Annotated in this window: 58 protein-coding genes and 1 riboswitch (2 of these 59 cut by a window edge); of the genes, 42 read left to right on the top strand and 16 right to left on the bottom strand. The window is 68.7% G+C overall.

Features of this window, described 5'->3' with window-relative positions; genetic code table 11:
- Positions 1-895: the 5' portion of a short-chain fatty acyl-CoA regulator family protein gene (locus G6N23_RS14870; RefSeq protein ID WP_085262433.1), read on the bottom strand. Its footprint begins 545 nt before the window's first position; the window shows 895 of its 1440 coding nt (coding positions 1-895); its start codon is at positions 893-895; its stop codon lies beyond the left edge, outside the window.
- A gap of 119 nt (positions 896-1014) precedes the next feature.
- Here G6N23_RS14870 and prpD point away from each other — a divergent pair, with 119 nt between their 5' ends.
- From prpD to G6N23_RS14850, 4 genes are read left to right on the top strand one after another with little or no spacing between them, the layout of a single operon-like run.
- Positions 1015-2529: a 2-methylcitrate dehydratase PrpD gene (gene prpD / locus G6N23_RS14865; protein ID WP_085262632.1), complete on the top strand. Its 1515-nt coding sequence runs from the start codon at positions 1015-1017 to the stop codon at positions 2527-2529.
- The gene (prpB, locus tag G6N23_RS14860) at positions 2526-3443 is read left to right on the top strand and encodes a methylisocitrate lyase (RefSeq protein ID WP_085262432.1); all 918 of its coding nucleotides are present in this window, start codon (positions 2526-2528) and stop codon (positions 3441-3443) included. Before prpD ends, prpB begins: the two co-directional genes overlap by 4 nt.
- Complete coding sequence (locus G6N23_RS14855; protein WP_085262431.1) at positions 3440-4558, top strand: bifunctional 2-methylcitrate synthase/citrate synthase; 1119 nt, start codon at positions 3440-3442, stop codon at positions 4556-4558. Before prpB ends, G6N23_RS14855 begins: the two co-directional genes overlap by 4 nt.
- Before the next feature lie 55 nt (positions 4559-4613).
- A complete protein-coding gene (locus G6N23_RS14850; RefSeq protein WP_085262430.1) occupies positions 4614-6356 on the top strand; it encodes a DUF3556 domain-containing protein in 1743 nt (580 codons plus the stop codon).
- Here the strand turns inward: G6N23_RS14850 and G6N23_RS14845 are convergent.
- A complete protein-coding gene (locus G6N23_RS14845) occupies positions 6343-7221 on the bottom strand; it encodes a crotonase/enoyl-CoA hydratase family protein (protein WP_085262429.1) in 879 nt (292 codons plus the stop codon). The genes G6N23_RS14850 and G6N23_RS14845 overlap by 14 nt on opposite strands.
- A gap of 64 nt (positions 7222-7285) precedes the next feature.
- Between G6N23_RS14845 and G6N23_RS14840 the strand changes: the two genes are divergently transcribed.
- Genes G6N23_RS14840 through G6N23_RS14830 form a run of 3 tightly spaced genes read left to right on the top strand, consistent with a single transcriptional unit; the run spans position 7286 to position 8948 of the window.
- On the top strand, positions 7286-8092 hold the full coding sequence (locus tag G6N23_RS14840; RefSeq protein WP_085262428.1) for a MerR family transcriptional regulator: 807 nt from the start codon (positions 7286-7288) through the stop codon (positions 8090-8092).
- 21 nt (positions 8093-8113) lie between these two features.
- On the top strand, positions 8114-8464 hold the full coding sequence (locus G6N23_RS14835) for a VOC family protein (RefSeq protein WP_085262427.1): 351 nt from the start codon (positions 8114-8116) through the stop codon (positions 8462-8464).
- Position 8465: 1 nt separating this feature from the next.
- A complete protein-coding gene (locus tag G6N23_RS14830) occupies positions 8466-8948 on the top strand; it encodes a hypothetical protein (RefSeq protein WP_085262426.1) in 483 nt (160 codons plus the stop codon).
- 73 nt (positions 8949-9021) lie between these two features.
- Here the strand turns inward: G6N23_RS14830 and metE are convergent, their stop codons facing one another.
- Positions 9022-11307, bottom strand: a complete 2286-nt coding sequence (gene metE, locus G6N23_RS14825; RefSeq protein ID WP_275991904.1) for a 5-methyltetrahydropteroyltriglutamate--homocysteine S-methyltransferase — start codon at positions 11305-11307, stop codon at positions 9022-9024.
- A gap of 117 nt (positions 11308-11424) precedes the next feature.
- Positions 11425-11625: riboswitch (cobalamin riboswitch) on the bottom strand.
- Positions 11626-11688: 63 nt separating this feature from the next.
- Positions 11689-12351 carry an SDR family oxidoreductase gene (locus G6N23_RS14820; protein ID WP_085262425.1) on the bottom strand — a complete coding sequence of 221 codons (663 nt, stop codon included), beginning with the start codon at positions 12349-12351 and terminating at the stop codon, positions 11689-11691.
- A gap of 94 nt (positions 12352-12445) precedes the next feature.
- Between G6N23_RS14820 and G6N23_RS14815 the strand changes: the two genes are divergently transcribed.
- The 5 genes from G6N23_RS14815 to G6N23_RS14795 all read left to right on the top strand — a co-directional run bounded on the left by G6N23_RS14815 (position 12446) and on the right by G6N23_RS14795 (position 15929).
- Positions 12446-12616: a hypothetical protein gene (locus G6N23_RS14815; RefSeq protein WP_179961136.1), complete on the top strand. Its 171-nt coding sequence runs from the start codon at positions 12446-12448 to the stop codon at positions 12614-12616.
- Between the two features lie 93 nt (positions 12617-12709).
- On the top strand, positions 12710-13855 hold the full coding sequence (locus G6N23_RS14810; RefSeq protein ID WP_085262424.1) for a thiolase family protein: 1146 nt from the start codon (positions 12710-12712) through the stop codon (positions 13853-13855).
- A complete protein-coding gene (locus G6N23_RS14805; protein ID WP_085262423.1) occupies positions 13852-14640 on the top strand; it encodes a crotonase/enoyl-CoA hydratase family protein in 789 nt (262 codons plus the stop codon). Before G6N23_RS14810 ends, G6N23_RS14805 begins: the two co-directional genes overlap by 4 nt.
- A 5-nt stretch (positions 14641-14645) precedes the next feature.
- A complete protein-coding gene (locus tag G6N23_RS14800; protein ID WP_085262630.1) occupies positions 14646-15164 on the top strand; it encodes a gamma carbonic anhydrase family protein in 519 nt (172 codons plus the stop codon).
- A 45-nt stretch (positions 15165-15209) separates the two neighbouring features.
- The gene (locus tag G6N23_RS14795; RefSeq protein ID WP_085262422.1) at positions 15210-15929 is read left to right on the top strand and encodes a CPBP family intramembrane glutamic endopeptidase; all 720 of its coding nucleotides are present in this window, start codon (positions 15210-15212) and stop codon (positions 15927-15929) included.
- Positions 15930-15933: 4 nt separating this feature from the next.
- On the opposite strand, the gene G6N23_RS14790 is transcribed toward G6N23_RS14795, so the two are convergent.
- Positions 15934-16743 carry an enoyl-CoA hydratase gene (locus G6N23_RS14790; protein WP_085262421.1) on the bottom strand — a complete coding sequence of 270 codons (810 nt, stop codon included), beginning with the start codon at positions 16741-16743 and terminating at the stop codon, positions 15934-15936.
- 50 nt (positions 16744-16793) lie between these two features.
- On the opposite strand from G6N23_RS14790, the gene G6N23_RS14785 reads away from it, so the two are divergent.
- Genes G6N23_RS14785 through G6N23_RS14775 form a run of 3 tightly spaced genes read left to right on the top strand, consistent with a single transcriptional unit; the run spans position 16794 to position 19712 of the window.
- Positions 16794-17879 (top strand): CaiB/BaiF CoA transferase family protein, encoded by a 1086-nt coding sequence (locus tag G6N23_RS14785; protein ID WP_085262420.1) that lies wholly within the window; start codon positions 16794-16796, stop codon positions 17877-17879.
- Positions 17880-17920: 41 nt separating this feature from the next.
- Positions 17921-18673: a 3-hydroxyacyl-CoA dehydrogenase gene (locus G6N23_RS14780; RefSeq protein WP_085262419.1), complete on the top strand. Its 753-nt coding sequence runs from the start codon at positions 17921-17923 to the stop codon at positions 18671-18673.
- 40 nt (positions 18674-18713) lie between these two features.
- Entirely contained in the window at positions 18714-19712 is a 999-nt protein-coding gene (locus G6N23_RS14775; RefSeq protein WP_085262418.1) for an NAD(P)H-dependent flavin oxidoreductase, read from the top strand.
- Between the two features lie 302 nt (positions 19713-20014).
- On the opposite strand, the gene G6N23_RS22430 is transcribed toward G6N23_RS14775, so the two are convergent.
- A complete protein-coding gene (locus G6N23_RS22430; protein WP_095173763.1) occupies positions 20015-20140 on the bottom strand; it encodes a hypothetical protein in 126 nt (41 codons plus the stop codon).
- A 202-nt stretch (positions 20141-20342) separates the two neighbouring features.
- Between G6N23_RS22430 and G6N23_RS14770 the strand changes: the two genes are divergently transcribed.
- Complete coding sequence (locus G6N23_RS14770) at positions 20343-20981, top strand: methyltransferase domain-containing protein (RefSeq protein WP_085262417.1); 639 nt, start codon at positions 20343-20345, stop codon at positions 20979-20981.
- Between the two features lie 6 nt (positions 20982-20987).
- On the opposite strand, the gene G6N23_RS14765 is transcribed toward G6N23_RS14770, so the two are convergent.
- On the bottom strand, positions 20988-21701 hold the full coding sequence (locus G6N23_RS14765) for an NAD-dependent deacylase (RefSeq protein ID WP_085262416.1): 714 nt from the start codon (positions 21699-21701) through the stop codon (positions 20988-20990).
- Positions 21702-21729: 28 nt separating this feature from the next.
- On the opposite strand from G6N23_RS14765, the gene G6N23_RS14760 reads away from it, so the two are divergent.
- Positions 21730-22113 (top strand): Rv1152 family transcriptional regulator, encoded by a 384-nt coding sequence (locus tag G6N23_RS14760; protein WP_085262415.1) that lies wholly within the window; start codon positions 21730-21732, stop codon positions 22111-22113.
- A 31-nt stretch (positions 22114-22144) separates the two neighbouring features.
- On the opposite strand, the gene G6N23_RS14755 is transcribed toward G6N23_RS14760, so the two are convergent.
- A complete protein-coding gene (locus tag G6N23_RS14755) occupies positions 22145-22966 on the bottom strand; it encodes a class I SAM-dependent methyltransferase (protein WP_085262414.1) in 822 nt (273 codons plus the stop codon).
- Positions 22967-22990: 24 nt separating this feature from the next.
- Positions 22991-23512, bottom strand: a complete 522-nt coding sequence (locus G6N23_RS14750; protein ID WP_085262629.1) for a DUF1697 domain-containing protein — start codon at positions 23510-23512, stop codon at positions 22991-22993.
- Positions 23513-23564: 52 nt separating this feature from the next.
- Here G6N23_RS14750 and G6N23_RS14745 point away from each other — a divergent pair, with 52 nt between their 5' ends.
- On the top strand, positions 23565-24008 hold the full coding sequence (locus tag G6N23_RS14745; RefSeq protein ID WP_085262413.1) for a PPOX class F420-dependent oxidoreductase: 444 nt from the start codon (positions 23565-23567) through the stop codon (positions 24006-24008).
- Between the two features lie 70 nt (positions 24009-24078).
- Positions 24079-24252 carry a DUF5302 domain-containing protein gene (locus G6N23_RS14740; protein ID WP_095173765.1) on the top strand — a complete coding sequence of 58 codons (174 nt, stop codon included), beginning with the start codon at positions 24079-24081 and terminating at the stop codon, positions 24250-24252.
- On the opposite strand, the gene G6N23_RS14735 is transcribed toward G6N23_RS14740, so the two are convergent.
- Positions 24253-24549 carry a DUF732 domain-containing protein gene (locus G6N23_RS14735; protein WP_085262412.1) on the bottom strand — a complete coding sequence of 99 codons (297 nt, stop codon included), beginning with the start codon at positions 24547-24549 and terminating at the stop codon, positions 24253-24255.
- 133 nt (positions 24550-24682) lie between these two features.
- On the opposite strand from G6N23_RS14735, the gene G6N23_RS14730 reads away from it, so the two are divergent.
- Together G6N23_RS14730 and G6N23_RS14725 are read left to right on the top strand one after the other, a co-directional pair.
- Positions 24683-25282: an HhH-GPD-type base excision DNA repair protein gene (locus G6N23_RS14730; RefSeq protein WP_085262411.1), complete on the top strand. Its 600-nt coding sequence runs from the start codon at positions 24683-24685 to the stop codon at positions 25280-25282.
- Positions 25279-25425 carry a DUF1059 domain-containing protein gene (locus tag G6N23_RS14725; protein ID WP_085262410.1) on the top strand — a complete coding sequence of 49 codons (147 nt, stop codon included), beginning with the start codon at positions 25279-25281 and terminating at the stop codon, positions 25423-25425. The genes G6N23_RS14730 and G6N23_RS14725 overlap by 4 nt, the downstream gene beginning before the upstream one ends.
- Positions 25426-25429: 4 nt before the next feature.
- On the opposite strand, the gene G6N23_RS14720 is transcribed toward G6N23_RS14725, so the two are convergent.
- Positions 25430-26449 (bottom strand): Rv1157c family protein, encoded by a 1020-nt coding sequence (locus G6N23_RS14720; RefSeq protein WP_085262409.1) that lies wholly within the window; start codon positions 26447-26449, stop codon positions 25430-25432.
- 86 nt (positions 26450-26535) lie between these two features.
- On the opposite strand from G6N23_RS14720, the gene G6N23_RS14715 reads away from it, so the two are divergent.
- A complete protein-coding gene (locus tag G6N23_RS14715) occupies positions 26536-27879 on the top strand; it encodes a mannosyltransferase (protein WP_085262408.1) in 1344 nt (447 codons plus the stop codon).
- Here the strand turns inward: G6N23_RS14715 and G6N23_RS14710 are convergent.
- Positions 27857-28141 (bottom strand): 4a-hydroxytetrahydrobiopterin dehydratase, encoded by a 285-nt coding sequence (locus G6N23_RS14710; RefSeq protein WP_085262407.1) that lies wholly within the window; start codon positions 28139-28141, stop codon positions 27857-27859. The two genes, G6N23_RS14715 and G6N23_RS14710, sit on opposite strands and share 23 nt — an antisense overlap.
- A gap of 34 nt (positions 28142-28175) precedes the next feature.
- Between G6N23_RS14710 and G6N23_RS14705 the strand changes: the two genes are divergently transcribed.
- The 14 genes from G6N23_RS14705 to G6N23_RS14640 all read left to right on the top strand — a co-directional run bounded on the left by G6N23_RS14705 (position 28176) and on the right by G6N23_RS14640 (position 45900).
- The gene (locus G6N23_RS14705) at positions 28176-28568 is read left to right on the top strand and encodes a (deoxy)nucleoside triphosphate pyrophosphohydrolase (protein WP_085262406.1); all 393 of its coding nucleotides are present in this window, start codon (positions 28176-28178) and stop codon (positions 28566-28568) included.
- A gap of 148 nt (positions 28569-28716) precedes the next feature.
- Complete coding sequence (locus tag G6N23_RS14700; RefSeq protein ID WP_085262405.1) at positions 28717-32448, top strand: nitrate reductase subunit alpha; 3732 nt, start codon at positions 28717-28719, stop codon at positions 32446-32448.
- On the top strand, positions 32448-34058 hold the full coding sequence (gene narH, locus G6N23_RS14695; protein WP_085262404.1) for a nitrate reductase subunit beta: 1611 nt from the start codon (positions 32448-32450) through the stop codon (positions 34056-34058). The genes G6N23_RS14700 and narH overlap by 1 nt, the downstream gene beginning before the upstream one ends.
- Positions 34055-34723, top strand: a complete 669-nt coding sequence (narJ, locus tag G6N23_RS14690; RefSeq protein ID WP_109560213.1) for a nitrate reductase molybdenum cofactor assembly chaperone — start codon at positions 34055-34057, stop codon at positions 34721-34723. Before narH ends, narJ begins: the two co-directional genes overlap by 4 nt.
- On the top strand, positions 34720-35463 hold the full coding sequence (gene narI, locus G6N23_RS14685; protein WP_085262403.1) for a respiratory nitrate reductase subunit gamma: 744 nt from the start codon (positions 34720-34722) through the stop codon (positions 35461-35463). The genes narJ and narI overlap by 4 nt, the downstream gene beginning before the upstream one ends.
- The gene (locus G6N23_RS14680) at positions 35460-35792 is read left to right on the top strand and encodes a DUF732 domain-containing protein (protein ID WP_085262402.1); all 333 of its coding nucleotides are present in this window, start codon (positions 35460-35462) and stop codon (positions 35790-35792) included. Before narI ends, G6N23_RS14680 begins: the two co-directional genes overlap by 4 nt.
- A 36-nt stretch (positions 35793-35828) precedes the next feature.
- Positions 35829-36215 carry a RidA family protein gene (locus G6N23_RS14675; protein ID WP_085262401.1) on the top strand — a complete coding sequence of 129 codons (387 nt, stop codon included), beginning with the start codon at positions 35829-35831 and terminating at the stop codon, positions 36213-36215.
- A 39-nt stretch (positions 36216-36254) separates the two neighbouring features.
- Positions 36255-36644 carry a MarR family winged helix-turn-helix transcriptional regulator gene (locus G6N23_RS14670; protein WP_085262400.1) on the top strand — a complete coding sequence of 130 codons (390 nt, stop codon included), beginning with the start codon at positions 36255-36257 and terminating at the stop codon, positions 36642-36644.
- Between the two features lie 84 nt (positions 36645-36728).
- The gene (typA, locus tag G6N23_RS14665; protein WP_085262399.1) at positions 36729-38612 is read left to right on the top strand and encodes a translational GTPase TypA; all 1884 of its coding nucleotides are present in this window, start codon (positions 36729-36731) and stop codon (positions 38610-38612) included.
- A 23-nt stretch (positions 38613-38635) separates the two neighbouring features.
- Complete coding sequence (locus G6N23_RS14660; RefSeq protein ID WP_165758730.1) at positions 38636-40552, top strand: ABC transporter family substrate-binding protein; 1917 nt, start codon at positions 38636-38638, stop codon at positions 40550-40552.
- A gap of 377 nt (positions 40553-40929) precedes the next feature.
- Positions 40930-41730: a hypothetical protein gene (locus tag G6N23_RS14655; RefSeq protein WP_085262398.1), complete on the top strand. Its 801-nt coding sequence runs from the start codon at positions 40930-40932 to the stop codon at positions 41728-41730.
- A gap of 39 nt (positions 41731-41769) precedes the next feature.
- Positions 41770-42696, top strand: a complete 927-nt coding sequence (gene mshB, locus G6N23_RS14650) for an N-acetyl-1-D-myo-inositol-2-amino-2-deoxy-alpha-D-glucopyranoside deacetylase (protein ID WP_085262397.1) — start codon at positions 41770-41772, stop codon at positions 42694-42696.
- Positions 42697-42866: 170 nt separating this feature from the next.
- A complete protein-coding gene (locus G6N23_RS14645) occupies positions 42867-43277 on the top strand; it encodes a hypothetical protein (protein ID WP_095174148.1) in 411 nt (136 codons plus the stop codon).
- Between the two features lie 67 nt (positions 43278-43344).
- Positions 43345-45900, top strand: a complete 2556-nt coding sequence (locus G6N23_RS14640) for a bifunctional FO biosynthesis protein CofGH (RefSeq protein ID WP_085262395.1) — start codon at positions 43345-43347, stop codon at positions 45898-45900.
- Here the strand turns inward: G6N23_RS14640 and G6N23_RS14635 are convergent.
- Positions 45897-47939: an NADPH-dependent 2,4-dienoyl-CoA reductase gene (locus tag G6N23_RS14635; protein WP_085262394.1), complete on the bottom strand. Its 2043-nt coding sequence runs from the start codon at positions 47937-47939 to the stop codon at positions 45897-45899. The genes G6N23_RS14640 and G6N23_RS14635 overlap by 4 nt on opposite strands.
- 10 nt (positions 47940-47949) lie before the next feature.
- A complete protein-coding gene (locus G6N23_RS14630) occupies positions 47950-48498 on the bottom strand; it encodes a PadR family transcriptional regulator (RefSeq protein WP_085262626.1) in 549 nt (182 codons plus the stop codon).
- 153 nt (positions 48499-48651) lie between these two features.
- Here G6N23_RS14630 and dapC point away from each other — a divergent pair, with 153 nt between their 5' ends.
- The 4 genes from dapC (at position 48652) to G6N23_RS14610 (ending at position 53103) form a co-directional block, all read left to right on the top strand.
- Positions 48652-49761: a succinyldiaminopimelate transaminase gene (gene dapC, locus G6N23_RS14625; protein WP_085262625.1), complete on the top strand. Its 1110-nt coding sequence runs from the start codon at positions 48652-48654 to the stop codon at positions 49759-49761.
- Positions 49762-50078: 317 nt separating this feature from the next.
- The gene (locus G6N23_RS14620) at positions 50079-51233 is read left to right on the top strand and encodes a PPE family protein (protein WP_234808709.1); all 1155 of its coding nucleotides are present in this window, start codon (positions 50079-50081) and stop codon (positions 51231-51233) included.
- A gap of 376 nt (positions 51234-51609) precedes the next feature.
- Complete coding sequence (locus G6N23_RS14615) at positions 51610-51909, top strand: PE family protein (protein ID WP_085262393.1); 300 nt, start codon at positions 51610-51612, stop codon at positions 51907-51909.
- Positions 51910-51918: 9 nt separating this feature from the next.
- A complete protein-coding gene (locus tag G6N23_RS14610; protein WP_085262392.1) occupies positions 51919-53103 on the top strand; it encodes a PPE family protein in 1185 nt (394 codons plus the stop codon).
- A gap of 12 nt (positions 53104-53115) precedes the next feature.
- Here the strand turns inward: G6N23_RS14610 and G6N23_RS14605 are convergent, their stop codons facing one another.
- Positions 53116-53997: a GmrSD restriction endonuclease domain-containing protein gene (locus G6N23_RS14605; RefSeq protein WP_085262391.1), complete on the bottom strand. Its 882-nt coding sequence runs from the start codon at positions 53995-53997 to the stop codon at positions 53116-53118.
- A 98-nt stretch (positions 53998-54095) separates the two neighbouring features.
- Here G6N23_RS14605 and G6N23_RS14600 point away from each other — a divergent pair, with 98 nt between their 5' ends.
- On the top strand, positions 54096-54998 hold the full coding sequence (locus G6N23_RS14600) for a pseudouridine-5'-phosphate glycosidase (RefSeq protein WP_085262390.1): 903 nt from the start codon (positions 54096-54098) through the stop codon (positions 54996-54998).
- A 136-nt stretch (positions 54999-55134) separates the two neighbouring features.
- Positions 55135-56841, top strand: a complete 1707-nt coding sequence (ctaD, locus tag G6N23_RS14595) for an aa3-type cytochrome oxidase subunit I (protein WP_085262389.1) — start codon at positions 55135-55137, stop codon at positions 56839-56841.
- Positions 56842-56862: 21 nt separating this feature from the next.
- Here ctaD and G6N23_RS14590 read toward each other — a convergent pair whose 3' ends face one another.
- Positions 56863-56917 carry the 3' end of a helix-turn-helix transcriptional regulator gene (locus G6N23_RS14590; RefSeq protein ID WP_085262388.1) on the bottom strand. Its footprint extends 677 nt past the window's final position, so 55 of the gene's 732 nt are visible here — the last part of the coding sequence; its start codon lies off the right edge, out of view — the gene reads right to left on this strand; the stop codon is at positions 56863-56865.

The raw sequence follows: 56917 nt of genomic DNA, 5'->3' as shown, positions 1-56917 counted from the left end.
CCAGCAGGTCGATGTCGTAGCGCAGCTCCGTTGCCGACCGGTGAAACTGCCGGTACGGCAACAGGAACGCCCCGGCGAAGTAGTTGGCCAACCCGATTCTGGCCACCCCGCGGGCCTCCGGGCTCAACAACTGATCGCCGGCCACGATGTCGGACAGCAACTCGGCGTGGGTCAGCAGTGCCAGCTGGGTGGCGATCTGGAAGGCACGCTGCCCCGCCAGCAGCCAGTGCGCGATGCGCAGCACCCGGGTCGCCGGATCGAATACCCGCTTGATTCCCGGCGGCAGGTCGTCGACGACCGCGACGGTGATGCCCAACCGCTCGGCCATCAGATCCGAAAGCTGAATGTCCAAGCCACCGAACCGCATTCCAGTATCGGCGAAGAGCCGCTCCGCGGTGTCGTCGAGCTCGGCGATGTAGTTGTTGCGGTCATAGAAGAAGTCCCGGACCTCCTCGAACGGCATCGGACGTCCCACGGTCTGTGCCGAATCTGCGGACACCCGTGACCGATAGGACTCCAATTCCTCAGTGGCGCCGCGCAGCCGGCGGTGCATGGTCACCAGGCTGTTGCCGATCTCCGGCATGCGTGCGACGAGTTCCTCGATCTGGCTGTCGCTGGCGGTGTGTTCGCCGGCCGTCGCGGTGAACATCTCGCGCAGATCGGCGACCAGCCGGGCGTCGGAGTCCGGCGAGAAGTACTGCGCCGGCAGGCTGAACCGGTCGGTCAGCGTCAACAGCACCGACACCGTGAGAGGCCGTTGGTCGTTCTCGAGCTGGTTGACGTAGCTGGTGGACAGGTTCAGCTCGCGTGCCAGGGCCACCTGGGTCAGGCCGCGTTCCTCGCGCAGGCGTCGCAGCCGAGCCCCGGCAAAGGTCCGGGTCGTGGAGGGTGCCATGGGATGCAGCTTAACCCCCGTGACATTCGCAATATTCGCAAAAACAGCGGATCAAGGACGCATAAATCCACAATTACGGTGCATTTCGGCGAATGTCGATTCTGCGTAGCATGTGGAACATGCAGGTACATGACGTCCGGACCCACCGCAGCGCCGAGGACTTTCCACGCTCGGAGCACCTTGCCTGGAAGATCGCGGAGCTCGCGGCCGATCCAGTCGCCGTCCCTGACGACACCGCCGAGATGGTGATCAACCGGATCATCGACAACGCCGCCGTCAGTGCCGCGTCGGTGTTGCGCCGGCCGGTGACGGTCGCGCGCCGTCAGGCGCTTGCCCACCCGGCCCACCCGTCCAACCCGGGCGCCCAGGTGTTCGGTGTCCCGGGTGGTTTCTCGGCGGAGTGGGCGGCCTGGGCCAACGGGGTCGCGGTGCGCGAACTGGACTTCCACGACACGTTCCTGGCGGCCGAATACTCCCACCCGGGCGACAACATCCCGCCGCTGGTCGCCGTCGCCCAACAGCTCGGTGCCTCCGGCGCCGACCTGATCCGTGGCCTGGCCACCGCCTACGAGGTGCAGATCGACCTGGTCAAGGGAATCTGCCTGCACGAGCACAAGATCGACCACGTCGCGCACCTGGGACCGTCGGTGGCGGCCGGTATCGGCACCATGCTGCGGCTCGACCCGGAGGTCATCTACTCCGCGATCGGCCAGGCGCTGCACCTGACCACCGCCACCCGGCAGTCCCGCAAGGGACTGATCTCCAGCTGGAAGGCCTACGCGCCCGCGCTGGCCGGCAAGGTCGGTATCGAGGCGGTCGACCGCGCCATGCGCGGCGAAGGATCCCCGGCGCCGATCTGGGAAGGTGAAGACGGCGTCATCGCGTGGCTGCTGTCCGGACCGGAGCACACCTACCAGGTGCCGCTGCCCGGCCCCGGCGAAGCGAAGCGGGCCATCCTGGACAGCTACACCAAGGAGCACTCGGCCGAATACCAGAGCCAGGCGCTGATCGACCTGGCCCGCCGCCTGCGTGAACGCATCGGCGACCTCGACCAGGTCGCAACGATCGTGCTGCACACCAGCCATCACACCCACTACGTGATCGGGACCGGCTCCGGTGATCCGCAGAAGTTCGACCCGGACGCCTCGCGTGAGACCCTCGACCACTCGGTGATGTATATCTTCGCTGTCGCGCTGCAGGACGGCAGCTGGCACCACGAACGCTCCTACGCACCGGAGCGGGCGCATCGCCCGGACACTATTGCGTTGTGGCACAAGATTTCCACCGTCGAGGACCCGGAGTGGACCCGCCGCTACCACTCGACCGACCCGAACCAGAAGGCCTACGGGGCGCGCGCAGAGGTCACCTTGAGAAGTGGCGAGGTGATCTCCGACGAGCTGGCGATCGCCGATGCGCATCCGTTGGGGGCGCGGCCATTCGGGCGCAAGCAGTACATCGCCAAGTTCACCGAACTCGCCGACGCGGTGGTCGAGTCGGCTGAACAGAATCGGTTCCTGAGCACGGTCGAGGGGCTGGCGGGGCTGGACGGCGGGGAACTGGGCGCGTTGAACATCCTGGTCGATCCCCTGGTGCTGGACAAGGCGCCGGACACCCCGGAGGGAATCTTCCGGTGAGCGGGCTGCTCAGCTCCGCGACGGCGCCCGCTGCCAAACGCGCGGCGTTTCGCGCCGGCCTGGCTTCCGGACGGCTGCAACGGTTTCCCGGCGCCTTCTCGCCGCTGGTGGCCAAACTGATCGCCGAGATCGGGTTTGAGGGAGTCTACGTCTCCGGTGCGGTGCTCTCCGCCGACTTAGGGCTCCCGGACATCGGGCTGACCACGCTGACCGAGGTCGCCGGCCGCGGAGCGCAGATCGCTGCGGTCACCGACCTGCCCACCCTGATCGATGCCGACACCGGGTTCGGCGAGCCGCTGAACGCCGCGCGCGCCGCGACGGCATTGGAAGACGCCGGCCTGGCCGGCTGTCACCTCGAAGACCAGGTCAACCCGAAACGGTGCGGACACCTCGACGGTAAAGCGGTGGTGCCACCCGCCGAGATGGTCAAGCGCCTGCGCGCAGCGGTGGCCGCACGCCGAGACCCGAACTTCGTGATCTGCGCGCGCACCGACGCCGCCGGCACCGAGGGGCTGCCCGCCGCGATCGACCGGGCCAAGGCCTACGCCGACGCCGGAGCGGACCTCATCTTCACCGAAGCGCTTTCCGGGCCAGGTGAATTCGAGCGGTTCCGGGCCGCGGTGGACGTGCCGCTGCTGGCCAACATGACCGAGTTCGGCAAATCGGAGCTGCTGACCGCCCGGCAACTGGGCGACATCGGCTACAACGCCGTCATCTACCCGGTCACCACGCTACGGCTGGCGATGTTTGCCGTCGAAGCCGGGCTCCGTGAGATCGACACGCGGGGAACACAATCGGGTCTGCTCGACCGGATGCAGCACCGCAGCCGGCTCTATGAGTTGCTGCGCTACGCCGACTACAACGAGTTCGACTCCGAGATCTTCAACTTCACCGTCCAAGGAGGCCGCTGGTGACCACCGCAGAAGTTCACAAGGGACTGGCCGGCGTCGTCGTCGACACCACCGCGATCTCGAAGGTGGTGCCGGAGACCAACTCACTGACCTACCGCGGCTACCCGGTGCAGGATCTGGCCGCACACTGCAGCTTCGAACAGGTCGCCTACCTGCTGTGGCACGGTGAGCTGCCGACCGATGCCGAGTTGGCGCTGTTCTGCCAACGGGAGCGGGCCGCACGCCGGGTCGACCAGTCACTGCTGTCGCTGGTGGCCAAGCTCCCCGACAACTGCCACCCGATGGACGTGGTGCGCACCGTGGTCAGCTACCTGGGCGCCGAGGACGCGGAAGAGGACGACTCCTCCGAGTCGGCCAATGTCGCCAAGGCGGTACGGATGTTCGCGGTGCTGCCGACGATCGTGGCGGTGGACATGCGCCGCCGGCGCGGGCTGACGCCCGTGGCGCCGCACAGCCACCTCGGCTACGCCGAGAACTTCCTGCGGATGTGCTTCGGCGAAGTCCCCGACCAACTGATCGTCGCGGCGTTCGAGCAGTCGATGATCCTCTACGCCGAGCACGGCTTCAACGCCTCGACGTTCGCGGCCCGGGTGGTCACCTCGACCCAGTCCGACATCTACAGCGCGGTCACCGCCGCGATCGGCGCCCTCAAGGGTTCGCTGCACGGCGGCGCCAACGAGGCGGTCATGCACGACATGATCGAGATCGGCGAACCGGCACAGGCGGCGGAGTGGCTGCACGGCAAGTTGTCCCGCAAGGAGAAGGTGATGGGTTTCGGTCACCGGGTGTATAAGAACGGTGACTCGCGGGTGCCGACCATGAAGCGGGCGCTGGCCCGGGTCGCCGCAGCCCACGACGGCGGGCGATGGATGGAGATCTACGACGTTCTGGAAGCCGAGATGTTTGCTGCGACCGGTCTCAAGCCGAATCTGGATTTCCCGACCGGCCCGGCCTATCACCTGATGGGGTTCGACATCGCGATGTTCACTCCGCTGTTCGTGATGAGCCGGGTGGTCGGGTGGACCGCGCACATCATCGAGCAGACCGCCGCCAACGCGCTGATCCGCCCGTTGAGTGCCTACTCCGGCCGGGCGCAGCGCGCGCTGAACGCCGGCTGACCAGGACCGGCCGGTTTTCCGACGGAAACCTAGAACACGTTCTAGTCTGGCGGGCATGGGATTTCTCAAACCCGAACTGCCCGTCGTCGACTTCGCCGAATGGAGCAAGGGCAGCCGCAGCGAGAAGATCCGTCCGATGGCCCGGCACTGGGCCGAGGTGGGTTTCGGCACGCCGGTGGTGTTGCACCTGTTCTACGTGTTCAAGATCGCCCTTTACATTCTGGGCGCCTGGCTGGTCGTGCTGAGCACCGCCGGTGTCGATGGCTTCACCCGGGTGGCGCACTGGTGGAGCGAGCCGATCGTCTTCGAGAAGGTCGTGCTTTACACCATGCTGTTCGAGGTGATCGGGCTGGGCTGCGGCTTCGGGCCGCTGAACAACCGGTTCTTCCCGCCTATGGGCTCGATCCTGTATTGGCTGCGCCCGAACACCATCCGGCTGCCGCCGTGGCCGCGGCGCATTCCGCTGACCGCCGGCAGCAACCGGACACCGCTCGATGCCGCGCTGTACGCGGCACTGCTGGTGATGCTGCTCGTCGCGTTGTTCTCCGACGGCACCGGGGCCATCCCGGAGTTGAGCACCGAGGTCGGTGTGCTGCCGCACTGGCAGATCCTGGCGATTCTGGGGATCCTGGCCGCGGTCGGGCTGCGGGACAAGGTGATCTTCCTGGCCGCCCGCGGCGAGGTGTACGCCCCGTTGGCGGCGGCGTTCCTGTTCGGCGGCGTCGACATGATCATCGCGGCCAAGACGATCTTCATGGTGATCTGGATGGGTGCCGCGACCTCGAAACTCAACCGGCACTTCCCGTTCGTGATCTCGACGATGATGAGCAACAACCCGCTGATCCGGCCGCGTTGGCTCAAACGCCGCTTCTTCCGTGGCTTCCCCGAGGACCTGCGCCCCGGCTGGCCGTCGCTGGCGTTGGCGCATCTGAGCACGGCGATCGAGATGTGCGTACCGCTGGTGCTGTTCTTCTCCCACGGGGGCTGGCCGACCGCGATCGCGGCCTTCGTCATGGTCTGCTTCCACCTGGGCATCCTGGCGGCGATTCCGATGGGGGTGCCGCTGGAGTGGAACGTGTTCATGATCTTCGGCGTGCTGTCGCTGTTCGTCGCGCACGCCGACCTCGGATTGACCGACGTGAACAACCCGTGGCCGGTCGCGCTGCTGTTCGGGGTCAGCGCCGGTGTCGTCGTGCTGGGAAACCTCTTCCCGCACAAGGTGTCTTTCCTTCCGGGAATGCGTTACTACGCCGGCAACTGGGACACCACGCAGTGGTGCCTGAAGGCCTCGGCCGAAGAGAAGATCGCCCGCGGGATCGTCGCGATCGCCAGCATGCCGGCCGCCCAGTTGGAGCGCTTCTACGGCAGCCCCGAGGCCGCGCAGATCCCGATCTACATGGGTTACGCGTTCCGGGGCTTCAACACCCATGGCCGGGCGTTGTTCACCCTGGCGCACCGGGCGATGGCCGGACAGGACGAGGACGACTACTCGCTCACCGACGGTGAGCGGATCTGCTCGACGGCGGTCGGCTGGAACTTCGGCGACGGGCACATGACCAACGAGCAGCTGATCGAGGCGCTACAGCAGCGCTGCGGCTTCGAGCCGGGGGAGGTGCGGGTGGTGATCCTCGACGCCCAGCCGATCCACCGGCAGACGCAGGCCTACCGGCTGGTGGACGCCGCCACCGGGGAATTCGAGCGCGGCTACGTCAAGGTGGCCGACATGGTGGCTCGTCAGCCGTGGGAGGACGATCTGCCGGTCTACGTCGAGTCGGGCGACTCGGTCAGGCGGGATTGACCCACTCGGCGTAGAACGGCGGCATTTGCGATGCCCGGGAGGTGAACCTGGGGTCGCGCTTCTCCAGGAACGCGCGCACCCCGTCGGCTCCGTCGCCGATGCTGGTGTAGAACATGGCCAGCGAATCCACCCGGTGGGCCTCGACCGGATCGGGCTGCGCGGAGTTGCGGTAGAGCATCTGCCGGATCAGCGCGAACGACACCGGTGATCGGCCCTTGGTCCAGGCGTCGGCCAGTGCGCGCGCCTCGGCCAGCAGGGCGTCCGGCTCGTGGACCGCTTGGGCCAGCCCGCAGGCCTTGGCCGCTTCGGCGTCCAGGATGTCGGCGCGGTACAGCAGGTCCAACGCCGTTGGCATGCCGACGATCCGGGGCAGGAACCAGGTCGAGCACGCTTCCGGGGTGATGCCCAGCTTGCCGAACACCAGACCGAACCGCGCCTTGGTGGAGAACAACCGGGCGTCCATCGCCAGCATCATGGTGGCGCCGATCCCGACCGCGGGGCCGTTGACCGCGGCGATCACCGGCTTGCGGCAGCCGTAGATCGCCAGGGTCACCTGCCCCCCGGTGTCGCGCACCCGGGCCAGTTCCGGGTCGTCGAGATCGGACATGTTGGCCAGTGTCGGGGACTTGGTCTCATCGAGGCCGAACACGTTGCCCGAGCTCGACAGGTCCATTCCCGCGCAGAACGCCCGGCCCTCACCGGTGACGATCACCGCGCGGATCGCGTCGTCGTCGTTGACCTCGACGAAGGTGCGTTCCAGTTCGTCGGCCATCTGCACGGTGAACGCGTTGAGGTTGTCCGGGCGGTTCAGATACACGGTGAGAATGCCGTCGGTGACCTCGTGGCGGATCGTGGTGAAGTCCATCCGTCGAGGTTAGTTGCACCGATGTGTTGACTCTGCCCCTGGGGGAGACTCCAGACTCGACGGTGTGACGACGTTGCTGCCGATCGGGGATTTCGCCCGGATGACCTATCTGACCGTCAAGGCGTTGCGGCTGTATCACGAACGCGGCCTGCTGGCCCCGGTGCGGGTCGATCCGTCCTCGGGATACCGCTACTACAGCCCCGAGCAGCTGCCGATCGCCCAGGTCATCCGCCGGTTGCGGGATCTGGGGATGCCGCTGGACGAGCTGACCGACGTGGTCGGCGCCGAGCATGTCACCGACCGCAATCGGGCCATCGTGGCTCATTTGCAACGGCTGGAAGACCGGCTGAGCCAGACCCGGTCCAGCGTCGCGTCGTTGCGGTCATTGCTCGAAGAGCCCTCCGGGGCGATCGAGGTGAGTTACCGGTCGGTGCCGGCGACACCGTCTGCGGCGATCGTCGATGAGGTCGCAATGGACGATGTCGAGCAGTGGTGGACACAGGCATTCGCCGACCTTGACGCCGCCATCGCCGACGGCGCCCCGGGCGTACGCGGTGTGTTGTACTCGGCGGAGTTCTTCGAAGCGGGCCGGGGCGAGGTGATCGCTTTCCGGCCGGTGAACCTCATGCCGAGCGGCCGCAGAGTGCAGGCCCTGCAGATTCCCGCCGCCGAACTGGCGGTGGCGGTGCACCGCGGGGCATTCAGCGAGCTCGATCGCACCTATGCCGCGCTGGGCACCCACGTTGCCGAACGCGAACTGGGCGTCGACGGGCACATCCGCGAGTACTACCTGGTGTCCGGCTACGACACCGACGACGAGGCAGCGCACCGCACCGAGGTGTGCTGGCCGATCTTCCGCACCAAAACCTAGCTACGGCAAAGGAGTTCACCCATGGAGATCATGCTGCACACCATCACATTCGACTGCGCCGACGCGGACAAGCTGGCCCGGTTCTGGTCGCAACTGCTGGCCCGTCCGCTCGACGACGGCGCCACTGCGGAATTCGCTTCGATCGGGATGGCCGGCGGGACGCCGCCGTACCTGACGTTCGTGCAGGTACCCGAGAACAAGCGGGTCAAGAACCGAATGCACCTCGACCTCGTCGCGCCGGATCTGGCCGCCGCGGTCGACCACGCCCGGCAACTCGGCGCTGCCCGGCTGGCCGACCACGCCGACGCCGGCTACCGGTGGAGCACGTTGGCCGACCCCGAGGGCAACGAGTTCGACATCGTGGCGGCCTGAAATGAGTTCACTGGCACAAGCTTTGATCGCCGCCGGGCCCACCGCACAGTACGGCGAAGCGATAGCCCTCTACGGATGGCTGGTGGGCGGCCGGTGGGACCTCGACATCACCTGGTACGGCGACGACGGTGTCCGCAGCGTCACCGGCTGGATGGTCGCCGACTGGGTGCTTGAGGGGCGGGCTGTCCAGGACGTCTGGCACGCTGAAGGTCTCTTTCACGGGACGACACTGCGGGTTTACGATCCGGCCGTCGACGGCTGGCACATCCAATGGATCGAACCACAATTGGGGCTTCGGCTGCACCAACTGGGCCGGGCCGATGCGGCCGGAATCGTGCAGGACGGCACGTTGCCCGACGGCTCTGCCATCCGGTGGAGCTTTCGAGACATCGGCCCGGACTCGTTTCGCTGGCGCGACGAACGCAGCCGGGGCGGCGCGGACTGGGAACTCAAGCAGGAGTACCTGGCCCGGCGGGTCCGTTAGCCCGGCGAGCAGACGCAGAATCGCACCGCGAAGGCTGTTTGCGTGCGATTCTGCGTCTGCTGGCGGCGAGGAACTACACCCCGGCGCGGGCCTTCTTCGCGGCGGCGACCAGGTTGGCCAGCGAGGCGGTCACCTCGTCGGTCTTGCGGGTCTTCAGGCCGCAGTCCGGATTCACCCAGAGGCGTTGCGCCGGAACGGCGTCGAGCGCCTCACGCAGTGATGCGGCCATCTCGTCGGTGCTCGGCACCCGTGGTGAGTGGATGTCGTAGACACCCGGCCCCACCCCGTTGGAGAACCCGACCGCGTTGAGGTCGTCGAGCACCTCCATGTGCGAGCGCGCCGCCTCGATGGAGGTCACATCGGCGTCCAGATCGGCGATCGCATTGATCACCTCGCCGAACTCCGAGTAGCACAGGTGGGTGTGGATCTGGGTCGCGTCGCTCACCCCGGAGGTCGACAGCCGGAACGCGCCGACCGCCCAGTCCAGGTAGGCCTTTTGGTCGGCCTTGCGCAGTGGCAGCAGCTCGCGCAGCGCCGGCTCGTCGACCTGGATCACCGCGATACCGGCCTTCTCCAGGTCCACCGTCTCGTCGCGGATGGCCAGCGCCACCTGGTTGGCGGTGTCGGCCAGCGGCTGGTCGTCGCGGACGAATGACCACGCCAGGATGGTCACCGGACCGGTGAGCATGCCCTTGACCGGCTTGTCGGTCAACGACTGGGCGTAGGTGGCCCAGTCGACCGTCATCGGGGAGGGACGGAAGACGTCACCGAACAACACCGGCGGGCGCACGCACCGGCTGCCGTAGGACTGCACCCACCCGTTGGCGGTGGCGAAGAAACCCTCCAGCTGCTCGGCGAAGTACTGCACCATGTCGTTGCGCTCCGGCTCGCCGTGTACCAACACATCGAGGCCGAGCTGCTCCTGCAGCGTGATGACGTCGGCGATCTCGGCCTTCATCCGCCGGGTGTACTCCGCCTCGTCGATCTCGCCGGCGACCAGCGCCGCCCGGGCCTTGCGGATGTCGACCGTCTGCGGGAACGACCCGATGGTGGTGGTCGGCAGCGGCGGCAGATGCAACCGCTCCGCCTGGGCCGCCCGGCGGGCCTCGGCACTGCCCCGCTGCGCACCGGATGCGGCGATCGTGGCGATCCGGCCGCGGACGTCGGCGTTGTTCAGCCGCGAGTCGGACTTGCGCGAGGCGACCGCGGCGTTGGACGCGGCGATCTCATCGGCCACCGCTTCGCGGCCCTCACGCAGGGCGCGGGCCAGGGTGGCCACCTCGGCCACCTTCTCTGCACCGAACGCCAACCAGCTGCGCAACGCGTCGTCCAGGCCGGTCTCGGGCTCCAGCGAATAGGGCACGTGCAGTGTCGAGCAGGAGGTGGATACTGCGATAGCCGCCGCACTTCCGAGCAACGACGCCAGCTTGGCCAGCGCGGCCTGCAGGTCGGTGCGCCAGATGTTGCGCCCGTCGACGACACCGGCGACCAGGGTCTTGGAGGCCAGCTCCGGCACTGAGGCGATCTTGGTATTCGGGCCGTAGACCAGATCGACGCCGATGGCCTCCACCGGGGTGCGGGCCAGGGCCGGCAGCGCCGCGCCCGGGTCGCCGAAGTAGGTCGCCACGAAGATCGACGGCCGGTTGCTCAGCCCGCCGAGGCGGGTGTAGACCTGCTCGGCCAGCGCGGGCGCGTCGGCGGCGATGTCGGTCACCAGCACCGGTTCGTCGATCTGGACCCACTCGGCACCGGCCTCGGCCAGCGTGCCCAGCAGTTCGGCGTAGATGTCGGTCAACTCGTCGAGCCGGAAGATCGGAGCCGGTCCACCGTCGACGGCCTTGCTCAACAGTAGGAACGTGATCGGGCCGATGAGCACTGGGCGAGCGTTGACACCCTGCTGCTTGGCCTCGGCCAGCTCGGAGAGCACCTTGGCCGGGTTCAGCGTGAACGTGGTGTCCGGGCCGATCTCGGGAACGATGTAGTGGTAGTTGGTGTCGAACCACTTCGTCATCTCCAGTGGGGCGATGTCGGCGTTGCCCCGGGCCGCGGCGAAGTAGCGATCCAGTTCGTCGGTGACACCGGCCACCCGCTTTGGGAGCGCACCGAGCAGTACTGCGGTGTCCAGCATCTGGTCGTAGTAGGAGAACGTGTTCACCGGTATCGAGTCCAGACCGGCGTCGGCCAACTGCGCCCAGGTGTCGCGGCGCAGGCCGGCCGCGACATTCTGCAGCTGGTCTTGGTCGATCCGGCCGGCCCAGTAACTTTCGGTGGCGCGCTTGAGTTCGCGGCGCGGACCGATCCGTGGGGAACCGAGAACGGTGGCGGTAAAGGGTTGAGCGGTCACGATTTGATCCTTCAATCGGCGAGGGTGGGTCACCGCCGGCGGCCGCCCAGTCGATCCGGTCCCGTGCGTTCAACGCACTACAACCCTCAAAACCAGACGCCCATTCCGCGAGGCGATGATCCGCTGGGCGCGGCGCACCCAGCACAGCTGGCAGGTCTTCGGACTCGCAGGCACGCACCGGAAGGTGCTCCTAATGGCCGTCGCTTCCCAGTCACACACTCATGACCAGTGCCATTGACGGCGGTCGTTCCTGCATACCGCTGCGGGACAGTCCCGGATTCTCACCGGGTTCCCTCTCGCGCTCCGCGGAAAACTAGCCAAACCCGCGTCACGCTCGACGCCCACACCACCATGCGGCGGTATTGGCAAACCAGCTGCAGCACCAAGACTACCTGGTCAGGCGGTGTGAAGTGCTTCCGGGATGAGCGTCTGGCCGTCGTTGAAATCGATGGTGCGGCGAATCGTCGCGTCGTCGGTGAGGCAGGCCGCGATCACCTGTGCGACGTTGCCCCGCGACACCGTTCCCTTTCCGGCAGACTTCTCCGCCGCAGCGCCCGTCTCGATACGGCCGGTGGCCTGCTCCACGGTGAGCCGGCTCGGCCCCAGCACCGTCCAGTCCAGGTCGGTGGCCCGCAGGTAGGCGTCGGCGGCAGCCTTGGCCTGGGCGTAGGGAAAGAACGGGTCGCCTTCGGGCACACCGTGTCCGGGGCCGGCGCCGAAGTAGGAAACCATCACGAACCGGCGCACCCCGGCCTGGCGCGCGGCATCGATCACCCGGATCGCCGCATCGCGGTCCACCGCGTAGGTGCGCGCCGGGTTGCCGCCACCGGCGCCGGCGGAGAACACCACCGCGTCATGGCCGGCCACCAGTTCGGCCAGCGCGGCGGTGTCGAGTTGCTCGATGTCGGCAACCACCGGGATCGCCCCGGTCACCGCCACCTCTTCGCTGTGATCGGGGTTGCGGAATATCGATGTCACCTGGTCGCCGCGCTCGGCGAGAAGGGGACTGAGCAGCAGGGCGACCTGGCCGTGACCGCCGACGATCACTATGCGCGCCATGGATTCGACGCTACCCGCTGCCGGCCACCGAGGGTGATCGGCGCCGGCTGCGGGTCCCCTTGCGCCAGCAAGCCCGAGCAGCCCGGCGTCCAGGATGCGGTTCAGCGAGATCCTGCCCTCGGCGCGAGCCAGCGACCGGATGGCCGATATCAGGATCTGCGCCGTCAGACACGGCCCGCGCGAGGCGCGCCGCTACAACGTCGAGCCGACGTTCATCATGCGGGGCCTGCAGGATCTGCACCTGGAGTTCGATCCGGTCGGCTGACCAGGGGCCGCCGGAGACCCCGCCCGCGGGTGCCATCAGTGGGTTGGTTGACAATCGTCATCAAGGGACCCTCGTTGATGAAGGAGAGCAGCCATGGCCGAAGCAGTAATCGTAGAAGCGGTGCGTTCGCCGATCGGCAAGCGCAACGGCGGACTGTCCGGGGTGCACCCGGCCGAACTGTCCGCCCAGGTACTCAACGGGCTGGTCGGCCGCGCCGGGGTGGACCCGGCCCTGGTCGACGACGTGATCTGGGGCTGTGTCATGCAGGCCGGTGAGCAGGCCCTGGACATCGGCCGGACCGCGCTGCTGACCGCGGGCTGGCCCGAGTCGGTGCCCGGGGTGACGGTTGACCGCCAGTGCGGCTCCAGCCAGCAGTCGGTGCACTTCGCCGCCGCCGGTGTGGTCGCCGGGCACTACGACGTCGTGGTCGCCGGGGGCGTCGAGTCGATGTCGCGCACCCCGATGGGCGCGTCACTGGCCAACGGCGGACACCCCTACCCCGAGGCGTTCCGCGCCCGCTACACCCAGACCCCCAACCAGGGGACCGGCGCGGAGATGATGGCCGAGAAGTGGGGCCTGGACCGCACCGCGCTGGACGAGTTCGCCCTGGCATCGCATGAAAAGGCCGCCGCCGCCCAGGATTCCGGCGCGTTCACCGACGAGATCGTCGGGATCAAGGACGCCGAGGGCAACGTGATCAGCGCCGACGAGGGCATCCGCCGCGGCACCACCATCGAGAAGATGGCCCAACTCAAGCCGGCGTTCAAAGAGGACGGCGTGATCCACGCCGGCAACTCCAGCCAGATCTCCGACGGTTCGGCGGCGCTGCTGTTCATGTCGGCCGCCAAGGCGAAGGAACTGGGCCTCACCCCGCTGGCGCGGGTGCACACCGCGACGCTGGCCGGCGCCGACCCGGTGATGATGCTGTCCGCGCCGATCCCGGCCACCCAGAAGGCGCTGCAGCGCAGCGGTCTGAGCGTCGATGACATCGGGGTGTTCGAGGTCAACGAGGCCTTCGCCCCGGTGCCGATGGCCTGGCTGGCCGACATCGGCGCGGATGCGAAGAAGCTCAACCCCAACGGCGGGGCGATCGCGCTCGGCCACCCGCTCGGCGGATCCGGCGCCCGGATCATGACCACCATGCTGTACCACATGCGGGCCAACGGGATTCGCTACGGGCTGCAGACCATGTGTGAGGGTGGCGGCCAGGCCAACGCCACCATCCTGGAGCTGCTGTGAGTGACGCGGCCGTTCTCGTCGAGCGGCGCGGGAACGTGCTGGTGATCACGATCAACCGGCCCGAGGCCCGCAACGCGATCAACGGTGCGGTCAGCACCGGCATCGGCGACGCTTTGGCGCAGGCCCAGGACGACGACGCCGTGCGCGCGGTGGTGCTCACCGGCGCCGGCGACAAGTCGTTCAGTGCCGGAGCCGACCTCAAGGCGATCGCCAACCGGGAGAACATCTATCACCCCGACCACCCGGAGTGGGGTTTCGCCGGCTACGTGCAGCACTTCATCGACAAGCCGACGATCGCGGCCGTCAACGGCACCGCACTGGGCGGCGGCACGGAACTGGCGTTGGCCAGCGACCTGGTGGTCGCCGAGCAGCGCGCCCAGTTCGGGCTGCCCGAGGTCAAACGCGGCCTGATCGCCGGTGCCGGCGGCGTGTTCCGCATCATCGACCAACTGCCCCGCAAGATCGCCCTGGAAGTGGTCTACACCGGGGAGCCGATCTCGGCCGCCGACGCCGGCCGCTGGGGGTTGGTCAACCGGGTGGTCGATGACGGCGGGGCACTGCAAGCCGCCCTGGAGCTCGCCGAACAGATCACCGGCAACGCGCCGCTGTCGGTGCGGGCCAGCAAGCGGATCGCCTACGGCGTCGAGGACGGTGCCATTCCCGGCGAGGTTGCCGATTGGGCCCGAACCGCCCGAGAGTTCAGCACGCTGCTGCGCTCCGAGGATGCCAAGGAGGGTCCGCGGGCGTTCGCCGAGAAGCGCGCGCCGGTGTGGAAGGCGCGTTGAGCCACGTGGCCGAGCCGCTCATCATTTCCATTCACGGTCGCACCCCGCAGCTGCATCCGGAGTCGTGGGTAGCACCGAATGCCAGCCTGATCGGGCAGGTCCACCTGGCGGCCCGGGCCAGTGTCTGGTATTCGGCCACGCTGCGGGCCGAGGTGGAGCCCATCGAGATCGGCGTCGACACCAACATCCAGGACGGGGTAACTGTCCACGTGGACAAGGAGTTTCCGGCCTGGGTCGGCGCCCGGGTCAGCGTCGGGCACAACGCGGTGCTGCACGGCTGCACCATTGAGGACGACTCGTTGATCGGGATGGGGGCGATCGTCCTCAACGGCGCGGTCATCGGGGAGGGCTCGCTCGTCGCGGCCGGTGCCGTCATCCCGCAGGGCATGGTGGTGCCGCCCCGGTCGCTGGTATCGGGGGTGCCGGGCCGGGTGCGGCGCGAGCTGAGCGAGGCCGAAATCCGCAACAACCGGCACAACGCCGTGGCCTACCGCCGGCTGATCGAAGTCCACCGGGCGAACTGACGCAATCAGGCCACCGACCGCCGCTGGGCCGCTACGTTCTAGGACATGACCCAGACCAGTTCGGTCCGCCCCGGCCTGCTGCGCGAGTTCACCGACATCTTCTCCAAGGTCTCCGCGCCGTACCACGAGCCGCGGGCCGTCGTGCAGCGTCGTCGTGTCGTGGTCGCCGTGGTGGTGCTGCTCGGTGCTGCCGTCCTGGCGTGGATGCACACCAAGAACCCGGGCGATGCGGCCTTCTACTGGCTGTCGCTGGCCCTGGCCGCGGTCTGGTCGGTGGGGGCGCTGGTGGCCGGTCCGTTGCATCTGGGCGCGGTGCGCTTCCGCGGTCGCAACGAGCGGCCGGTGTTCACCGGCACCGGTGTCGGCCTGGTGCTCGGCGGGGTGTTCCTGCTGGGCGGCCTGGCGGTGCAGAAGATTCCGCCGTTGGCCGGCCAGGTGACCGCGATCCTGGACTACACCACGCACGTGTCCTGGCGACTGGTGGTCCTGATCGCCCTCGTCAACGCGATCGCCGAGGAGATGTTCTTCCGCGGTGCGCTGTTCAGCGCGTTCGGCCGCCGCTACCCGCTGGTGGCCTCGACGCTGCTCTACATTGCGGCGATGATGACCGCCGGCAACCTGATGATCGGTGTCGCCGCGCTGGTGCTCGGCACCGTCTGCGCGATCGAGCGGCGCGCCACCGGTGGGGTGCTGGCGCCGGTGCTGACCCATCTGGTGTGGGGGCTGATGATGGTGCTCGCACTGCCGCCGATCTTCGGGATGTAGCCGCTCAGGAGTCGGTGAATTTCGGCGCGCGCCGCTCCTGGAACGCCCGGGTTCCCTCGCGAAAGTCGTGGGCGTTCAACAGAATCGACTGGCCGACGTATTCGCGGTCCAGCGTCGCGTCCAGCTCGGACAGCGTCGCGGCATTGATGGCGTGCTTGGTCTTGGCGAAGGCCGCCGCCGGACCGGCCAGCAGCCCGGCCAGCGTCTTGTCCACCTCGGCGTCGAAGTCCTCGGCCGGGTACACCGCGCTGACCAACCCCCACTCCAGGGCGTCCGCAGCCGGCAGGCGTTCGGCCAGCAGCGCCAGCCGCATCGCCCGGATCCGGCCGATCGCCGCGGCGACCAGAGCCGAGGCGCCGCCGTCGGGCATCAGCCCAATCTTGGTGAACGCCAACAGGAAAAACGCCTTGTCGCTGGCCAGTACCAGGTCGCAGGCCAAGGCCAGCGACACCCCGACGCCGGCGGCCGGACCCTGCACCACCGCCACCACCGGGCGCGGCAGGGTCACGATCGCGCGGATCGCGCGGTTGGCCTCGACGATGATCTCGGTCGGCATCTCGTCGGAGGCGTCGTCTTCGCTGATGCCCGCGCCCGAACTGAACCCGCGGCCGGCCCCGCCGAGCCGCACCGCCCGCACCCGCGGATCGCGAGCGGCGCCCTCCATGGCGTCGGCGATACCGGCTAGCACGCCGGTGGTCAGCGAGTTGAGGCTGTCGGGGCGGTCGATGATCACCGAGAGCACCCCGTCGGCCAAAGTCACGGACAAGCCGTCGACCGGGGCCAGGGTGTCGATACCGGAGTTGATTGCGGTCATGAGTGTCCACCTTAGGATGCACATCACATGCAGACGACGAGGAGGCAGACATGGCGGGACCACTGGCGGGGCTGCGGGTCATCGAACTGGCCGGGATCGGACCGGGGCCGCACGCGGCGATGATCCTCGGTGACCTGGGCGCCGAGGTGGTCCGGGTGGACCGTCCGCCGAAATTCGGTGGCGGCGTGCCGAAGGACACCATGCTGCGCAACCGGCGGTCGGTGACCGCCGACCTGAAGTCGCCGGAGGGCCGCGACCTGGTGCTCAAACTGGTCGCCAAGGCCGACGTGCTGATCGAGGGCTTCCGCCCCGGCGTCACCGAGCGGCTCGGCCTGGGCCCGGAGGACTGCGCCAAGGTCAACGACAAGCTCATCTACGGCCGGATGACCGGCTGGGGGCAGACCGGTCCGCGCGCTCTGCAGGCCGGCCACGACATCAACTACATCTCGCTCAACGGCACCCTGCACTCGATCGGCCGCAACGGGGAGCGTCCGGTGCCGCCGTTGAACCTGGTCGGCGACTTCGGTGGTGGATCGATGTTTCTGCTGGTCGGCATCTTGTCCGCCCTGTGGGAGCGGCAGACCTCCGGCAAGGGGCAGGTGATCGACGCGGCCATGGTCGACGGCTCGAGCATGCTGGGGGCGATGATGTGGAGCTTCCGGGCTCAGGGCATGTGGAGCGATGAGCGGGGCGTCAACATGCTCGACACCGGTGCCCCCTACTACGACACCTACGAATGCGCCGATGGGCGCTACGTCTCGGTGGGATCGATCGAGCCGCAGTTTTTCGCCGAACTGCTGGCCAAGCTCGGTCTGGACCCGGCCGAGTTGCCGGCGCAGAACGACACCGCGCGCTGGCCGGAGCTGCGGGAGGTGTTCACCAAGGCGTTCGCCGCGCACGACCGTGACCACTGGGCCAAGGTGTTCGCCGACTCCGATGCCTGTGTGGCGCCGGTCCTGGCGTTCGGCGAGGTGCTGTCCGAGCCGCACATCGCCGAGCGGGACACCTTCTACGACGCCAACGGCTATCTGCAGCCCATGCCGGCGCCGCGGTTCTCCCGCAGTGTGCCCGACGTTCCGACGCCGCCGTCGGTACTGGGGGCCGACAACGAGGCCATCCTGGGGGACTGGGTATAGTCCCGACCAACTAGGTGGTTGGTCGATGAAGGGATGACACGGTGCAGATCAAAGATGCGGTGGCAGTCGTCACCGGCGGTGCCTCAGGGCTGGGCTTGGCGACGACGAAACGCCTGCTCGACGCAGGAGCGCAGGTCGTCGTGATCGACCTGCGGGGCGCCGACGTCGTGGCGGAGCTGGGGGACCGGGCCCGGTTCGCCGAGGCCAACGTCACCGACCCCGAGGCGGTCACCGCGGCGCTGGATGTCGCCGAGTCTCTGGGACCGGTGCGGATCAACGTCAACTGCGCCGGTATCGGCAACGCGATCAAGACGCTGAGCAAGAACGGCGCCTTCCCGCTGGAGGAGTTCACCAAGGTGGTGCAGGTCAACCTGATCGGCACCTTCAATGTGCTGCGGTTGGCCGCCGAGCGGATCGCCAAGACCGAGCCCGTCGGTGAGGAGCGCGGCGTCATCATCAACACCGCGTCGGTGGCCGCGTTCGACGGCCAGATCGGCCAGGCCGCCTACTCGGCATCCAAGGGCGGCGTGGTCGGCATGACCCTGCCGATCGCGCGGGACCTGTCCCGGGAGCTGATCCGGGTCTGCACCATCGCGCCGGGCCTGTTCAAGACCCCGCTGCTGGGCTCGCTGCCCGAGGAGGCGCAGAAGTCTCTGGGTGCACAGGTGCCGCACCCGGCCCGGCTCGGCGACCCCGACGAGTACGGGGCGCTGGCCGAGCACATCATCAGCAACCCGATGCTCAACGGCGAGGTGATCCGCCTCGACGGCGCGATCCGAATGGCCCCGCGATGAGCCCCTGCGCGAAGAACATCCGACAGAGCTAGGAGTCCCTATGTCACTGAGAACGAAATTCACCGAAGTCTTCGGGGTCGAGCATCCCATCGCCCAAGGCGGTATGCAGTGGGTGGGCCGCGCGGAACTTGTTGCAGCGGTGGCGAACTCGGGAGCCCTCGGGTTCCTTACCGCGCTCACCCAGCCCACCCCGGCGGACCTGGCCAACGAGATCGCCAAGACCCGGGATCTGACCGACAAGCCGTTCGGGGTGAACCTGACCATCCTGCCGGCGATCAACCCGCCACCGTATGACGAGTACCGACAGGTGATCGTCGACGCCGGCATCAAGATCGTCGAGACCGCCGGGTCCAACCCGGCGCCGCACCTGCCGATGTTTCACGACAACGGGATCAAGGTGCTGCACAAGTGCACCTCGGTACGGCACGCGGTCAAGGCCCAGAGTCTCGGGGTCGACGGCATCAGCATCGACGGGTTCGAATGCGCCGGACATCCCGGCGAGGACGACATCCCGGGCCTGGTGCTGATCCCGGCCGCGGCGGACCAGATCGAGATCCCGATGATCGCCTCCGGCGGTTTCGCCGACGCCCGCGGCCTGGTCGCCGCGTTGGCGCTGGGCGCCGACGGCATCAACATGGGCTCCCGGTTCATGTGCACCGTCGAATCCTGCATCCACCAGAACGTCAAGGAAGCCATCGTCGCCGGCGACGAGCGCGGCACCGAGCTGATCTTCCGGCCGCTGCGCAACACCGCCCGGGTGGCGTCCAACACCGTCTCGCGCGAAGTCGTCGAGATTCTGGACAAGGGCGGACAGTTCCCCGATGTGCAGGAGCTGGTGGCCGGGGTTCGGGGCCGCAAGGTCTTCGAGGACGGCGACGTCGAAGCCGGGATCTGGTCGGTGGGCACCGCGATGGGGCTGATCAACGACATCCCGACCGTCGGCGAGCTGGTGTCGCGGATCGTGGCCGAGGCCGAGGAGCTGATCTCGGGGCGACTGGCCGACATGCTCGAGGTCGACGACGAGGAGAACGTCGCCTGACAGTGGTCTAGAGCCGGCACGACGGGCTACTACGCCGAACGTGCAGCCGTTGCGAAATACCGGTGGTTTTTTCGCAGTGGTTGCACGTTCGGCGCTGTCACGTGAAGCGGAGTGCGTCGGCGAGTCCCGGCGGGTTTGCTGGCCTGTGATGCGACGGGAACCGCCCCGAGGGTGCCGAGCGGCTCAACCTGAATGCAAGAGAAATGGGATGACTCACGGATTGCGGACTGCCCGGATGTGGGCGGCCGCCGTCGCGCAACGGCGCGATACCGAACGGCGCCGCTGCCGCGACGCCGATCAAATCAACTGGCCAGCGGATGCCAGTCGTCAAGTTGCTCCGAAGTGTCTCCCTCGACCAGGACATCGCCGTGGTACAGGGCCTCGAAGTCGACCTTGAGGACGTCAGCACTTGAGTCGTCGATCCACATGACACTGAGCGTATGGGTAACTATTAAGGGATCTTTGAGTCACGTTTCGGGAAATGGTGGCAATCCTACCGGCGGGTAGCTTTTGCCGGTCTTTTCGGCTGAGACCGGCCCGATTGGCTGACTCGCGGTCACCTGGGCGGGACGTCAGATCGGTGGTGACGCCCGGCGCCGCCGCGCTTGCGGTCGCCGCTAGGGTGGCCTCATGGCCACACCTGCGACCCTGGATAACCCGCTGTTCGCCCGGATCTGGACGTTCATGTCGAGCCGCGAGACCGACTGGCTGCGGGACCGGCGACGAGAGAACCTGGAAGGTCTGTCCGGACGGGTGTTGGAGGTCGGCGCCGGCACCGGAAGCAACTTCGGGTTCTACCCCGGCACCGTCACCGAGGTCGTCGCCCCCGAGCCGGAATCGCGGCTGCGGGAGGCCGCCGGGGAAGCCGCGGCGGCAGCGCCGGTGCCGGTGACGGTCGTGGCGAGCACCGTCGAGGCGTTGGACGCCGCCGAACCCTTCGACGCGATCGTCTGCTCGCTGGTGTTGTGCTCGGTGGACCAGCCCCGGGACGTGCTGCGCCAACTGTTCGCATTGCTCAAGCCCGGCGGGGAGCTGCGCTACTTCGAGCACGTCGCCAGCGCTGGGGCGCGTGGGGGGCTGCAGCGACTGGCCGACGCCACGTTCTGGCCGAAGTTGTTCGGGAATTGTCATACCCACCGCGACACCGAACAGATGATCACCGACGCCGGATTCATCGTCGGCACGGCGCGGCGGGGGCACCAGTTTCCGGCGTGGGTACCGGTACCGGTGTCGGAGTTCGCGCTGGGTCGCGCCAGTCGCCCGGCCTGAGCCGCGCTAACCCAACAGGGTGGGCAGCCGCTGCAGCAGCCCCGGTAATGCCGCCGACGCGGTGTCGCGCACGCTCACCGTGGCCCGGGCCGACAGCGGGGTCGGTTCGGGGTTGACCTCGATGACGGTCTTGCACTGCTCCAGCGCCATCTCGGGCAGGCTGGCCGCCGGGTAGACCACCCCGGAGGTGCCCACCACGACCAACACGTCGGCGGCATCGATGGCCTCGACCGCGGCGTTCCACGCCCCTTCGGGCAGGTTTTCGCCGAACCAGACGATGTCGGGGCGTATCAATCCGCCGCAGCCGCACACCGGCGGGGCCACTTCCAGCTGCGGCTCCGACATCTCAGGCAGTTTCTCGGTGTAGGGGTGATCGCAATCCGCGCAACGGAATTTGAACATGCTGCCGTGCAGATGGTGAACCGTGGAACTGCCGCCGCGCTCGTGCAGATTGTCGACGTTCTGGGTGATGACCTGGACGTCGGCCTGCTGCTCCCAGTACGCGACCGCGCGATGTCCCGCGTTCGGCCCGACCTGGCTGGCCAGGTGGTGGCGCCACAGGTACCAGCCCCAGATCAGTTCCGGGTGCCGCTTCCAGCCGTCGATGCTGGACACCTCATAGGGGTCGTAGCGCGCCCACAGGCCGTTCGCGTCATCACGGAACGTGGGCACCCCGCTCTCCGCTGAGATCCCCGCGCCGCTGAACACCGCCACCCGCACGCCACCAACATAGCGGGATACTGGGCCGATGGACTTCACGGAGCTGCTGAGGCTCGATGGGCAGCCGGGCGGGCCGTTGTTCGAGCAGGTCAGGCTTCGGATGATCGAGGCGGTCCGGGACGGAACCCTGCCGGCGGGAACCAGGCTGCCGACGGTGCGCGAGCTGGCTGGTCAGCTGGGCCTGGCGGTCAACACGGTGGCTCGGGCCTACCGGGAGCTGGAGGCCGCCGGGATCGTCGAAACCCGCGGCCGGTTCGGCACTTTTGTGGCGAGCAGCGACCCGGCCGATGCCGCGATGACAGCGGCGGCGGGGGCCTTCGTCGCGGCGGCCCGCGCCGTCGGACTGGGCAAGGCCGACGCGCAGCGGTACCTCGACGCGGCCTTCGACAACGGCGGAACGAGTGGTTCCTAATGGGACTCGATCAGCGTGTGCTTGACGGGATCTAGCCGAATTCCAGCAGGGTCAGCGACGGGCGTGCGTCGGCGAGGGCCCGCAGCCCGTAGATGGCCGGCAACACGGCGTTGAACAGCCACCCGCGGCCCCGCGGCAGCTGCAGGTCGTGGACTGCCCGGACGCCCGGCACGGTGTCCACCAGCTTGGTGGTCTCGGCGGCGGACAGCGTGAACGGCATGGCCGGCGCCCGGTAGCGCAGCGATGTCGGCACGCCGTGGCGGATCAGCCAGCCGATCCACGACGGCGGGAGGTCGAAGATCATCCGGCCGCCCGGAAAACGGCGGGCGCACTCGGCGATGAGGCCCAGAGACTGCTCGGGCTGCAGGTACATCAGCAGGCCCTCGGCGCTGATGAACACCCCGTCAGATGAATCGACCCGGTCCATCCAGCTGTAGTCCAGCGCGGACTGGGCGCAGACCGAAACCCGCGGTGCCGCCGGGAGCAGCCGCTCGCGGATCTCGATGATCGCGGGCAGATCCACGGTGAGCCAACGGAATTGCGGATCCGTAATCGCCTCGCTGAGTCGCCAGAAGCTGGTCTGCAAACCCTCGGCCAGGGCGACCACCGTGCCTGTCGGTCGCTGCCGAAGGAAGCGGAGCGCCTCGGTGTCGATGCCCAGCGCGCGCACGGCGATGTCCTGGCGGGTCGAGCCGAACTTCGCGAAGTCGAAGTCGATCGAATCCGCCAGCCGGACCGCCATCGGATCGTTGAGGATCCGGTCGGGACGACGGGCCTCGGTCGCCCGCGCGTTCAACGTCAGCAACGCGGTTTCGGAAACGCCGGTCAGGGTGACTTTCTGGGCCTGGCTCACCTGCGCGACTTTACCGGTGGTGAATCAGCGCAGCATCTTGCTCAACGTGCGCAGGTTGCGGGTCGTGGTCGAAGCCGCGTATCGCTTGTTGCCCATGGTTTTGCCCACCGTGCTGTCCAGGGTGTTGCCCTTGGGGATCTGCCAGTAGATCACCCCGTCGCCGGGCGCGATCTTCTCGCCGGTGCCGGCCGAGCTGACGAGCGTGGCCAACTCGGCGAGCACCGCAGGGTCGGCGACGAAGGTGACATAGGAGTGCGAGCCGGGAAGCTCCGGTTCGAAGGGGTAATCCGCGACCAGCGTGCGGACCACGTCGACGGGGTAGACCAGCACCCGCGCGGGATAGTCGAAGCGCTCCTGCAGGGCGGCTTCGGCGATGGTGCGTACCGCCGCCGCATCCTTCCGTGATTCGAGCAGGATGTTGCCGCTCGCGAGAACGGTGCGGATCTCGGACAGTCCGGCATCGGTCAGCGCGGCAGCGACGTCGGCCATCTTGAGGTTGACGCCGCCGACGTTGACGCCCCGCAGGAACGCCGCGTACCGGGTCATCTGCGTGATGGTAACGAGGGCGCACACCGGCTTCAATCGGTAGGCTTCCGACATGGGACGCCAGGTGTTCGACGACAAATTGCTGGCCTTGATCAGCGGGAACTCGCTTGGCGTGCTGGCTACCGTCAAACGCGACGGGCGGCCACAACTGTCGAACGTGCAGTATCACTTCGACCCGCGTGCCGTCGCGGTGCAGGTGTCTGTCACCGAGCCGCGGGCCAAGACCCGCAACCTGCGTCGCGATCCACGGGCCTCGCTGCTGGTCGACTCCGACGACGGCTGGTCCTATGCCGTCGCCGAAGGAGATGCCCAGCTGACGCCGCCGGCCGCCGCCCCCGACGACGACACCGTCGAGGCGCTGGTGGCGTTGTATCGCAACATCGCCGGGGAGCACCCGGACTGGGACGAGTACCGCCAGGCGATGGTCACCGATCGCCGCGTGCTGCTGACGCTGCCGATCACCCATCTGTACGGCATGCCGCCGGGCATGCGCTGAAGCTTCTCCGATGGTGCCGATCCGCCGTGACCGGCTGCGCCGGCCTCGCGATCGCCGCTAGGCTCCGGGCATGCCCGAATCAGATTCCGCCGCAGACGACAACAAGCGCAAGTTCCGGGAGGCCCTGGAGCGCAAGAAGGCGAAGTCGGCGGGTGGCTCCGCGCATAAGGACGCCGGCACCAACCAGGCGCGATCGCACGGCCCGCTGGAGAGCCGCCGGGAGTTCCGCCGCAAGAGCGGGTAGTTACTGGACCGGACAGGCATACTTGCGGGCCACGTCCATCAACCGCTGGTCTGCGCCGGGGCCGACGACGCCCTGAGTGACCAGTTCCCACCCGATCAATCCGGGTAGGCCGCCTTCGCACGCCTGATGCGCGACCCGCCACGCGGTGTCAGGATTCAAATTGAAGCCATTGCGTTCCAGGCCCTGCATGTAGGTGTCGAATTCGGGAGTGCCCTGATCGGGTATCGCACCGGCCGTGGCCGCGAAGGCGACAGCGGTGACCGTCGCTGCGATAAGTGCTGCCGCTACCCGTTTCATGCTGTCTCCTGGAGATGCGTACGCCCGTTGTCGATTACACGGTTGCACACTCCACCGACACAGACCAACGGAACGATTCGGTCGGCCGGGGTGGACCCAGCGCAGTCGGTTCGGGTGGTTCTAGACTGGCGGCGTGCCGAAGCTGCAGCTGGTAGGAGACCCGCCTGCGGATGCGCTGCTGAGCGCCGACCCGTTTGCGTTGCTGGTCGGGATGCTGCTCGACCAGCAGGTTCCGATGGAGGTCGCGTTCGCCGGGCCGAAGAAGATCGCCGACCGGATGGGCGGGCTCGACCCGCACGAGATCGCCGCTCGCGACCCGGAAGAGTTCGCCGCCATGTTTGCGGAAAAGCCTGCGGTGCATCGGTTTCCGGGTTCGATGGCGGGCCGTGTCCAGGCTCTGGCCCGGGCCGTGGTCGATCAGTACGGCGGTGACACGACCGCGCTGTGGACGGCCGGGGACCCCGACGGGGCCGAGGTGTACAAGCGGCTCAAGGCGCTGCCCGGCTTCGGTGAGCAGAAGGCGCGGATCTTTCTGGCGCTGCTGGGCAAGCAGTACGGCGTGACCCCGGCGGGCTGGCGGGAGGCTGCCGGGGCATACGGGGGAGCCGGCACGCACCTGTCGATCGCAGACGTCGTCGATACCGCGTCGCTGCACCAGGTACGGTCCACCAAGAAGGCGCAGAAACAGGCGGCGAAACAGGCCCGGGAGAGCAAGGGAAAGGCGGCGACGTGAAGACCCATCTGAACTGTCCGTGTGGCGAGGCCATCGTCGGTAAGGACGAGGACGACCTGGTCGAGTTGGCCCAGAAGCATCTCGCGGATGCGCACCCCGGTATGAGTTACGACCGGGACGCCATCCTGTTCATGGCCTACTGACGCCTCAGGGCACCACTGTCGAGCCGATGGTGGGCAGGAAGTTGCACTGGTGGTCCTTGGTGCTGACCTGACCGAAGATCGTCGACATGATGCTGCCCGAGCCGGTGTCGACGATCGCGGTCAGCGTCGTCGGCCCGTCGGCGTTGATGTCGCTGCGGGGCTGCAGGGTGGCGCTGCCGGACTTGCCGGTGGTCAGGTTCACCCAGGTCACGTTCAGCGGTAGCTTCTGGGTCTCGGCCGGGCCGGGCGTGCCGACGGCGGTGAAGACGTAGGCGGTCTGGCCGGCCTGCGGACCGGGTGTGGGAATGGTGGCCGGGCCGGCCACCGACAGGGCGGTGGCGATGACGTTGCCGCCGTCGGCCAGGCAGTTCTGCCCGATCGACGGGTACATGAAGTCCTGGGTCGGCGGGGCGTCCGGGCCGAATCCCGGGTTGGCGGCCGGGCCCGCGCCGGGTGCCGGGGTCTCGGCGGGTACGGCGTCGGCCGGCGGGGCCGTGACGGCGCCGGCAGCCGCGGCTTCAGGGGCTGCCGGAACCGCCTCGGGGGCCGGCGGCACGGCTTCCGGAGCACTCGGTGCGGCGTGCGGAACCGGTCCCACCGACTTGGCGGGGTCCACGCCGCTCGGCAGGTGGGCCACCAGGCCCGGCGCCGATCCGGCCGTCGGCACGTGCTGGCCGGACAGCGCCACGGGCGCATCGGGCGGCGATTGCACGAACTGCGCGACCGAGTCGGCCACCTGCCGGGACCCGGCCGGCGCCGAGGAGTTACCGGCGAACGCGGCGGCCGCTGCCATCAGCAGCGAAGATGCCCCGGCCGGGTCGGCGGCCGCCTGCTGGATCACCGGGCTCAACTGCTCGATCGCGGGCAGCCCGGGAAATCCTGCGGTGGGCAACGGGACGGCCGGGACGGCCGGGTCGGCGGCGGCTACTCCGCCGAAGATCAGTGCAGCCGAGGATCCGACCGCGACGGTCGCGGTGGCGGCCGTTGCACTTGTCGTGCTGAACAGCGTCCGGAGTCGCGACATGAGTTCCCCAATTCCTCGGCGGTGACGTCTACGAAATCCGAAGCTAGCCTGTTACTGGTGAGGCTCAAGTGACACGTGTGTGATTTATGGAACCGTTACGGACCCGAACCGCGACGGTGATCCGCCGGCCGTTCGCTAAAGTCGTGCCGGTAGACACCACCCTCGACTCTCCGGCCGCGCGTACCTGGGCGAACCGACTGACCGCCTCGGCCCCGCTGCTGCTGGCGGTCAGCATCGTGGCGCGTCTCGCCTGGACCTATCTGACCCCGCGCGGCGCCAACTTCGTCGACCTGCACGTCTACATCAGTGGTGCCGCCGCACTGGGCGGGCCCGGCGGGCTGTATGACTACGTCTACGCCGACCAGACGCCCGACTTCCCGCTGCCGTTCACCTATCCGCCGTTCGCCGCGGTGGTGTTCTACCCGCTGCATCTGCTGCCGTTCGGCCTGGTCGCCTTCGTCTGGCAGATCGGCACCATGGCCGCGCTGTACGGCGTGGTCCGGCTCAGCCAGCGACTGCTGGGGGTATCGGTCACCGCCGGCCGCCGGATTGATGCGGCGGTCCCAGCTTCGCATCTCCTTCGTCGAGCCTCGCTGAACCGCCGGGTGGCGATGCTGTGGACGGCGGTCGGGATCTGGACCGAGCCGTTGCGCAGCACGTTCGACTACGGCCAGATCAACGTGCTTCTGGTGCTGGCGGTGCTCTACGCGGTCTACAGCAGCCGCTGGTGGGTCTCGGGTCTGCTGGTCGGCGTGGCCGCCGGGGTGAAGCTGACCCCGGCGATCGCCGGGGTCTACCTGGCCGGCGCGCGACGCTGGGCCGCCGCAGCGTTCTCGGCGGTGGTCTTCGCCGGCACCGTCGCGGTATCGGTGTGGGCCACCGGGGACCAGGCCCGCCGCTACTTCACCGAGCTGCTCGGCGATGCCCACCGGGTGGGTCCGATCGGTACGTCGTTCAATCAGTCCTGGCGGGGCGGGATCTCGCGCATTCTCGGGCATGACGCGGGCTACGGTCCGCCGGTGCTGATCGCGGTCGCGATCACCGTGGTGCTGGCCCTGCTGGCCTGGCGCGCGCTGAGCAGCAACCCCGCCCGGTCCGACCCGCTCGGCCTGCTGCTGGTGGTGGAGCTGTTCGGGCTACTGGCCTCGCCGATCTCCTGGACCCACCACTGGGTGTGGCTGGTGCCGCTGATGATCTGGCTGCTGCACGGCCCGTACGCGGATCGCCGGGGCGCGAGGGTGCTGGGCTGGGGCTGGCTGGCGCTGACCCTCATCGGGGTGCCGTGGCTGCTGAGTTTCGCCCAGCCGACCATCTGGCAGGACGGCCGGCCGTGGTACCTGGCGTGGGCCGGCCTGGTCTACATCGTCGGGGCGCTGGCCACCCTGGCCTGGATGGCGACCACGCGGGTCAGCTCGCCAGAATCCGGTTGATCTCGCCGGCCATCGCCACGTCCTTGTCGGTGATGCCGCCCTCGGAGTGCGTCACCAGCGCGAACGTCACCGTGCGCCAGCGAATGTCGATATCGGGGTGGTGATCTGCCGCCTCGGCGCGCTCGGCGACCCGCCGTACCGCGTCGATGCCGGCCAGAAACGAGCCGAACTTGATCGATCGGCGCAGCGCACCGTCGGCCTGCTCCCAGCCGTCGAGGCCGCTCAGCGCGGAGTCCACCTGGTCGTCGGTCAACAAAGCCATACCCCGACGGTAGGACGGTATAGCCTCACACGCCATGCCCACCCAGATCGTGGTCGCCGGAGCCGTGATCGTCGGCCCGGCGGTGCTGATCGCCCAGCGACGCCGTCCGCCGGAGCTGGCCGGTCGCTGGGAACTGCCCGGCGGCAAGGTCATGCCCGGCGAGAGCGAACCGGCTGCCCTGGCCCGTGAGCTCGCCGAGGAGCTGGGCCTCGACGCCGAGGCCATCACGGTGGGCGAGCGCCTCGGCGCCGACGTCGTGCTGGACTCCGGTATGACTTTGCGCGCCTACCGGGTCAGCCTGGCGCGCGGCGAGCCCCGCCCCGACGATCACCAGGCACTTCGCTGGGTGACCGCTGTGGACTTACCTGACGTTGACTGGGTACCTGCCGATCGAGCTTGGCTCTCTGAGCTGGCTCGGGCACTGTAGGTGAAACAGCTCTGTAAATTCTGCTGACGGATTGAGTCGCTCAGCGATATATCTCGCTACGCTGGGATTTTGGCTGAGATGGTGTGCTGCGACGTCCCGGCTGGCTACCTGAACCGCTGGAGTGCGGCGACCTCTAAGGAGAACTCCGATGACACGCGCTACGCCGCCCGCATCGCCCTCTGCGGCCCATATCGGTGGTCCGCTGGAGGACCTGCTGCAGCGCAGCGGCCGGTTCTTCACGCCGGGTGAGGTCTCGGCGGATCGGCGCGCCGTCACCCGCCGGGGCGGCCGCGAGGCCGACATCTTCTACCGGGACCGCTGGAGCCACGACAAGGTGGTCCGGTCCACCCACGGGGTGAACTGCACCGGGTCGTGCTCGTGGAAGATCTTCGTCAAGGACGGGATCATCACCTGGGAGAACCAGGCGACCGACTATCCCTCGGTGGGCCCGGACCGGCCCGAGTACGAGCCCCGCGGCTGCCCGCGCGGCGCCTCGTTCTCCTGGTACTCCTACTCGCCGACCCGGATCCGCTACCCCTACGCTCGGGGGCCGCTGGTCGAGATGTTCCGGGAGGCCAAGGCGCGCCTGGGCGACCCGGTGCTGGCCTGGGCCGATATCCAGGCCGACCCCGAACGCCGCCGGCGCTACCAGCAGGCCCGCGGCATGGGCGGGCTGGTGCGGGTGACCTGGGCCGAAGCGACCGAGATGATCGCGGCCGCGCACGTACACACCATCAAGGCCCATGGCCCCGACCGGATCGCCGGCTTCTCGCCGATCCCGGCGATGTCGATGGTGTCGTTCGCCGCCGGCTCCCGGTTCATCCAGATGCTCGGCGGCGTGATGACATCGTTCTACGACTGGTACGCCGACCTGCCGGTCGCGTCGCCGCAGGTGTTCGGCGACCAGACCGACGTCCCGGAGTCCGGGGACTGGTGGGACGCCGCATACCTGATGATGTGGGGCTCCAACGTCCCGATCACCCGCACCCCCGACGCGCACTGGATGGTCGAGGTGCGCTACCGCGGCACCAAGGTGGTCAGTGTCAGCCCGGACTACGCCGACAACACCAAGTTCGCCGACGAATGGATGCCCTGCGCGGCCGGCACCGACGGCGCGCTGGCCATGTCGATGGGCCACGTCATCCTCACCGAGTGCTACGTCAAGAAGGAAGTGCCGTTCTTCACCGACTTCGTGCGCCGCTACACCGACCTGCCGTTCCTGATCAAGCTGGAGGAACGCGACGGCCGGCTGGTGCCGGGCAAGAACCTGACCGCCGCCGATCTGGGCGGGGACCTTGCGAATACCGAGAACGCCGCGTTCAAACCGGCCCTGGTCGATGAAGTCACCGACAACGTCGTCGTGCCGGGTGGCTCGCTGGGCTTCCGGTGGGGCGACGAGGGCATGGGCAAGTGGAACCTCGACCTCGGCGATGTGCGACCGGCCCTGACCGTGCTCGACCCGGCGGCCCACAACGGGCACCGGCGCACCGCGCTGGTGTCGCTGCCCGGCTTCGACACCGTGGACGGCCACGGCACCGTCGTCGAGCGCGGGGTGCCGGTCCGCCAGGTCGGCGAGCACCTGGTCTGCACGGTCTTCGACCTGATGCTGGCCAACTACTCGGTGGGCCGTCCCGGGCTGCCGGGCGAATGGCCTACCGGATACGAAGACGGCACGCAGGTCAACACCCCGGCCTGGCAGGAGCCGATTACGGGGGTCTCGGCCGCCCAGGCGATCCGGGTTGCCCGCGAATTCGCCCAGAACGCATTGGATTCCGGCGGCCGCTCGATGATCATCATGGGCAGCGGGATCTGCCAGTGGTTCCACGGCGACGCCACCTATCGCGCGGTGCTGGCGCTGCTGATGTTGACCGGGTCGATGGGGCGCAACGGCGGCGGCTGGGCGCACTACGTCGGCCAGGAGAAGGTGCGTCCGCTGACCGGCTGGGCCACGATGGCGGCGGGCAACGACTGGTCGCGGCCGCCGCGGCAGGTTCCGGGCACCTCGTACTGGTATGCGCACACCGACCAGTGGCGCTACGACGCCTACGGGGCCGACAAGCTGACCACCCCGCTGGGCCGCGGACGGTTCGACGGCAAGCACACCATGGACCTCCTGGCGTCGGCGACGGCGATGGGCTGGAGCCCGTTCTACCCGCAGTTCGACAAGTCCAGCCTGGACGTGGCCGATGCGGCCGAGGCCGCCGGCCGCGATGCCGGCGAGTACGTCGCCGAGCAACTCGCCTCCGGTGAGCTGAAGCTCTCGGTGACCGACCCGGACAACCCGGTGAACTGGCCGCGGGTGCTCACGGTGTGGCGGGCCAACCTGATCGGCGCCTCGGGCAAGGGTGGCGAGTACTTCCTCAAGCACCTGCTCGGCACCGACGCCAGCGTGCTGGGGGAGCCGCCGGCCGGTGGGGTGAAGCCGCAGAATGTGCGCTGGGACAGCGACATTCCCGAAGGCAAGCTCGATCTGCTGATGTCGATCGACTTCCGGATGACCTCGACCACGTTGATGTCCGACGTCGTGCTGCCCGCGGCGACCTGGTACGAGAAGGCCGACCTGTCATCGACCGACATGCACCCGTATGTGCACTCGTTCAGCGCGGCGATCGACCCGCCGTGGGAGACCCGCAGCGACTACGACGCCTTCGGTGCGATCGCGCGGACCTTCAGTGGCCTGGCCAAAAAGCACCTGGGTGTCCGCAGCGATGTCGTGCTCACCGCGATGCTGCACGACACCGCCGACGCGATGGCCTATCCCGAGGGCACCGAACGCGATTGGCTCAACACCGGCGAGACACCCGTCCCCGGCAAGACGATGCCCAAGGTCACCGTGGTGGAACGCGATTATGCGGCGATTCACGACAAGTGGCAGTCGCTCGGCCCGCTGGTGGACACCTTGGGGCTGACCACCAAGGGCTACACCGTGTTCCCGGACGAAGAGGTCGAGGACCTGGCGGCCAGGTTCGGAGTGATGAAATCCGGTGCCGGCGAGGGCAGGCCGGCGCTGACCACCGCGACCCGGATGGCCGACACCGTGCTGGCGTTGTCGGGCACCACCAACGGCCGGATCGCGACGGAGGGCTTCCGCGCCCTGGAGAAGCGCACCGGCCAGCGGCTGGCACACCTGTCGGAGGGCAGCGAGGAGAAGCGGATCACCTACGCCGACACCCAGGCCCGTCCGGTGCCGGTGATCACCAGCCCGGAATGGTCGGGCAGTGAGACCGGCGGCCGGCGCTACGCGCCCTTCACCATCAACATCGAGTGCCTCAAGCCGTTCCACACCCTGACCGGCCGGATGCACTTCTACACCGCGCACGACTGGATCGAGGAGCTCGGCGAGCACATGCCGGTGTACCGGCCGCCGCTGGACATGGTGCGGCTGTTCGACGCCCCCGAATTCGGCGAGGTCGGCGACGGCATCGGCATCACGGTGCGGTATCTGACCCCGCACTCGAAGTGGTCGTTCCACTCCACCTACCAGGACAACCTCTACATGCTGTCGTTGTCCCGGGGCGGGCCGACCATGTGGATGAGTCCCGGGGACGCCGCGAAAATCGGTGTGAAAGACAATGATTGGATCGAAGCGGTCAACGTCAACGGGGTGTTCGTCGGCCGCGCGATCGTGAGCCAGCGGATGCCGGACGGGGTGGTGTTCGTCTACCACGTGCAGGAGCGCACCGTCGACACCCCGCGGGCCGAGACCAACAACAAGCGCGGCGGCACGCACAACTCGCTGACCCGGATCCGGGTCAAGCCCAGCCATCTCGCCGGCGGCTACGGCCAGCACGCGTTCGCGTTCAACTACCTCGGACCGACCGGCAACCAGCGCGACGAGGTGACGGTGGTGCGTCGCCGCACCCAGGAGGTTCGTTACTGATGAAGGTTATGGCTCAGATGGCCATGGTGATGAACCTGGACAAATGTATCGGGTGCCACACCTGCTCGGTGACCTGCAAACAGGCCTGGACCAACCGCGAGGGCACCGAGTACGTGTGGTTCAACAACGTCGAAACCCGCCCGGGCGGAGGGTATCCGCGCAGCTACGAGGACCAGAGTCGCTGGAAGGGCGGCTGGACGCTGGACAAGAAGGGCCGGTTGCGGCTGCTGGCCGGCGGACGCGTCCACAAGCTGCTGAACATCTTCGCCAATCCCAACCTGCCCGGTTTGAAGGACTACTACGAACCGTGGACCTACGACTACGAGAACCTCACCTCGGCCCCGCTGGGCGACACCATCCCGGTTGCCGCGCCCCGCAGTTCGATCACCGGCGATCCGATGAAGATCGAGTGGGGGCCCAACTGGGATGACAACCTCGCCGGTTCGCCGGAGAACCTGGTCAACGACCCGATCCTGGCGAAGGTCAGTGACCAGGTCAAAAGCGAGTTCGAAGAAACCTTCATGTTCTACCTGCCGCGGATCTGCGAGCACTGCCTGAACCCGTCGTGCGTGGCGTCGTGCCCGACCGGGGCGATCTACAAACGCGAAGAAGACGGCATCGTGCTGGTCGACCAGGACCGCTGCCGCGGTTGGCGGTTGTGCGTGTCGGGATGCCCGTACAAGAAGGTGTACTTCAACCACAAAACCGGCAAGGCCGAGAAGTGCCACTTCTGCTATCCCCGTATCGAAGTCGGCCTGCCCACGGTCTGCTCGGAGACCTGTGTCGGGCGGCTGCGCTACATCGGGCTGGTGCTCTACGACGCCGACAAGGTCCTCGAGGCGGCGTCGGTGGAGAACGACACCCACCTGTATGAGGCGCAGCGCGCGGTGTTCCTGGACCCGACCGACCCGGCGGTGATCGCCGGCGCGCGCGCCGAGGGGATCTCCGACACCTGGATCGAGGCCGCCCAGCGTTCGCCGATCTACGCGCTGATCAACACCTACAAGGTGGCGTTGCCGCTGCACCCGGAGTACCGCACCCTGCCGATGGTCTGGTACGTCCCGCCGCTCTCGCCGGTCGTCGACGCGGTCAGCCGGGACGGGCACGACGGTGAGGAACTGGGCAACCTCTTCGGCGCCCTCGAAGCGCTGCGCATTCCGATGGCCTACCTCGCCGAACTGTTCACCGCCGGCGACACGGCCATCATCGAAGACGTGCTGCGCCGCCTGGCGGCGATGCGCTCCTACATGCGCGACATCAGCCTGGGTCGGGAGACCCAGCCGCACATCCCCGCCTCGGTCGGCATGACCGAGGAGGAGATGTATTCCATGTACCGGCTCTTGGCGATCGCGAAATACGAAGAGCGGTATGTGATTCCGACGGCCTACAGCCAGAAGGCGCACGAGCTCGAACACATGGGATGCTCCATCACCGGTGGTCCGAACGGCCACGAGGAGGACCCGTTCGTGGGCGCCGACGAACAAAGCGGGTCGTCGTTCCACATGGTCGAGAACGGCGGACACGCGCAGCGGCCGCGGGGCCGGACCAACCTGCTCAACTGGGGTGGCGGCGATCAAGCGGTGCCCGAGATGTTCCCGGAGCACCAGTGAAGCGGTTCCTGCGGTCTCTGCGGCGCCAACCCGGCGGGCCCGGCGACCGCGCCGTGTGGCAGGCGGCGTCGCTGATGCTGGCTTATCCCGACGAACACCTGCACCAGCGGCTCGACACCGTCGAAGCGCTGCTCGCCCACGCGGATGCGACGCCGGCGGATCTGTTGCAGCGCACCGTGACCGCGCTGCGCGCCACTGATCCGATGGCGGCTGCGGTCGACTATGTCGAAACCTTCGACATGCGGCGGCGTTCGACGATGTTTCTGACCTACTGGACCGGCGGGGACACCCGCAACCGGGGCGTGCAGATGCTGGCCTTCGCCACCGCCTACCGCGAGGCCGGCGCCGAGCCGCCCGCCGGGGAGGCGCCCGATCACCTGCCGGTGGTGCTGGAGTTCGCCGCGACCGTCGACCCCGAGGCCGGACGCCAGTTGCTGCTGGCGCACCGGGCGCCGATCGACGTCCTGCACAAGTCGCTGAGCGAAGCGGAATCCCCGTATGCCTACACGCTGGCCGCCGTGTGCGAGACACTACCGGCGGCGACTGATCAGGAGGTGCAGAACGTGAGCGAGCTGATGGCGTCCGGCCCGCCGGCCGAAGCCGTTGGGCTGGAGCCGTACTCGGCGACCGTTTCGCTCGGCATGCCGAAGGTGCCGGCGCGGTGACGACGACCGGAAACGCCGCGGAGCTGTGGTGGGACATCGGGCCGTATTTCGTGGCGGCCATCGCCGGTGTCGCCACCTGGTGGCGGTACAAATACGACAAGTTCGGCTGGACCACGCGCTCGTCGCAACTCTATGAGTCCAAGCTGCTGCGGATCGGCAGCCCGATGTTCCATTTCGGCAGTTTCGTGGTGATCGCCGGGCACATCGTGGGGCTGTTCGTCCCGGAGTCGTGGACCCGCGCACTGGGGATGAGCGACCGGCTCTACCACATGCAGGCACTGATCCTCGGGCTTCCCGCCGGCATCGCCACGCTGGTCGGTGTCGCGTTGCTGATCTATCGTCGCCGCACCGAGCGATCGGTGTTCAAGGCCACCAGCGTCAACGACAAGCTGATGTACGCGGTGCTGGTGTGTGCGCTGGTGGTCGGCATGAGCTGCACCCTGATGGGCACCACCGCCTACGGGGAGGAACACGACTACCGGGAGACGGTCTCGGTCTGGTTCCGGTCGATCTTCGCGCTGAATCCGCGCGGTGACCTGATGATGCAGGCGCCGTTGTACTTCCAGGTGCACGTGATGATCGCGCTGGCCCTGTTCGCGCTGTGGCCGTTCACCCGTCTGGTACACGCGTTCAGCGCGCCGATCGGCTACCTGTTCCGGCCCTACATCGTCTATCGCAGCCGCGACTTCGCGAAGAAGAATCAGCCGATGGGCTCCCGGCCGCCGCGGCGGGGCTGGTGAGATCCCTCGCGGCGCCGCTGGGCGCGCTGGTGATGATGATCGGCCTGGGTGGACCCGCGCAGGCCGAGCCGTCGGACGTCGACACCGACTTCCTCGCGGCTCTGCAGGCGGCCGGCATCACCTACAACCGCGGCGATCAAGCCATCGTCACCGCCAAGATGGTGTGCAAGTTCATCGCGGAGGGCAAGCCGAGCCCGGAGGTGCTCGAGGGCCTCAAGGAACGTAATCCGGGTTTGACGACCGAGCACGGGACCATCTTCGTCGGGATCTCCGCACGGTCGTACTGCCCGGATCAACTGGTGCAGAACGCTGCCGGGGGAACGCCGTAGCGGTTCGTCACGTGCGCTGAACCGGCAGGAGATCTCATGAAACGCACCGTCATCCCGGCCTGGATGCAGCCGATGCACGATGCCCATCACTTCGCGCCGGCGGTCATCGACGGCGACCACCTGCGCTGCTCGGGCATGATCGGCCTCCGTCCGGACCTGACCGTGCCCGAAGACCTGACGGAGCAATTCACTCAGGCCTTTGAAAACCTTCGCGGCCTGCTGGCGGAGGTGGGCCTCGGCTTCGCCGACGTCATCGAGATGACCACGTACCACGTCGGTCTCGCCGCGCACTTCGACGAGTTCTGCGCGGTCAAGGACGCCTTCGTCGCCGCTCCCTTCCCGGCGTGGACCGCCGTCGGGATATCCGAATTGGCGTCTGCGGGGGCCGCGGTCGAGATTCAGGTCACCGCGCGGCTGCGCTGATTGCCGCGCGACCGGGAGGGGCGGCATAAAGTTACCGGCGTGGCCCTGCCTGACGACGTCTACGCCCGGTTGCTCACCTTCCGGACTCGGCTGCGCCGCTTCGAGCGCTGGAGCGCTGACCAGGCCCAGGCCGCCGGGCTCACCCCCGCGCAGCACCAACTGCTGTTGGCGGTCCGCGGTCACGGCGACTCGCGGGGTCCGACGGTCGGTGACGTTGCCGAATACCTGCTGCTGCGCCATCACAGTGCCGGCGAGCTGATCCAGCGCGCCGAAGCGGCCGGGCTGGTCACCCGAGTCCGCGACAGCGAAGACCAGCGGGTGATCCGGCTGCAGCTCACCGAGGCGGCTGCGGAGCGCCTGCAATCGCTGACCGAGCTGCACCTGCAGGAGCTGGAACGGTTCAGTGCCGAGTCCCCGCTGGGGCTGTGAACCGGCCTGGGAACGGACTGTGACCTTGGCGGCTTCGGCCCTCTCGTTTTCGCGATTGACGGGTTGCGCTGGCAGAATCGCCCGGTGAACTTTCGTAACGTCGCCATCGTCGCGCACGTAGACCACGGCAAGACGACTCTGGTCGACGCCATGCTCCGCCAATCCGGTGCCCTGCACGAACGCGGGGAGGCCGCCGACCGGGTGATGGACTCCGGAGACCTGGAGCGGGAAAAGGGCATCACTATCCTGGCCAAGAACACGGCCGTACATCGCCACCACCCCGACGGGACCGTCACCGTCATCAACGTCATCGACACCCCGGGCCACGCCGACTTCGGCGGGGAGGTGGAGCGCGGGCTGTCGATGGTCGACGGGGTACTGCTGCTGGTCGACGCATCCGAGGGCCCCCTGCCGCAGACCAGGTTCGTGCTGCGCAAGGCGCTGGCCGCACATCTGCCGGTGATCCTGGTGGTCAACAAGACCGACCGCCCCGACGCCCGCATCGGCGAGGTGGTCGACGCCAGCCACGATCTGCTGCTCGATGTGGCCAGCGATCTCGACGACGAGGCGCAGGCCGCCGCCGAGCACGCGCTGGGGCTGCCGACGCTCTACGCGTCCGGCCGTGCCGGGGTGGCCAGCACCACCGCCCCCGCCGACGGCTCGGTCCCGGACGGCGAGAACCTCGATCCACTTTTCGACGTGCTGCTCGAGCATGTGCCGCCGCCCTCGGGCGACCCCGACGCGCCGCTGCAGGCGCTGGTCACCAACCTCGACGCCTCGGCGTTCCTGGGCCGGCTTGCGCTGATCCGGGTCCACAACGGCCGCATCCGCAAGGGCCAGCAGGTCGCCTGGATGCGCGAGGTCGACGGCGAGCCGGTGACCACCACGGCCAAGATCACCGAGTTGCTGGTCACGGTCGGCGTCGAACGCACGCCGACCGAGGAGGCCGCCGCCGGTGACATCATCGCCGTCGCCGGGATCGCCGACATCATGATCGGTGACACCCTGGCGGACACCGCCGATCCGGTCCCCTTGCCGCGCATCACCGTCGACGAGCCGGCGATCTCGGTGACCATCGGCACCAACTCCTCGCCGCTGGCGGGCAAGGTCTCCGGGCACAAGTTGACCGCGCGGATGGTCAAGTCACGTCTGGACACCGAGCTGGTCGGCAACGTGTCGGTCCGGGTGGTCGACATCGGGCGCCCGGACGCCTGGGAGGTGCAGGGCCGTGGCGAACTGGCGCTGGCCATCCTCGTCGAGCAGATGCGCCGCGAGGGCTTCGAGCTGACCGTCGGCAAACCGCAGGTGGTGACCAAGAAGATCGACGGCAAGGTGCACGAGCCGTTCGAGCACCTGACCGTCGACTGCCCCGAGGAATACGTCGGCGCCATCACCCAGCTGGCGGCGGCCCGCAAGGGCCGGATGACCGAGATGGCCAACCACACCACCGGTTGGGTGCGGATGGAGTTCATCATCCCCAGCCGCGGCCTGATCGGCTGGCGCACCGACTTCCTCACCGAGACCCGCGGGACCGGCATCGCCAACGCGGTCTTCGACGGCTACCAGCCGTGGGCCGGCGAGATCCGCGCCCGCCACAGCGGCTCGCTGGTCTCCGACCGGGCCGGATCCATCACGCCCTTCGCACTGATCCAGTTGGCCGACCGCGGACAGTTCTTCGTCGAGCCGGGGCAGGACACCTATCAGGGCATGGTGGTGGGGATCAACCCCCGTGCCGAGGACCTCGACATCAACGTCACCAAAGAGAAGAAGCTGACCAACATGCGGTCCTCGACGGCGGACGTGATGGAGACGCTGGCCAGGCCGATCGAGCTGGACCTGGAGCAGGCGATGGAGTTCTGCGCCGTCGACGAGTGCGTCGAGGTCACCCCGGAGGTGGTGCGGGTGCGCAAGGTCGAGCTGGATTCGACGCTGCGGGCGCGCAGCCGCGCGCGGGCCAAGAACCAATAGATTTGGGCTGCCCGGATACCCTGGTGGCCGTGCCGAAACCCGTCCGCCGAGCTCATCTGACGGCGGGCGCCCTGGTTTCGGCGATGCTGCTGGTGTTGACGCAGGCCACGGCGGCGTGCACGGTCAATCCGCCACCGGCGCCGCAGAGCACCGAGACTCCGAAAAGCACCGCGCCCCCGCCGCAGCGGATCAGCCAGATCATCATGGGCATCGACTCGATCGGTGCCGGCTTCAACCCGCACCTGCGCTCCGATCTGTCGGCGGTCACCGCGGCCATCAGCGCGCTGGTGCTGCCGAGCGCCTTCCGGCCCATCCGGGATCCCGGCGCGCCGACCGGTTCCCGCTGGGAGATGGACCCGACGCTGCTGGTGTCGGCCGAGGTGACCGACGAGGCGCCGTTCACCGTGAGCTACCGGATTCGGCCCGAGGCGTCCTGGACCGACAACGCACCGATCGCCGCCGACGACTTCTGGTACCTGTGGCAGCAGATGGTCAGCCAGCCGGGCGTCGTCGACCCGGCGGGTTATGACCTGATCACCGGCGTGCACTCCGTCGACGGCGGCAAGCAGGTGGTGGTCACCTTCGCCAAGCCGTATCCGGCCTGGCGGGAGCTGTTCAGCAATATCCTGCCGGCGCACATCGTCAAGGATGTGCCGGGCGGTTTCCCGGCCGGGCTGGCCCGGGCGCTGCCGGTCACCGGCGGCCAGTTCCGGGTCGAGAACATCGACCCGCAGCGTGACGCGATCCTGCTCGCCCGAAACGACCGCTACTGGGGCCCACCGGCCAAGCCGGATCTGGTTCTGTTCCGCCGGGCCGGATCGCCGGCCGCCCTGGCCGACTCCATCCGCAACGGTGACACCCAGGTGGCCCAGGTGCACGGCGGCTCGGCGGCCTTCGCCCAACTGTCGGTGATCCCGGGGGTGCAGACCTCCCGGGTGGTCACGCCGCGGGTGATGCAACTGGCGCTGCGGGCCGCCGAACCCAAGCTGGCGGACGTCCGGGTCCGCCGGGCGCTGCTGGGGCTGCTCGACGTCGGACTGCTGGCCACGGTGGGGGCCGGCAGCGACAACACCGTCACCCTGGCCCAGGCCCAGATCCGCACCCCCAGCGACCCCGGTTACGTGCCGACCGCGCCGCCGGCCATGTCCGACGCGGCGGCGCTCGCGTTGCTGCAGGCGGCCGGCTACCGGGTCGAGAAGGATGCTCCGCCGTCCGCGTTGGTCCCACCGGCGGGCGCCGAGCCCACCCCGCCGCACTCGCCGGAGATCACCCGCGGGCGAATCAGCAAGGGCGGCGAGCAGCTGTCACTGGTCATCGGGGTGGCGGCCAACGACCCGACCTCGGTGGCCGTGGCCAACACCGCCGCCGACCAACTGCGCAATGTGGGGATCGCGGCCACCGTGCTGCCGCTGGACCCGGTGAAGCTCTACCGCGAGGCGCTTCTGACCCATCAGGTCGACGCCATCGTCGGCTGGCAGCAGGCCGGGGGCGACCTGGCGACGCTGCTGGCGTCGCGTTACGGCTGTATCGCGCTGGAGACCACCACCGTGCCGACGTCCGGCGCTCCGCCCCCGTCTCCGGCCCCGGCAGCCCCGGCCCCGCAGTCGCCGGCACCCGTCGCCGAGCCGACCACCCCGACATCGAAGCCTCCACCGCGCCCGGCCGGTTCCGGAGCGCTGGTGCAGGCTCCGTCGAACATCACCGGTGTCTGCGACCACGGCATCCAGACCGAGATCGATGCGGCGCTCGACGGCAGCAAGTCCATCAGCGAGGTGATCGCAGCCGTCGAACCCCGGCTCTGGAACATGGCGACGGTGCTGCCGATTCTGCAGGACACCACGATCGTGGCCGTCGGCCCGAGCGTGGCGAACGTCAGCCTGTCCGGGGCGGTGCCGGTCGGCATCGTCGGTGACGCCGGCATCTGGGTGAAGCGGCCGTAGGTCGGTCGATCGTGCCGGGGCTGCGCCATCGTGCCCGGCCGCATCGCGAGAGATCGGCCAAGCCAATACTTCCGGTTTGCTGAGAGACGGCTCCGAGGGGTCGCGGCCGCCGATTCAGGGCCGCGAGGCGCGCGGGTGCGCTACCTCGAGTGCCCTACCGCGGGTGCAGCAGCGCCGCCGCCCGGCCGGGAATCGGACCGATCCGCGTCTTGCGCACAGACAATCCTTGGATATTATTAAGCAGCTTGCACGCCGACACGTGGAGGGGATGGGTTATGGAACACCTCGCTCACCGGTGCGCCAGCGTAGCGGCTGCAGCGCTCGCCGTCGGTGGATTGGTCGCGGCACTGACTCCAGCGACGCAGTCCCCGCCTGACGTGCAGATTCACGACTTCGACATGGTCGCGGCGAACGTCGACGCGAACCCGGTCATCGAGACCATCGAGAACCACGTCCGCCCGGACATGACCGGCAGCGGCAGCGGCGACATACCGCAGATCTCCCTGGGGGACGTGCTGACGGGCAACGGCGAAGGGGATCTCGGCGACGGGTCGACCTTCAACGCCGGCGACCTGGACGAGAGCGCGCTGAACGCCCTGCTGGGCGGCGGCGGGGGATTCGACGCGCAAAGCGTGGCGGGCGCGATCCCCATGGGGCCCGACCTGGGCGCTTTCGGTGCTCCGACGGTCGGCGTCTTCGGCGGCACCGAGCAAGCCGCCAGCAGCGTGGCCACCAGCGCCTTCGCCGGCATCTCGATGGCCCTGCAGGACCTTCCGGCCGCCTACCAGTCGCTCCTCAGCGGCATTGCCACCGCGGAATTGGCGTTCAACAGCGCCCTGATGGAGGCGCAGCTGGGTGTCGTCGGACAGTTCGACGACGGCAGTCCCGCCAGCGAGATCGCCCACTTCATCTTCATCGCCAACAACTCGATCGTGGCTCAGAACGAGCAGGCGCTGAACAGCCTGCTCGGCATCGATCTGGGCAGTGCCGAACTGCAGAACAGCCTGTTCGGTGACTTCGATCCGGGCGTCGCCGCGTTCGGGGCCGATTGGGACGCCCTGCTGGCCTCATTCAGCCCGGACGTGGTCTCCGCGGTTCTGCACGACAACCTCGCGTTGCTGCTGACCGACCTCGACATTCCCGGCTATCTGGCGAGCTTCATCCTCGGTATCTTCTGATCGCCGGGCGCCATCTCGCCGATCGGTAGAGTTCGGGCCGTGTCGGATCAGACTCCGCGGCTGCTGTTCGTGCACGCCCATCCCGACGACGAGACGCTGACCACCGGTGCGACGATCGCCCATTACGCCGCCCGTGGCGCGGACGTGCACGTCGTGACCTGCACACTCGGCGAAGAGGGCGAGGTCATCGGGGATCGCTGGGCGCAGCTGGCGGTGGAGCAGGCCGACCAGCTCGGCGGCTACCGGATCGGCGAACTCGCCGCCGCGCTGCGGGAACTGGGCGTCGGTCCACCGCAGTTCCTCGGCGGCGCCGGACGCTGGCGTGATTCCGGAATGGACGGCACCCCGCCCCGGCGACAGCAGCGGTTCATCGACGCCGACGACGCCGAGACCGTCGCGGCCCTGGCGGAGGTCATCCGGCGGCTGCGTCCGCACGTGGTGGTGAGCTATGACCCGCACGGCGGTTACGGCCATCCCGACCATGTGCACGCCCATCGGGTCACCACCGCGGCGGTGGCGGCCGCGGCAGACGGCAACGCCGGGCCCGGCCCGGGCTGGGACACGCCGAAGTTCTACTGGACGGTGACCGCCGCCAGCGCCTCGCGGGCCGCCCGGCGGGCACTGCGCGACGCCGACCGTCTGCCGCACTGGACGCTGCCCCGGGACGACGACGCCGCCGGCACGGTCGGGGAGTTTCCCGACGAACGGATTGACGCGGTCATCGAGGCCGCCGGGTCACTCCCGGCCAAGGTGGCGGCCATGGCGGCGCATGCCACCCAGGTCGCCGTCGGGCCCACCGGCCGTGCGTTTGCGTTGTCCAACAACGTGGCTCAGCCCATCTTGGACAGCGAGCACTACGTGCTGGCGGCTGGCAGCGCCGGTCCGCGCGATGCGCGGGGCTGGGAAACCGATCTGCTGGCCGGACTTGGGCTCGGCGCCGCCGGGCAGGGGGTAAGCTCCTGCTGAGCGAGTCCCCGACATTGACGTAAGGGCGTAGGCATGGATCCCGATCTGGACCCGAACTTGGAGCACTGGCAGTGGTGGCTGGACAGCTACCAGTGGATGGTCGGCTCCTTGGTCAGCCAGCTGGACAGCATCCCCACTTGAGCCCGGTCGCGCCGCTCACCGAGCCCGCGATGACTACCGATCCGCCCGGTCCGGCGGTCAACTACCCGGTACTGGCCCTGCTGGCCGTCGACGGTGTGCTCTGCGCCGTGTCCACCGCCCTGCTGCTACCGGCGCACATCGGCGCCGTCCCGTTCCCGCTCAGCGCCCTGGTCGGGGGCCTGGTCAACGCCGCCCTAGTGTGGATCGCCCTGCGCTGCACGTCGTCGCTGCGGCTGGCCGCGCTGCCGCTGTGGTCCTGGCTGCTGGCGATCGCGCTGATGACGTTCGGCGGCCCGGGCGACGACCTGATCTTCGCCGACCGTGGCGTGATGGCATACGGCGTGTTGCTGATGATCGTGCTGGGCAGCGCACCGCCGGGGTGGTTGTTGTGGCGCCGCCGCCAGGCACTGTCGGTCGGCCGGCCGGCCGGCGGACCCTGACAGTGGGGCGGGCGCGACCTGCGCCCGTCGGCTCGGTTGGCGCGCCGACTACTGTGGCGGATATGGCATGCGCGAGATTGCGGGGGGCGCGCGGATGACGAATTCGTCGGCGCTGCGCCGCGTGCTGCGGCGGGCCCGCGACGGCGTACTGCTGAACGTCGACGAAACCGCCATCGCGATGACGGCGCGAGGCGCTGACCTGGCCGACCTTTGTGCAAGCGCGGCCCGGGTGCGGGACGCCGGCCTGGTGTCCGGCGGCCGGCGCGGGCCGGGCGGCCGGCTGCCGGTCAGCTATTCGCGCAAGGTGTTCATCCCCGTCACCCACCTGTGCCGCGACACCTGCCACTACTGCACCTTCGTCACCGTGCCCGGCGTGCTGCGGGCGCAGGGCAAGCAGATGTACCTGGGGCCCGACGAGATCCTCGAGATCGCCCGCCGCGGCTCGGAATTGGGATGCAAGGAGGCGCTGTTCACCCTGGGGGACCGGCCCGAGGAGCGGTGGCCCGAAGCGCGGCAGTGGCTCGACGAGCGGGGCTATGACAGCACGCTGGCCTATGTCCGGGCGATGGCCATCCGGGTGCTGGAGGAGACCGGCCTGCTGCCGCATCTGAACCCCGGTGTGATGAGCTGGTCGGAGATGTCGCGGCTCAAGCCGGTGGCGCCGTCGATGGGCATGATGCTGGAGTCCACGTCGCGGCGGCTGTTCGAAACCAAGGGGCTGGCGCACTACGGCAGCCCCGACAAAGACCCGGCGGTGCGACTGCGCACGCTGGCCGACGCGGGCCGGCTCTCGATCCCCTTCACCACCGGCCTGCTGGTCGGCATCGGCGAGACACTGGCCGAACGTGCCGACACCATGCACGCGATCCGCAAGGTGCACAAGGAGTTCGGGCACATCCAGGAAGTGATCGTGCAGAACTTCCGGGCCAAGGAGCACACCGCGATGGCGTCGACGCCCGACGCGGGCTTCGAGGATTTCCTGGCCACGGTGGCGGCGACCCGGCTGGTGCTGGGCCCGAAGATGCGGGTGCAGGCCCCGCCCAATCTGGTCTCGGCCGACGAGTGCCTGGCGCTGATCGGCGCCGGGGTCGACGACTGGGGCGGGGTGTCGCCGCTGACACCCGATCACGTGAATCCGGAGCGGCCCTGGCCGGCGCTGGATGATCTGGCCGCGGTCACCGAGCGGGCCGGTTACGACCTGGTGCAGCGGCTGACCGCCCAACCCGATTACGTGCAGGCCGGAGCGGCATGGATCGATCCGCGGGTGCGCCCGCATGTCGCCGCGCTGGCCGACCCGGCCACCGGTTGGGCGCGCGAGGTCAACCCGGTCGGGCTGGCCTGGCAGGAGCCCGACGACGTGCAGTCCACCGGTCGGGTGGACCTGCACACCGCGATCGACGTCGATGGGCGGGCGACCGAGACCCGCAGTGACCTGGGCAGCGCATTCGGGGACTGGGAGTCCATCCGCGAACAGATCCACGAACTGGCCGCCCGCGCCCCCGAACGTGTCGACACCGACGTGCTGGCCGCTCTGCGCTCGGCAGAGCGTGACCCGGCCGGCTGTACCGACGCCGAATATCTGGCCCTGGCCACCGCGGATGGTCCGGCGCTGGACGCTGTTGCCGCGCTGGCGGATTCACTGCGTCGCGAAGTCGTCGGCGATGACGTGACCTACGTGGTCAACCGCAACATCAACTTCACCAACATCTGCTACGTCGGTTGCCGGTTCTGCGCGTTCGCCCAACGCAAGGGAGACGCCGACGCATTCTCGCTGTCCAACGCCGAGGTCGGCGAACGCGCCTACGAAGCGCACCTGGCCGGCGCCACCGAGGTCTGTATGCAGGGCGGGATCGACCCGGAGCTGCCGGTCACCGGTTATGCCGATCTGGTGCGCGCGGTCAAGAAGCGGGTGCCCTCGATGCACGTGCACGCCTTCTCGCCGATGGAGATCACCAACGGGGTGTCCAAGAGCGGCTTGAGTATTCGCGAGTGGCTGATCAGCCTGCGGGAGGCCGGCCTGGGCAGTATCCCGGGCACCGCCGCGGAGATCCTCGACGACGAGATCCGCTGGGTGCTGACGAAGGGCAAGCTGCCGACCTCGATGTGGGTCGAGGTGGTCACCACCGCGCACGAGGTCGGACTGCGGTCCAGCTCGACGATGATGTACGGCCACATCGATTCGCCGCGGCACTGGATAGGGCATTTCCGGGTGCTGCGCGACATCCAGGACCGAACCGGCGGTTTCACCGAGTTCGTGCCGCTGCCGTTCGTGCACCAGAGTTCGCCGCTGTATCTGGCCGGCGGAGCGCGGCCCGGCCCCAGCCACCGCGACAACCGCGCGGTGCACGCGCTGGCGCGGATCATGCTGCACGGTCGTATCCCCAACATCCAGACCAGCTGGGTCAAGCTGGGCGTCGAGCGCACCCAGGTGATGCTCAACGGCGGGGCCAACGATCTGGGCGGCACCTTGATGGAAGAAACCATCTCCCGGATGGCCGGCTCCGAGCACGGTTCGGCCAAGACCATCGCCGAGTTGGTCGGGATCGCCGAGGGCATCGGCCGCCCGGCCCGGCAGCGCACCACCGACTACGCGCCCGCGCCCTCGCGAGCCGAGACCGCCTAGAGGCGCGCGGCCAGCTCGGTGCCCTGCTTGATGGCCCGCTTGGCGTCCAGCTCGGTCGCCAGCGCCGCCCCGCCGATCACGTGCGGGCTCACCCCGCGCATCCGCAGTCCGTCCTCGAGGTCGCGCACCGGCTCCTGCCCGGCACAGATCACCACGTTGTCCACGGCCAGCACCTGGCGGCGTGAGTTCCCGGGACCGTGGCTGATGTGCAGCCCGTCGTCGTCGATCCGCTCATAGCTCACCCCGGAGAGCTGCTGGACACCTTTGGCTTTCAGCGACGCGCGGTGCACCCAACCGCTGGTCTTGCCCAGCTTGCGGCCCTGCGACCCCGCGGTGCGGGCCAACAGGTAGACCTGTCGCGCCGGTGGCGCCGGGTTCGGTGGCAGCAGCGCTCCGCGGGCCTCCCAGGGGTCGGCGGCACCCCACTCGGCCTTCCACTCCTTGAGGTTGCGCGTCGGTGAGCACTCCGCGTTCCCCACGACCAGGAATTCGCTGACGTCGAAGCCGATCCCCCCGGCGCCGATCACCGCCACCGACGCTCCCACCGGCCGGCCGGCGATGGCCTCGGCGTAGGACAGCACCATCGGATGCTCGATGCCGGGGATCCGCGGGATCCGGGGCTTTACCCCGGTGGCCAGGATCACCTCGTCGAAGCCGGTCAATTCCTCGACATGCGCGCGACTGCCCAGCCGTAGCGTCACCGCGTGCTTGTCCAGCATCGTGGTGTAGTAGCGAATCGTCCCGGCGAACTCCTCCTTGCCGGGAATCCGCTTGGCCAGGTCGAATTGGCCGCCGATGAACTGGTTCGCCTCGAACAGCGTCACCTCGTGGCCGCGCTCGGCGGCCGTCACCGCCGCCGACAACCCGGCCGGTCCGGCGCCCACCACCGCGATGCGCCGGCGCTGCCGCGCCGGGCGCAGGACCAGCGTGGTCTCGTGACCGGCCCGGGGATTGACCAGACACGAGACCTTCTTGTGTACGAAGGCGTGGTCCAGGCAGGCCTGGTTGCACGCGATGCAGGTGTTGATCTCGTCGGCCCGGCCGGCGGCGGCCTTGCGCACCCAGTCCGGATCGGCGAGCATCGGGCGGGCCATCGAGATCAGCTGCACCGAGGTCTCGGCGAGGATCTGCTCGCCCGCCTGCGGCATGTTGATCCGGTTGGACGCCACCACCGGGATGGTGACGTGCTCGGCGACCGCGTGGGAGATGTCGACGAATGCGCCGCCGGGCACCGACGTCACGATGGTCGGCACCCGGGCCTCGTGCCAGCCGAAGCCGGAGTTGATCAGGGTGGCCCCCGCGGCCTGCACATCGGTCGCCAGCGCGAGGACTTCATCCCAGCTCTGGCCCTCTTCGACGTAGTCGGCCATCGACATGCGGTAGCAGATGATGAAATCGGGCCCCACCGCCGCGCGGGTGCGGGCCACGATCTGCACCGGGAATCTGCGCCGGTTGGCCGCGGTGCCGCCGTAGCGGTCGGTGCGTTTGTTGGTGCGCGGCGCCAGGAACTGATTCAGCAGATACCCTTCACTGCCCATGATCTCGACCCCGTCATAGCCGGCCTCGCGGGCCAGTTCGGCGGCCCGGGCGAAGTCGGCGATGGTCGATTCGACGCCCCGCGACGAGAGCGCCCGTGGCCGGAACGGGTTGATCGGCGCCTTGATCGCCGAAGCACTGACCGAAAACGGGTGGTAGGCATAGCGTCCCGCGTGCAGGACCTGCAGCAGGATCTTGCCGCCCGCCTCGTGCACCGCATCGGTGACCCGCCGGTGGCGGCGCGCGTCGGCGGAGGTGATCATCGCCGAGGCGAACGGCAGCAGCCAGCCCGTCCGGTTCGGTGGGTACCCGCCGGTGATGATCAACCCGACGCCGCCGCGGGCCCGCTCGGCGAAGTATTCGGCCAGCTTGCCGATATCGGCGGCGCGATCCTCCAGACCGGTGTGCATCGAACCCATCACCACCCGGTTGGCCAGGGAGGTGAACCCCAGATCCAACGGGGACAACAGGATCGGGTAGGGATTGGTGGATTCGTTTGTCACAGTGCCGCCTTCACCGCAGTGCTTCCTCGACCTCGTCGAGCCAGCCGATCGCGCTCTCCTCCGCCCGGATCCCGCCGCGCAGCACCAGGTACTGGTGCAAGGCGGGCCCGGTCAGCGAGCCGGGATCGGGGAATTGCCTCTTCTCCAGGGCCCGGTAGACGTCCAGCCGCGCGGAACGCTCGGCCCGCAGGGTGACCGCCTGCTCGCGCACCGCGGCGGCATCCCCGTAGCAGACGCCGCGGAGCTTGACCGCCAGCTCCCGCAACCGGTTGTCCACCACCGAATTTCCGCGTCCGGCGAGCGGTGCGGCGATCCAGCGGGCCAACTCGGCCCGGCCCGCCTCGGCGACGGTGTAGACCTTCTTGTCGGGGCGGCCACGCTGGGCCACCTCGGTGGCGCGCACCCAGCCGTCGGCTTCCATGGTGCGCAGCGTGCGATAGATCTGCTGGTGGGTGGCGCTCCAGAAGTACCCGATCGAGCGGTCGAACCGGTGGGCGAGCTCATAGCCCGAGCCGGCCTGCTCGCGCAGCGACACCAGGATCGCGTGGGGAAGGGCCACGAGCGTGAGCATAGGCAGCCGCACCCCACCTATGCAACTAGTTGCACTGCAACTGTGTGCATAGCCGGGTGGGTGGTGCCGGTCGCCGCGGTAACGCGGTTAATATCAGGAACCGATGACTCCGCCGCGTTTGGCCGCAGCCCCGTGAGCCCCGTGCCCGGCGGCAGGTCAGCCTCGCTGCCGACGTTTCCGTGGGACACCTTGGCCGAGGTGACGGCGCTGGCCAAGGCGCACCCCGACGGCATCGTCGACCTGTCGGTGGGCACCCCCGTCGATCCCGTCGCCCCGGTCATCCGGGACGCGCTGGCGGCGGCCTCCTCGGCGCCGGGTTATCCCACCACGGCCGGCACTCCTGGGTTGCGGGCCTCGGCGGTCGCGGCGCTGGCCCGCCGCTACGGAATCACCGGTCTCGCGGAGTCGGCGGTCTTGCCGGTGATCGGTACGAAAGAGCTCATCGCGTGGCTTCCGACCCTGCTCGGCCTCGGCGGCGAGGACACGGTCGTCGTTCCGGAACTGGCCTATCCGACCTATGAGGTGGGCGCCCGGCTGGCCGGGGCGCCGTGGGTTCGCAGTGACACGCCGCAGCGACTCGACGGGGCGCCCCCGGCGGTGGTCTACCTGAATTCACCCAGCAACCCCACCGGAGCCATCCTGACCACCGACGAGCTGCGTGCGCTTGTCGGCTGGGCGCGCGAGAACGCGGTGCTGCTGGTCTCCGACGAGTGCTACCTGGGGCTCGGCTGGGATGACCCGGCGCCGCGGTCCGTCCTGCACCCGCAGGTGTGCGACGGCGACCACAGAGGTCTGCTGGCGGTGCACTCGCTGTCGAAGACCTCCTCGCTGGCCGGCTACCGGGCCGGCTTCGTCGCCGGCGACGAAGCGGTGGTGGCCGAGCTGCTCGCGGTGCGCAAACACGCCGGGATGATGGTGCCGAGCCCGGTGCAGGCGGCGATGATCGCCGCGCTCGACGACGACGTGCACGAACGCGAACAGCGCGGCCGATACGCGCGCCGCCGCGAGATGCTGCTGCCGGCGATGCGCGCGGCCGGCTTCACCGTCGATCTGTCCCAGGGCGGGCTGTACCTGTGGGCCACCCGCGGCGAGGCGTGCCGGCGCACCGTGGGCTGGCTGGCCGAGCGCGGCATCCTGGTGGCGCCCGGGGAGTTCTACGGGCCGGCCGGCGCCGAGCACGTCCGGGTGGCGTTGACCGCCACCGACGAGCGGATCGCCGCGGCGGCCCACCGGCTCGGATCGCATCGCTGAAGACAACACTGTCGGCGGACTTATCGCACCGCGAGATTCTATCTGCGAGACGACGGTTCGGACCGCCCCGCCGGGGAGCGCCGCCGGGGCCTCAGCGGGCCACCATCCCGGGTGTTCATACAGGTAACCGCTGTGGTGCCGGGTGTGCTTTGCGGTGGCGCGGGCCGGCGGCACCGAGGATGCGGCGCACGCCGGCGTCAGCACCGGAACCCCGCCGGCCGGCAAGACCGACGCGGAGATCGTATTAACGTCACCGGCAAGTCGACCGCCGCGGACGGCGACGCGGAGTTCGAGGGCGGCGGGGTCCAGGTCCTTAGATGGGTGCGGGGGTTGTGGTGATGGACTTCGGAGCGTTGCCGCCGGAGATCAATTCGGCACGGATGTATTCCGGTGCCGGGTCGGCACCGCTGTTGGGTGCCGCATCTGCCTGGGGTGCGCTCGCCGATGAACTGCATTCGGCGGCCGAGCTGTATCAGTCGCTGATCTCCCAGGTGGTCGACGCTTCGTGGTGGGGACCCTCGGCGCTGGCGATGCTTGCCGCAGTCGGGCCCTACGTGTCGTGGATGAGCAGCACCGCCACCCACGCCGAGCAGGCCGCCGGCTACGCCCGCGCTGTCGTCGGCGCCTACGAAATAGCTTATGCGGCAACCGTTCCACCATCAGAGGTAGCAGCCAATCGGAGTCTGCTGAGTCTACTGGTGGCCACGAATCTGCTGGTGCAGAACAGCTCCGCGATCGCTGCCACCGAAGCGCAGTACGTCGAGATGTGGGCGCAGGACGCCGCGGTGATGTACGGCTACGCGGGGGCGTCCCGGGTCGCCTCGACGGTGACACCGTTCGAAACACCACCGGCGACCACCGCAGCGACCGGGGCGGACCGTCAGCAGACAGCCCTCGCCCAGGCCGTCGGGTCTGCTGCTCAGCAGCGGGCCTCGACGGATCTGGTCGCCGTGATCCGCGAGGCGCTGGAGAGGCTTGCCACCTCGCCGTCGCAGTCGGCGACGTGGGAGGAACTCAAGGCGCACCTGCCCCAGATCTTGAAGAACTTCACCACCACCGAGCAGGTGGTGCAGCGGCTTGCCTCCACACCGGCCAACCTTCTCGGCATCTCGAAAGCGCTTGTGCCACCGGCATCTGCCGCCGCTCCGGCGGTGGCTCCGCCGATCGTGCCGGCGCTGCCCGTCGCGGCCGGTGCAGGGGGATCAGCCGGGGCGACCTCGGCCGGTTTCGGCCGAGCCGGAACCGTGGGGAAGTTATCGGTGCCGCCCGGTTGGGCTGCCGCGGCGCCGGCGCCGAGTCCGGGCGCATCGGTGCCGCAGCCTGTTCCCGCGTCCGGCACCGTCGAGAACCAGCCCGGGGGACTGTTGCGGGGAATGCCGATGAGCGCCGGCGCACGCAGGCGCAGTGACGGCTACGTCAACCGATATGGGTTCCGCTACAACGTATTACCGCACAGCCCCGTAGGCGGCTAGCGGGCTGCGGTAGTAGCCATCGCCTGCTGGAATATCCCGAGCGACACAACGGCCGTCGGCGGATGCCTCGTTTGTGCCGGCAACACAAAGCTCGCCCCGCATGGCCGAAGACATTATCCGCGTTGGGATTCTTTCTCTGATGTCGCAAGTTCCGGCGCCCGGCGCCAACCGATCTGGCGCTCAGCTCCACTGCATTCGCGGTGTTCAAGGCCGGTTGCGTGACATACGGGTGAACCTGAAGCGACCGCCGGATGAGGTCGTGCGGCGGCGGTGGCCTCGACGCCGCCCGCGGGCCCGCGGGTTGGGGTCCGCTTAGGCTGACAGGTACACAAAGTCGATGAAGTGCGCTGGCGCGGAGAACAATTAGGAGTGGTCGATGTCGTTCGTCAACACCCAACCGGAAGCATTGGCGGCCGCCGCCAGTGGACTGCGGGGTATCGGCTCGGTGGTGGCCGCGCAGAACGCGGCCGCCGCGGGCCCGACCACCGTGTTGGCGCCGGCAGCGGCCGACGAGGTATCGGCTTTGACCGCAGCCCTGTTCGCCGCTCACGCACAGGCCTATCAGGAGGTCAGCGCGCAGGCCACCGCGATTCATGACGCGTTCGTGCGAACCCTGGCGCTGAGCTCCGAGTCGTACGCGGCGACCGAAGCGGTCAACGCCGCTGCGGCGGGTTAGTTCACCACAATGGATTTCGGGTCATTGCCGCCGGAGGTCAACTCCGCGCGCATGTATTCCGGCGCGGGATCGCTGCCGCTGGTCGCTGCCGCCTCGGCGTGGAGCAGGCTGGCCGCCGAGCTGAACTCGGCGGCCACCGGCTATGAGGCGATCGTCACCGGCCTGACGGGTGAGGACTGGCTCGGGCCGGCGTCGGCGTCAATGGCGCAGGCCGTTGCGCCCTACGTGGACTGGATGGTCGCCACCGCTGCGCGGGCCGAACAGGCCGCGACCAGGGCACGGCAGGCCGCTGCCGCCTACGAGACGGCGCTGGCCGCGACGGTGCACCCGGCTCACGTGGACGCCAATCGCACCCGGTTGTCTTCGCTGGTCTCGACAAACGTCCTGGGGCAGAACACGCCGGCGATCGCGGTGACCGAGGCCGATTACGGGGAGATGTGGGCCCGCGACAGCGCCGCCATGTACGGGTATGCCGGGCAGTCGGCGTCGGCATCACAGGTGGCCCCGTTCAGCACCGCCGATCCGACCACCGCGAGCGAATCGCAGACCGCGCAACTGGTCTCCGCCTTCCAGTCGGCGCTGGCGAGCCTGGCGTCGCCTGCCTCGTCGGCCGGCGCGGCGGACTCTTCGACGTCGCCACTGGAGGGCATGCTGGGCGATCTCTACTCGATGCTTGGTCTGAAGTACACACCCGGAAGTCCGATAGCCAACCTGCTGGCCCCGTGGACGTCCTACGTCGCTCCGACGCAGAGCAGCATCGCGATAGCGCACTTCTCCACCGGTGCGATCAACAGTGGGGTCGCCTTGTCGAAGGCGTTGGCCCCGGCTACCGCCGCGGCAAAGGCTGCCGGCGACGGTGCCAAGGCGGCCGCGGGGGCATTGCCGGCGGCATTGCCCGCGGCCGGATTGGGCGCTCAGCTCGGTGGCGCAGCACCGGTGGCCGCCGGCTTGGGCAGTGCCGCGGCGGCCGGGCGGCTGTCGGTGCCGGCCGGCTGGGCGGCGGCCGGCGCCGCGGCGGGCTCGGTCTCGCCGATACCGGTCAGCACCGTCTCCGCCATCAGCCCCGACGTCGAAGGGTCGGGAAATCTGATGGGCGGGATGCCGCTGGCCGGCGCCGGGGCGGCAGGGCGGGGATCCGGCCCCAGATACGGTTTTCAGCCCAAGGTCATGGCGCGCCCGTTCTCTGCCGGATGAGCACCGCGGCGCCTACTCGCAGGCGATGCCGTCGCCGTCGCCGTCCAGCCCGGAGCGGTATCCGGGCTGTCCGGCCAGGATCGGCGCGGCGCCGGCGGCCCGGGCGGCCGCGCAGTTCGGGAAGTACACCGACGGCCCGTCGACCGGAGCGGCGAACGGTACCGGTTCGGCCGGCGGCGGCTCGGGCGCCCCGCATTCGCCGGTCAGAATCCGCGCGATCGCGTCGTGTTCGGCCTGGGTGACCCACAGGCCGTAGCCGGACTTCACCTCGACGATGCGGGACACGTACTCGCAGCGATAGGACTTGTTGGGCGGCAACCAGGTCGCCGCGTCGCCGTCGCCTTTTTGTTCATTGATCGGCCCGCTGGTGGCCTGCAGGTTCAACGGATCATTGGCGAAGTTGCGCCGGGTGGGTTCATCCCACTGCTGAGCGCCCTTCTGCCAGGCGTCCGACAACGCCACGACATGGTCGATCTGCACTGCCTGGGAGCTGCCCCGACCGCGCTGGAAGGCGATCGCGGTACCGGTGTAGGGATCGTTCAACACACCGGATGCCACCACGCAATCGTTGGTGCCCGGCTTGATCTCGATGTCGACCAGATCGCGGCGCAGGATGTCGTTGCGGGTGTCGCAGCCGTTGTGCCCGTCGGGCACCGTCACATCGTCGCTCCACGCCGGGCCGAACAGTGCACGCTCGTAGCCGGTCTTGGGTGCCCGGCCTTTGATCGGCAGGGCGTCGAGCCTGGCCAGTTCCACGGACCCGTCGGCGCTGCCGACCGCACCCGGGTCGGCGGGCGCGGGAGCCGCCGGCGCGAGGAGCGACAAGGCCAGCGCGGCCGACAACGCCGCCGCCACCGCGGCACACCCCGGCCAGTTGCGTCGCTGCTCGACCACGGCACCGTCCCGTCTCGCTGTGCTGGCCCGGACGCTATCAGGGTGCTCCGACACGATCGGCGGGCCCGAAAGCCCGCCGGGCGCAATATGGTGGGTCGGTGCGCATCCATCCCGAAGTCGCCGATGCGCTGGCCGCCGGTCGGGCCGTGGTGGCGCTGGAGAGCACGATCATCACGCACGGCCTGCCGCGTCCGGAGAACCTGCGCATCGCCCGTGAGATCGAGAACGCCGTGCGTTCGACGGGCGCGGTGCCGGCCACCATCGCGATCCTCGGGGGCCGGCCGCACATCGGTCTCGACGACGAGGCGCTGCACCACCTCGCCACCGCGGAAACGGCGGTCAAGGTCAGCATTCGCGAGATCGCCATGCTGGCCGCCGCGGGTGGGGACGGCGCGACCACGGTCGCCTCGACCGCACACCTGGCGGCGGCGGCGGGCATCACGGTGTTCGCCACCGGCGGGTTGGGCGGCGTGCACCGCGGCGCACGCGAGAGCTGGGACGAGTCCGCGGACCTGACGACGCTGTCACGCACCCCGGTGCTGGTGGTGTGTTCGGGCATCAAGTCCATCCTGGACATCGGAGCGACGCTGGAGCGGTTGGAGACGCTCGGGGTCGGGGTGATCGGCTACCGGACCGACCGGTTCCCGGCCTTCTATCTCGCCGACTCCGGCCATCGGGTCGATTGGCGGGTGCAGACCCCGGCGCAGGTCGCCGCGGTGCTGCGGGCCCGCACCCGGTTGGGCACCGACGGCTACGGGCTGGTGCTGGCCAATCCGATCGCCGCGGCCGCCGAACTGGACCGTGCCCTGCACGACCGGGTACTCGCCGACGGGCTGGCCGCCGCCGAGGCGGCGGGGGTGCGCGGCAAGGACGTCACTCCGTTTCTGCTGGACCATTTTCACCGCGGCACCCGGGGCGCCTCGGTCGCCGCCAATGTTGCGCTGGTGCTGGCCAATGCGCGGCTGGCCGGGGAGGTCGCGGTCGCCTACGCCACCGGGTGAACGCCCGACCCTACGCAGCGCTTTCCCGTAACATGGACCGTTATCACCGCTGGTCTGGCCGGCACGCTTACTGCCGACGGGGCTGGGACTTCAGCGGAAGGCGGCCGATGGCTGACGTTGCGAATCGGGGCGTCGCGTGAGCGTGGCGAGCGTCGGTGGCAGGCGACTGGCGCCGGTGCGTCCGTACCCGCCCAGAGGCGGCCCGCGCGGGACCCTGGTCTACCGGGTCATCGCCACCACCGACCACAAGCTGATCGGCATCTTGTACATGGTGACCACGTTCGGCTTCTTTCTGACCGGTGGACTGATGGCGTTGCTGATGCGCGGCGAACTGGCCGCGCCGGGCCTGCAGTTCCTGTCCAACGAGCAGTACAACCAGTTGTTCACCATGCACGGCACCATCATGCTGCTGCTCTACGCGACCCCGATCGTCTTCGGTTTCGCCAATCTGGTGCTGCCCTTGCAGATCGGCGCCCCGGACGTGGCGTTCCCGCGGCTGAACGCCTTGAGTTACTGGCTGTTTCTGTTCGGCGGGCTGATCGTCGTCGCCGGATTCGTGACGCCGGGCGGTGCCGCCGATTTCGGCTGGACCGCCTACGCCCCGTTGAGCAGCCTCACCCACGCACCCGGCGCCGGGGCCGACCTGTGGATCCTGGGGCTGGCTGTCGCTGGTCTGGGCACCATCCTGGGCGGGGTCAACATGATCACCACCGTGGTCTGCATGCGCGCTCCCGGGATGACGATGTTCCGGATGCCGATCTTCACCTGGAACATCCTGGTCACCTCGATCATGGTGCTGATCGTCTTCCCGCTGCTGACGGCGGCCCTGCTGGGCCTGGCCGTCGACCGGCACCTGGGCGCGCATCTCTACGACGCGGCGAACGGCGGAGCACTGCTGTGGCAGCACCTGTTCTGGTTCTTCGGGCACCCCGAGGTCTACATCGTCGCGCTGCCGTTCTTCGGCATCGTCACCGAGATCTTCCCGGTGTTCTCCCGCAAGCCGTTGTTCGGTTACACCCAGATGGTGTACGCCACGATGAGCATCGCGGGCCTGTCGACGGCGGTGTGGGCACATCACATGTTCGCCACCGGTGCCGTGCTGTTGCCGTTCTTCTCGTTGCTGACCCTGATGATCGCCATCCCGACCGGTCTGAAGTTCTTCAACTGGATCGGCACGATGTGGAAGGGCCAGTTGACTTTTGAAACGCCGATGTTGTTCTCGATCGGGTTCGCGGTGACGTTTCTGGCCGGCGGGCTGACCGGGGTGATGCTGGCCAGTCCGCCACTGGACTTCCATGTCCACGACACCTATTTCGTGGTGGCGCACTTCCACTACGTGCTGTTCGGCACCATCGTGTTCTCGACGTTCGCCGGTATCTATTTCTGGTTCCCGAAGATGACCGGCCGGCTGCTCGACGAGCGGTTGGGCAAGCTGCACTTCTGGCTGACCTTCGTCGGGTTCCACACCACGTTCCTGGTGCAGCACTGGTTGGGCAACATGGGCATGCCGCGCCGTTACGCCGACTACCTGCCCACCGACGGCTTCCAGCCGTTCAACGTGGTCTCCACCGTCGGGGCGTTCATCCTGGGTGCCTCGGTATTGCCGTTCCTGTGGAACGTATTTCGCAGTTGGCGCTACGGCGAGGTCGTCACGGTCGACGACCCGTGGGGCTACGGCAACTCGCTGGAGTGGGCGACCAGCTGCCCGCCGCCGCGGCACAACTTCACCGAGCTGCCCCGGATCCGTTCGGAGCGGCCCGCTTTCGAACTGCACCACCCGCATATGGTGCCCCGGCTACGCGATGAGCTCCACATCAGGCGCCGTGAGGATGCCACCGTGTGACGGTGACGCGGCGAGCCGCGGCTATCGGCCGATCACCTTGGCGACGCACAATTCCGGTTCGACGAACGGGTCCAAC

The organism is Mycolicibacter terrae (assembly GCF_010727125.1).
GTDB classification, from domain to species: domain Bacteria; phylum Actinomycetota; class Actinomycetes; order Mycobacteriales; family Mycobacteriaceae; genus Mycobacterium; species Mycobacterium terrae.
Note: the sequence above shows the minus strand (reverse complement) of the source record. Positions and strands in the feature narration are given on the sequence as shown.

Coding starts and splice junctions, on each gene's coding strand:
- prpD (WP_085262632.1), top strand. CDS start 1,015: ATGCAGGTACATGACGTCCGGACCCACCGCAGCGCCGAGGACTTTCCA.
- G6N23_RS14850 (WP_085262430.1), top strand. CDS start 4,614: ATGGGATTTCTCAAACCCGAACTGCCCGTCGTCGACTTCGCCGAATGG.
- G6N23_RS14845 (WP_085262429.1), bottom strand. CDS start 7,221: ATGGACTTCACCACGATCCGCCACGAGGTCACCGACGGCATTCTCACC.
- G6N23_RS14835 (WP_085262427.1), top strand. CDS start 8,114: ATGGAGATCATGCTGCACACCATCACATTCGACTGCGCCGACGCGGAC.
- G6N23_RS14830 (WP_085262426.1), top strand. CDS start 8,466: ATGAGTTCACTGGCACAAGCTTTGATCGCCGCCGGGCCCACCGCACAG.
- G6N23_RS14820 (WP_085262425.1), bottom strand. CDS start 12,351: ATGGCGCGCATAGTGATCGTCGGCGGTCACGGCCAGGTCGCCCTGCTG.
- G6N23_RS14815 (WP_179961136.1), top strand. CDS start 12,446: ATGCGGTTCAGCGAGATCCTGCCCTCGGCGCGAGCCAGCGACCGGATG.
- G6N23_RS14810 (WP_085262424.1), top strand. CDS start 12,710: ATGGCCGAAGCAGTAATCGTAGAAGCGGTGCGTTCGCCGATCGGCAAG.
- G6N23_RS14795 (WP_085262422.1), top strand. CDS start 15,210: ATGACCCAGACCAGTTCGGTCCGCCCCGGCCTGCTGCGCGAGTTCACC.
- G6N23_RS14790 (WP_085262421.1), bottom strand. CDS start 16,743: ATGACCGCAATCAACTCCGGTATCGACACCCTGGCCCCGGTCGACGGC.
- G6N23_RS14785 (WP_085262420.1), top strand. CDS start 16,794: ATGGCGGGACCACTGGCGGGGCTGCGGGTCATCGAACTGGCCGGGATC.
- G6N23_RS14775 (WP_085262418.1), top strand. CDS start 18,714: ATGTCACTGAGAACGAAATTCACCGAAGTCTTCGGGGTCGAGCATCCC.
- G6N23_RS22430 (WP_095173763.1), bottom strand. CDS start 20,140: ATGTGGATCGACGACTCAAGTGCTGACGTCCTCAAGGTCGACTTCGAG.
- G6N23_RS14770 (WP_085262417.1), top strand. CDS start 20,343: ATGGCCACACCTGCGACCCTGGATAACCCGCTGTTCGCCCGGATCTGG.
- G6N23_RS14760 (WP_085262415.1), top strand. CDS start 21,730: ATGGACTTCACGGAGCTGCTGAGGCTCGATGGGCAGCCGGGCGGGCCG.
- G6N23_RS14750 (WP_085262629.1), bottom strand. CDS start 23,512: ATGACCCGGTACGCGGCGTTCCTGCGGGGCGTCAACGTCGGCGGCGTC.
- G6N23_RS14745 (WP_085262413.1), top strand. CDS start 23,565: ATGGGACGCCAGGTGTTCGACGACAAATTGCTGGCCTTGATCAGCGGG.
- G6N23_RS14740 (WP_095173765.1), top strand. CDS start 24,079: ATGCCCGAATCAGATTCCGCCGCAGACGACAACAAGCGCAAGTTCCGG.
- G6N23_RS14735 (WP_085262412.1), bottom strand. CDS start 24,549: ATGAAACGGGTAGCGGCAGCACTTATCGCAGCGACGGTCACCGCTGTC.
- G6N23_RS14720 (WP_085262409.1), bottom strand. CDS start 26,449: ATGTCGCGACTCCGGACGCTGTTCAGCACGACAAGTGCAACGGCCGCC.
- G6N23_RS14715 (WP_085262408.1), top strand. CDS start 26,536: ATGGAACCGTTACGGACCCGAACCGCGACGGTGATCCGCCGGCCGTTC.
- G6N23_RS14710 (WP_085262407.1), bottom strand. CDS start 28,141: ATGGCTTTGTTGACCGACGACCAGGTGGACTCCGCGCTGAGCGGCCTC.
- G6N23_RS14705 (WP_085262406.1), top strand. CDS start 28,176: ATGCCCACCCAGATCGTGGTCGCCGGAGCCGTGATCGTCGGCCCGGCG.
- G6N23_RS14700 (WP_085262405.1), top strand. CDS start 28,717: ATGACACGCGCTACGCCGCCCGCATCGCCCTCTGCGGCCCATATCGGT.
- narH (WP_085262404.1), top strand. CDS start 32,448: ATGAAGGTTATGGCTCAGATGGCCATGGTGATGAACCTGGACAAATGT.
- G6N23_RS14675 (WP_085262401.1), top strand. CDS start 35,829: ATGAAACGCACCGTCATCCCGGCCTGGATGCAGCCGATGCACGATGCC.
- G6N23_RS14645 (WP_095174148.1), top strand. CDS start 42,867: ATGACTACCGATCCGCCCGGTCCGGCGGTCAACTACCCGGTACTGGCC.
- G6N23_RS14640 (WP_085262395.1), top strand. CDS start 43,345: ATGCGCGAGATTGCGGGGGGCGCGCGGATGACGAATTCGTCGGCGCTG.
- G6N23_RS14620 (WP_234808709.1), top strand. CDS start 50,079: ATGGGTGCGGGGGTTGTGGTGATGGACTTCGGAGCGTTGCCGCCGGAG.
- G6N23_RS14615 (WP_085262393.1), top strand. CDS start 51,610: ATGTCGTTCGTCAACACCCAACCGGAAGCATTGGCGGCCGCCGCCAGT.
- G6N23_RS14610 (WP_085262392.1), top strand. CDS start 51,919: ATGGATTTCGGGTCATTGCCGCCGGAGGTCAACTCCGCGCGCATGTAT.